The following is a 55,268-nucleotide window of genomic DNA, read 5'->3' as shown; positions in this document are numbered from 1 at the left end:
CCGTACGGGCGAGGGGTCAGCGGGCGGTGACGGCCCAGACCTGCCAGCGGGTCGCGCTGTTGGTGCGCACCTCGGTGAGGGTGATCCGGTAGGTCTGCTGGATCACGCCGCCGGCGAGCTTCCAGCGCGCGACGGCCGTGCCGGTGCGCTTGTCGCCCGAGCCGCCGTCCGCGCTCCAGCTGTCCAGCGCCTCCAGCGCGATCCCTCCGCCGAGCGGAGCGATGACGGCGCCCGGTGCCGCGGCCTGCCCTTCGGTACCGGCCGCCCAGGCAGAGAGGAAGGCGTTGACCACCGACCGGGTCGACCCGCTGAACCCGGCGTCGGGCTCGGGGTCCTTGGGCGCGGTGTAGTCGACGGCGGAGGGCATGCCCACCAGCGCCGGCTGCCCGGCAACGATCACCCGACCGCCGGCCTCGGCGACGGGGACCTCCAGGCCCCGCCAGCCGGAGACGGTCTGCTGCTTGCTGCCGCTGCCGGTGGTCACCGAGACCCGGACGTCGACCGCCACCCGCGCCCGCTTCCCTCCGGTCTGGGTCACCGTTCCGGCGATCGTCTGGGCCACCAGCTGCGAGCCCTCCCCGTTCCAGCCCGCCTTCGCATCCGCCCCCTTGGGCAGATCGACCGCGAGCTCCTTCTCCCGCGCCTCCTTCGCCTGGCCGTTCCACGTCAGGTACGAGCGCGCGAACCGCTCGGCGACCTGCTGCGCGGCCTCGGCGGGGACCTCGTCCTGGCGGGCCTCGGCCTGCCGGTCCGCCTTCGGCGCCGCCTGCTTCTGGGCCGGCGGGACGACCCAGGTGCGCACGCCGGTGGCCGCGGCCAGACCGATCACGCCCCAGACCACCACCCGGCCCGCCGTACGGGCCCGCCGCCCGCCAGAGGATTCCTTCTCCTCCGCCCACGCATACCCGTGGGCAGAATGCGACGTGTTTTCCGGCGGGCTGGGAGGCGCGTTCTCCTCGGCGGCGTCAGGGCGTTCTTCACCGCCCGTCTTCTTGTCTGGAAGATTCAGAATCCTCCGCAGCGTGCTCATCTCTGGCTCCTCGGCAGATGTCCCGACAACGGCTCCCGGAAGAAGGCATGGCGAATTAGCCGCGCCCCACGCCTGCGCGTCCGGGAAGCTCACTCTCGAAAGGTATGAGCGGGAGCCTGTGGATAAATTCCGGCGATCCTCCAGCCCGGCTACCGAGGAGAAAAGAGAACGGGGCCCGCACCAGGAGGTGCGGGCCCCGTGAGCGGAGTACCAGGTGTCAGCCGAAGTCGATGTTCCCTGTGAACGGGGGCACTCGCGTGCCCTCGCGGGAAACCCCTGCCCAGCGTTTCAGGTCGGACGGCTTGTAGAACTTTTCGGCTCCTCGCCGTTCCGACTCCGACGGGAAGTCAGGGTCCTCCGCCCGGGCGCGGCGGAGCTCGGCGATGGTGAGGTTCGGCAGGAATGTCTGCTGGGCTTCCCGCAACGTCACCGGAGCCTCTTCATCCTCGGTCTCGTCTTCTTCTTCGTCTGCATCCGCGTCTTCGTCCTGGGGCTCGGCGAGCACGTGGCCGGAGGGCTTGCTGTGGTCTGCGGGCGGTGCATCGTCGTTCTTTTCCGGTTCTTTCTCCGGCTCTTTTTCAACTGGGTCGCCGGAGTTCTCGGATGCGCCGTCCGCCCCGTAGTAGGCGGCGAGGGCCGAGTAGGTGAACAGCTCCTTCCCGCCGATTTGTGTTCCCACCGGAAAGTCCTTGCGGCGCCGCTTGTGCTGACGTATCAGGTCCGCGCTGACCGTGATCCCTTCGTCGGCCAGGCGCCGGGCGATCTCGGCGAGCGGCAGGAACTCCTCCTGCCCCCCGTCCACCGGCTGCTCCGCCTCCACCGGCCGGCCGTCCACCGCTGCGAGGCCCTCCTTCTGCAGGCTCACGACCTCACGCCCACTGTCACGCCCGGCGTCACGCTCACTGTCACGCCCCTCATCATGAGGCATCTGACCTGCACCTATACCCTCAGAACTCTCGATCTGGGGCGCCCGCTGCGCGAACGGCAACGGCCGTGACACCTGCAGCAGCGCCGGAAGCCGCTCCGGGCTGGGCGCCGGCGGCGACCCATACAGGTCGCCCGTGCTGTAGCCCCGCTCGGCCCGCAGCTTCAGGCAGTGCTCTCGGAAAGCATCCTGATCCGCATAGGGGACCTGGATCCAGACCCGGCGGTTCCCCTCGATGATCATCATACGGCCGGCCTTGTCCACGGATTCCGGCACCGGAGTCGTATTGACGATCATTTTCCACTGATTCGCATTGTAATTTCCCATGAGAATCAGGCGGAACATGTTGCGGAGGCCACGGTTACCTACAGCCGCTTCCCGGAGATCCTGGAAAACGCCGATGATGGTCACATTGACGTGACGACCCATACGCATGACCGAAGCGATATCGCCCCACATCGGGTCGCTGGCGGACTCTCCCTTTTCCTTGTTCTCCGTCCACCATTCCTTGGAGGCGTCCCCGAACTCGTTGCCCTCTTCAAGGATGAGCGTCAGCCGGTCGAAGTCCTTCTTCGGGTCCTGCTTCTTGATATAGTTGCGCGCCGCGACTTCCTGAGCGACCCAGGAAACAGCGGAACGCATATCCCCAATGTTCCCCGGATCGGTGTATAGGTGAATTCCCTCGATTCCCTCGAAACAGATGATGCTCGCCATCTTCACGTCAACACCGATGACAGTCGCGCCCTGGCCCACGAGCTGGGTGATGACCATCTGGAGGAAAGAGGACTTACCGCCACCGGAACCGACGGACAGGGCCCACATCGCTGTTTCGCCCGTCATCTCCTTGATGACCGGCCGATGCCGCTCATCGAAACCGAGAACGAACTGGCCCGGCTTGCACTGGGCAATAGCCTTCTGAACCTCGGGGCTGAAAAAGTCCAACGTCTCCGGCGGCTCCGGCTTCGGCGTCGGCTGTTTGGGATAAAACACCACGTGGAAGGGGTATTCCTTCAGGTTCCACTCCCCCGCCCACAGGCCGCCCATCCGTGCATGGACCAATTCCCGAAGCATTTCCTTGTGGCCGTCCTGCCCATGCCACCCGTCCGGAAGCGCGACCTTCACGAACGAGCGGTCCAACGGGATCGTCAGAGCCTTCAGCCGCTGGGCGTCGTCCCACGCCGGCATCAGCTCCTTCAGCGCCAGCGACATCGGCACCAGCAACCTCCGCATGTGCCGGCGCCGGGCACGGCCCCGCACCGCGACGACGACCACGACTGGGACCACCACGGCCGCCACGACAGCCGACCCCCAGATCACCCGCCCGTGGTCCTCCCACCACCACCACGTCAGCGCCGCCCACACCGCCCAGGCCAACACCACGCAGCGCATCAACGCCCGCTGCCACCGCGGCACACCCCCCACCCGCCCGGGCCCCTCCCCCATCGGCGCGCCGCTGACGAACCTGACGAGGGCGGTCACGCCCTGCTCCATACCCTCCTCTATCTGCCGATCGAACTCGGTCCGTGCCATGGCTCTCCGCCCTCTCGTTACACCAGGCAGCGCACCCGCACGCACGGCGGGGACGCTGGTCAGGAGGAAGGTACGAAGATCACCCTGTGGACAGTGGACAGCGTCGCTGCCCGTCGAGCTGGTGCAGCACACCTCGTGTCGTGCAACGCAGAACACGGTGAAGCTCGGGCAGCAGATGCAACCGTGCTGCGCGTCGTGGGCAGCCTGCTGCACCCCGCACGAACCGTGCAGCGGCAGTTGTGCAGCAGCGTCGGCGACCAGTCCGGCCGCCCCCGCGCTGCACGGCCGGCAGCTCCGTGCAGCGAATTGACCACGACGTGCAGCACCACCTTGCCCATCCAGAGCACGACCCTGCAGCCACCGTTTCCCGGACAGGACACGCAGCGCGCGCAGCGCCTCCACCGTGGCGCAGAGTTCCTCCGGCGGCTCATCGCTCCGCCACCGACAAAGGGCGCTGCAGCGCACGCCGCTGCGCGGCGCGCCATCGGTTGCGCGAGGAGACACGTGGCTGCGTCACCAGCCCGCGCGCCGCATCGGAAGAAGCGGCGGCACCGGCTGGCGCAGAGGGACAGCCGCCCTCCGCGGGAGATCCGCTCCCGCGTCAACTGCGCGCGGCGCGCCGACACGCGCGACACCGGGCAGCCTCCCCGTCATGCGCGGAGCGACGTATGCAGCAACCGGCCCCGTGAGGTGCCGGAGCAAGTCGGCCAGACTCCCAGGTGCGGGCCGCCTCGGTGATGGTGAGGGAGGATCACTGTCGGCCGCAGTAGGCCGTCGGCTGACGGCTCCCGTGCCAGCGCCACGCCTCCCCCGCTCCCCCACACAGGTCCACACGCTGGCCGGCGCACAGACTGTCCGGCACTTACCGCGTCGCCGGTCTCTCTGACCGCTCAGGCCACGGCCTGCTCCTGGCCGTCGCTCCCTTCAGCACGCGACGCCTCTTCCTTGGCCTTCAGCGCGGCCTTCTCGGCAATCTTGTACGCCTGGCCCCGGTTGACCTTCTTGCCGTGGAGCTCCAGCCAGTCCACCAGCGCGCCGCTCTCGAAGGTGCCTCGCACTGTGATCGCGTAGCGCACCGCGTCGGCGTTGGTCATCCGGGCCAGCACCTTGTGCCGGCCGTCCTGCTCCTGGTCGCTCACCGCCTCCTGGTCGCTCACCATGACGCCGAGCCCATCACCCTGCTCCCCCAACTCGTGGTCAGTCGGCTCGACCACCTCTCCCTCGGCGGCGGGGAGAGGCCAGCGCGTACTGCCCTCCTGCCGCACCTGCCCCCGTCTGACCTCCACGGCCTCCTCGGCGCTCTTCCTCGTGCCGATCGCCCGCTGGGGAGTGGTACTGCCCTTCTCCTGCCCTCGCCGCCGACTGCTGTTGGCCCCGCGGGCAGCGGACCGCGACTCGCTCTTGCTCGGGAGTTCAAGGGCTGCTGCCTCACGTCGCTGCAGCTCCTCCAGACGCTCCCGGAGGCCGCGGTGCTCACCCTCAAGCAGACGCAACTTCTCGCGCGCGACTGCGGCCTCTTCCCTGGCGCGTTCGGCCACAGCGGTCAGCCGACCGCGCTCCTCCTCCAGCATCGTCAACAACCGGGCCCGCTCCGCCTGTTCGTCCTCCCGCTGACCCTCCAACCGGGCAACTCGCACTTCGGCCGCCTGATACAGCTGATGACTCGCAGCTCCGCTCTCCTCCAGCCGCCTGTACTCGTCGCGCAGTTGCTGGAGCCGCTCCAGCTCCCACTCACGTTCGGCCGTCGTCTTCCGGAGTGCCTCAACTGCTTCCTGAACGCTCTCCTCAACCTCCGCGATCCGTTGTTCGTTGGATTTCTCCACTGCGGCGAGACGCTCCCGAGCATCGTCTAGCGCAGCCTGCGCCTTCTCCCGCTGCTCCTCGACCTCCGCGGTGTGCTGCTTCACCTCCTCCGCGCGGGCGGAGGCCGCGATGAGGTCGGCGGAAGCGACGACGTTGATCCTCTCCATCAGCTCGATCGCCTCGGTGCCCGTCTCGTGCCCCAGGCGCGCGACAGCGTCGGTGTGCGTGAGCGCGGCCTTGCGCCGCATTACCTGCAACTGCCGCTCCGGCTCGTCGAAGTGAGCGCGGTCCAGGGACTGCTGGCTTCTTACGCGCTGCTTCTCGACCTTCTTCGAGACTGCCGCGAGCCGATCCCGTACGTCCTTGAGCTGACGTTCGCCGTTCCGCCCCAGGTCGGCCGTCTCCAAGTCGCTCAACCTCGCCTTGAGTTCGTCTTCCTCCAGCAGCAGCTTCCGCAAGCGGTAACTCTCGTTCGCGGCCTTGCGGGTGAGCGCCCGGCTGACAACGGCATCAGCCCCGCTGGCGTTCGGGTCGAGGGTCAGCAGCGAGAACATGCCGACCCAGAGCTTCTTCCACAGCAAGGCGACCAGCCGGAGCGGCCCCGCCGTGCTCGCGTGGCCTTGCTCAGATGCGCTCTTCTCCGCGTCAGCCATCCGCTTGCGCAACTCGAGCTCGATGACCCATGCGGCCGCCGGCGGCATCAACGCCATGAAGGGCGCTGACGCCAGGTTCGGGGCATGAGCGAAATTTGCGACTGAGGAGGCAACTACCAGCCCCCAGGCCGTTCCATGCGTCAGCCGCAAGCTCTTCGTCCAACCCTGGTCAGGGTTGGCGTTGCGGTAGAGAAGGGAGAAGAGCTGAAGCTCCAGGACATCGAACATGACGACAAAGCCGACACGGATCAGCACTGGCAGGTCCGCGGTGTCCCGCCCGAAGCCCCACAGGCCGTACTGACTGACCAGAGTGCCACTCAAGGCAACCCAGCCAGCCCGGCCCATGCCAGTCAGGCCGAGTGCGGCGCCATCGCCCTTCTCCTCTCTGACGCGCACCAACTCCTCGGCGCGCAGCTGACGTCTGGAGACCCCGGATCGCCAGAGCCCACGCACGACGAGGTAGGTCATCAGCAGCATGACGACGGCGACGACTGCAGCCGTGACGACGAGCACCCACGGTGCGGTGCCGTCGATGGCAGTCCGCACCATGTCGGGCCAGCTCTCTGTCGACTTCGGGGCAGCGATCGGCCAATGAGACCAGGATGACGGTGCACCCGTGAGGTGGGCGCGGGTGGTGCTGGCGGGCACGCCGTGACTCCTTCCGTGACGGAGCCGCGAGCCTCGCTCGATCACCCTGTGGATAGATTCCACTGCCCGGCGAGAGGGCTGCCACCCCATTCAGGGATCCGGGTTGCACGGCCCGGCAAGTTCGCGGGTGGGTCAACCCGACCAACGCCCCCCGCCTACAGCACAGCTGACCGTGCATCACCCATTTGGCGGTATGCGGTCCCTCGCCTCGAATCGCCCGTGGCGGCATTTCTGCCGCGCTAGATGTAGCCCGTACGTTCGGCGGCATCTTTCCGCCAGGTGGGTACCCGGGGTACCCACCTCCCCCGTCGGCCAGCGACCCCAGGTGGGTACCCGGGGTACCCACCTCCCCCGTCGGCCAGCGACCCCAGGTGGGTACCCGGGGTACCCACCTCCCGGTACCCACCTCCCCCGTCGGCCAGCGACCCCAGGTGGGTACCCGGGGTACCCACCTCCCGGTACCCACCTCCCCCGTCGGCCAGCGACCCCAGGTGGGTACCCGGGGTACCCACCTCCCGGTACCCACCTCCCCCGTCGGCCAGCGACCCCAGGTGGGTACCCGGGGTACCCACCTCCCGGTACCCACCTCCCCCGTCGGCCAGCGACCCCAGGTGGGTACCCGGGGTACCCACCTCCCGGTACCCACCTCCCCCGTCGGCCAGCGACCCCAGGTGGGTACCCGGGGTACCCACCTCCCGGTACCCACCTCCCCCGTCGGCCGGGAGAGCAAGAAGAAGGCCCGGCGCGTATCGCGCCGGGCCTTCCTTGGGGCGTCAGGTTCAGTTCTGTTCCATCTGGATTCCGAACTCCTGGCAGAGCTCTTGAGCGGCCCTCAAGAGCTCTATTGCTGCCTGCTTGGCTCGCTCCTCATCCTTCTGCCTCAGAGAGAGGATTGCGTTCTTCGCCTCGGTCGTTTGAGGAAGCTCCCCTCCCCCGTTCGCGGAGCGCTGGCCGACAACCTTCGCTGGCCGCTCGACCGGCTCCGCGTAGCCCAGAAAGACCGCAGCGTCCTGCAGCGACTTCTCCGTGATCTTCTTCCGGGCTGCCTCAGTCCACACTTCCCTGACAGCATCAGCTCCGTGGGTCTCCAGGACTCCGCACAGAGGGCGTAGATGCTTCTCGGCAAGCTCCTCGGAGGTCAACGTCTCAAGCGCCGTGACAACAGGTGCAGCACGAATGATCTTGTTGGCGTAGTTCTTCCCGAAGCCGAACTGTGCCTGGACCAAAGCATCGAAGTGGGGCAGGCCGAGCACCTTCCAGAGCTCTTCCTTCTTCATCGCCTGGAAGGTTCGCCCCTGCACGATGATCTTCTGCTGCTTCGCCCTCTGCTCATTGGCTCGAGCAGCCATCTCCGCATGAGCAACGATACGTGCGTAGTGCGCCAGGCGTTCCCGCGGGTCATCGCTTTCCGGCTCGGTGAACGGCCGAACTTCGACGTAGTTCTTGACGTCGACGGTCGCAGGGAATTGAAGGACTACAGCATCACGCTCTTCGTACTGAACAACTGCGGCTTCTCCAGCAGGCTTCGCCTCGACCTCTCCCTCGGGGTCGAGGTCGCTATTCCGCTCCTCCGCCGTCTCGGCAGCGCCATCCGACGCTGAAGTCTCAGCTCCAGCGGAGACCTCGCTGTCCGACTGTGCTTCGGCAGTAGCTTCCACCACTGCCTCTTCGTCTGCCTTCTGCGATCCAGCTGCGCCTGACGACGTCTCAGCCGCGTCGATATCAGCGAGAGGCGACTCGCTGCCGCTCCCCTCCTCTGCCGCCGCCTCTGCAGCGCGTCGCCTCTCCTCTTCCCACTCCCGACGGATCTCCTGACGTGTCCTCACCTGAGGAACGGCGCCCCCCTCGTTTGGACCTGTCGAGACGCCCTTGGGAAGGGATGCGGGCCGATGCTTGCTCATGCTGCCAATTCCTTCGCGAGTTTCCGCATGCTCTCCGCCTGAACACAGGTAGGTGCGTACTGGAAGAGCGGAACTTCATAGTCGGACGACTCGCGCCCCTCAATGCTGTCCTTCAGCTCGGCCAGGACGCTCGGCGAAGTGAGCATGTTCCACTCCTCGTAGAAAGCTCGTGTCACCGTCCCCTTACGGGCGTCGTAGGCGTTGATGACGAACCCAAGCTGATCCACCTCGATTCGCATGTTCATGCAGGTGGTTTGGATCTGCTGGTTGAGCAGGTCGTAGGCACGGAAGGAGGACTTGTCGGTCCACACAGGGATAAGAATCCCTGAGTGGTCGACAAGCTCTCCCTTACGTCGGTGCACGTAGTCGATCGCCAACTCCATGCCCAGGCCGAGGTTCGGAGGACCGTCCACGACGATCACGTCATAGTCGTCCTCGACCGGCTCGAGCGCACGGCGCAGGCACGTGTCGCGTCCCGCAGACATAGTTGCCAGGGATGCGTCCATGAGGAAGGCGTCCTCGAAGGCCGGCAGTATGTGCAGCCGCCCATCAAACATGGGCCCAGGATTGATCTCCCGGCCCTCGATCGGCACCTCTTCGAGGGCAATGATCGACCGCCGCAGGTGCTGCCGCGCCTTCCCCAGCATGTGCTGAAGGAGACTGTCTCCACCAGTGGGCAGGTCGGCGACCTGCAGTCGCGCCGACAGGTGGCCCTGAGGGTCGTAGTCCACGAGGAGGGCGCGGAGGCCCATCTCGGCGAAAGCCTGCGCGAGGGCAGCAGCGATGAAGGTCTTCCCAACACCGCCCTTCTGGTTACCTACCAGGATCCGCTTGACAGGCTGCTTCACCAAGGGCGCTGTCAGCGAAGGATGACGAACCAACCAGTTCGTGATCGCCTGGGCGAGCCCCTGCACCTTCGACAGGCCTCGCTTGGCGCACTCATCCTCGAATCGCTTGACGCCACCTGGCTGCACGTACGAGGCAAACGACCTGGCGCCCTTGACCTCAACCTCATCGCAGTGAGGGGCTTCGTACCAAAGCGCGAGTGCGCTGACTACTGCGTCGGAAGCGTTGATCCCGCGCTCGGCGGCTCGGATCTTCAGATCACGCCGCATCTGCGGCATGAGATTGGCGACGAGCTTCTCAGTGCCCGTATCCGTGTTGGGGGTGCTCATGGCGGGCAACTTATCAGTCACCGACATGTCAGTGCCCACCGGCACAGGTTCAACCTGAACCGTTCATACGTCCGGACGAGTCGACAGCATCGGGATTCACCCAGCCGGCGCACTCCCGTAGGCCGGCATCGATCCCGCGTCCGGAACTGGCGTCTGCAGTGCTCGATGTGCCTCAAAAATTGTCCCTCGTGCAGCTAGCCACGAGCAGCAATGGCAGAGTGTTTTTGCAGTCAAATCTGCGCTCAGAGTCTGCTGGTTCTCTGCTCAAACAGCGCTCCATATACGCATCCGAGTCAAGCAAACGCAGCTCTCTTTTGAATCAAAGAGTGCCCTCCTGCAGCCTATTCGCATGTCGCTTTTTGGGGCTCAGAAATGCCGAATCCCAGACCCGCCACGCCGACCTCAACCTGATAGCAGTGCAGGTCAGGAGGGGTGTAGGGTGGCGATCCACCGGTTGAGGTCTGGGAATTAACGATCAATGCGGTGAGGGTGAATGGGGCACGGGAACCCGTCTCCGCCTCCCTCTCCACCAGAATTCGAGACCTCCGCCAACGCGCAGAACTGCCGCCCACCGCGGACGCTGTTCGTAATGTCTCCTCGGAGGAAATGGTGTCGCCGCGAAATGCACGACTGACGGGGAGCGCATCCGTTCTCTCGAAAGGGTGCGGCGCGTGCCCTCGCTCCGAGCTCGGGGCTCGGACACGGCCTGGGGCTGCTCCTGGCTGGTCGTCAGGTTCTGTCCACAGGGCGGCTGGTGGAGGGTGGCGGGAATGCGAGAAGGCCCGGGGTCTGGGGTCCCGGGCCTGTCGCGGTGCTGAAGAGGGGGTGACGTCCAGCCAGGTCGCTAGCTGAGTGCCGGTTCCACCGTGGTCCGGGTCTGCGCTTGCCGTGCCGTCCGGGCCTTGGTGGGGGTTTCCCTCTCGCCTCGATTATGGAGCAGATCATCGCTGTTCGTTCGAGGGCTGGCTCAGTCGTGCCCGAAACGGTGCGAGGGTCGGCTCGTTCTGGATCGTCCGTGGCCACATCCACGGGTTTTGGTGCTTCCCGCCGCGCTGGGACGCGGCCGGGTCTGCGGGTAGTGGAGCAGGCCGGGCCGGAGCCGGTGACGGGCCTGGGGAATCCGCTGGTGCTCAACTCTGCGCTGCGCCAGCGCCTGGAGGCCGCGCTGGAGGCGCTGCTCGGTGACCGTGCGCTGGCCGGGCGGCCGCTGGCGGAGCAGCTGATGGCGGTGGTGCTGCTGGCGAAGATGCCGGCGGGGGTGTCGAAGCTGCGGTTGCAGGCGGGGGAGGCCGGGCGCTGGCTGGGGGTATCGAAGTCGCTGGTCGATCACAAGGTGCTTCCCGGGATGCGGGCGTCGGGGTCGGTGGTGACCGAGGTCGTCATGGAGCTCACCGAGGAGGGGCGGCGTCAGGTCACCGGTCTGGAGTGGGAGTTGCTGCCGCTGACCGCGGCGCTGGGGGTGCCGGGGCATCCGCTGGTGCTGGCGAAGCGGGACTTGGCGGTGCTGCTGCGTTTGTGTGAGCGGGTGTTCGCTCCGGGCTGGGAGCCGGTCGATGCTCCGGTCACGCCGCCGGGGCTGCTGGGGCTGCGGCGGGGGAGGGGTGCCGCGGCGGAACGGCTCGCGCTGCTGCGGCTGGTTCTTCGTGCGCGCTCTGACGGCCGGGTCCGGCTGGCCGGCGGCGCGGTGCGCAAGGACGTGAGCCGCGCAGCGGCGACCGTGGCGCGGTTGCTGGACTGCCCGCTCGACGAAGCCACGGTGCTCGTCGAGAGCCTGGACGCCCAGGGGCTCGTGGTCGTCGACGGTGCCGGGCAGGGTGCGGGAAAGTGCCGACTCAAGGTCCCGGCGGTCGCAGCCGCGTACGGGCGTCAGGCTGTGCCGTCGCTATCGGTGGCCCCGGAACCGGAAGCGGAGGAGCCGGCCCGCCGTCACGACCAGGTCCTGGAGGTCGGTTGTCCGTCGTGCGGGCGGGCCGGTGTCTCGGACTTCCCGCTGGAGGGCGACGGCTGGATCCAGGAGTCCTTCGACGTGCTCGGCGACACCGCCGACGAGGCGGCCAGTGGTGCACTCAGGGATCATGACGCCGCCCAGGCTCCGCGTCCCACCACTGATATGCCCTCTGACCTGTGCAAAGACGCAGACGGGGCGAGTGTGACCGCAGGGTCTGGTGGTGCACAGCTCCACGCTCCCCACGCGCCGTTGGTTGCTCTGGGTGGTTCAGCTGAGCTCTCATCGGGCTTTTCCGGCGAAGCCGATCGGGACTCCCGCCGTCAGCCGGGACGCACGCACCTGCGCGAGACCGGGACCGGGCCGGTTGGCGAGGCCCGGCCGGAGCGCGGTGCCGGTGGCCCGCTGCGCGGGGAACAGCCCTCCCTTTCCGCCCCCGGTGATGAGCCGGCTGCCGGTCAGGATGCTGCGGCGCAGGTCCTGTCGGCGTGGGCGCAGGGGCGTACCCCGCAGCGGTCGTGGGCGCCGTTGCCCAAGGGGATGGAACGGCTGCTCGCCCCGGTGCTCCCGTGGTGGGAGCGCATCGAGCGGGCCTCGGCCCGCCGTCTGGTGAAGGCCGCGGTCAAGCGCGAACTCGCCTTCCTGCGCGGGGTCGTGGGCCCGAAGGCCGCCGAGAAGGCCCTCACGGAGAGACTGCGACGCCGGGTAGCCGACCAGGTACACCCCGTTGCCGATCCGGTGGGCTGGCTGCTGGGCAAGGCTCTGCCACGGCGCGCCGGGTGCTACGCGCAGCTGTGCGACGACGGGGTGCGCATGGACACCGGCGCTGACTGCCCCAGCTGCGCCCTGCTGGTGGCTGACCATCAGGCCCGCCGCTACCGGGTGACCGGTGCGGTCGCCCAGCGGATGCAGGGTGCTGCGCCGGAGGAGGTCCGTGTGCAGGCCGAGGCTGAACTGCGGGCCGAGGTGCACCGGGACGCAGAACAGGCCGAGGTGCACCGGGCGCGGGCCGCGGCTGAGCAGACCGCCCGTAAGGAGGCGTGGGCACAGGCCCAGGCCGAGCAGGAAGCTGTCGAGCGTCGGCAGCAGGAGCTGCCGTGCCGCGAGTGCGGCCGGCCCGAGGCGGCGGGGCTGTGTCCGGTGTGCCGCGAGCACGAGGCGATGGAGCAGGCCGTGGCTCAGGCCGTCGACCTGATCGTCGCCCTCCAGACGAACCCGAACGCCCCGCAGGCGGACGCCGTTTCCGCCCTGGAGCGCCTGACCGAGGCCGAGGTCCGCCGTGCAGTGGCCACCGAGCAGGCGAAGTTGAAGACGGAGGGCGCCAGCGAGGACATGGTGGCTCTGGGGGCCCGGCTGACCGCCGAGCTCGTGCGCGACTATGCCCGCCGCTCGGCCATGGCCTGTCTGCGCCAGAGTGAACAGGCCGATGCGGAGGCCGAGATGGCGTACGCCGCCAAGCAGCGCTGCGCGCACCGCTACGGCAGCCGGACCGAGGCCCGCGAGGCAGCCGAGCACGCCGCGGACCAGGCCCGCGACCGCACCGCGCGCCACCTGCTCAACTCCCGGCTGCACAGCCTGCGCGCCGCCCGGGGCGAGATGCACATTGCGCAGCAGCGGCCGGCGGTCGGCTGGGCGGAGCGCTGCCGGGAGCTGGCGGCCCGTCCGCTGCCGGGCGAGCCCGTCCGTCTCCCCGGTCAGGGTTCGGTCACCGTCCAGGAGGCGTCGGCGTAATCCACAGGGCGGGTCCGAGACCATCTCCTCACCGCTCGCCCGGAGTGCTCCGGAGCACGTGGTGGCACACCCCTCGGACCGACGGCGAAAAGGACACGGCAACGTGCATGGTGAACGCGCTCTCGACCTTGACGGGCCTGCCCGGCTGGCCGCGCACGGCTGGGTGCACGCAGCTGACGCGGTGGCCCGGCACGGCGGGGGAGAGGCACTGACTCCCGCCGAGGTGGGGGCGGTTGAGGAAGCGGCGCAGCAGGTGCTCGACGCCGATGGGCCGGAGGTCGGCGCGGACCGGTGGCTGATGGGCCACTGCCTGGCCGACGCGCTGCCGCCCGGTTACGTGCTGCGCGCGCGGCTGGAGGAGGGTGCGGCGGACCGCGTCCTGTTCCGCGACGTCCGAGGTCTGCAGGCGGCCCTGCGCATCGAGGTTCCCCCGCTTCCGCAGAACTGGTGACCCACCCCGGGAGCCAGGCCAGGGCGGCACGGCAGGACACCTGCCGGCAGCCGCGATCGAGGACAACGACAAGGGGGTTTGCGATGAGCACGGTGCACGAGGAAGGGACGGGGGAAGGCTGGGTGATGCGGACCGCTGCGGCCATTCCTCCGATCGCCGGGCTGCCGCTGACCATCGGCGTGCTGTGGTCGCACCGGATGGCCCGCGGGCCGGTCCTCGGGTGGGCCGTGCTCTTCGGCGTCTTCGCGGGGATATGCGCGGGACTGTGTGCGTTCCTCGCGCTTGCCGACCGGTGGGAGAGGCACCGGGGGAGTGATCTGCTTCCCGGACGATCGTACGACGCTGCTGTCAACGCCGCGGTGTCCGCCGGCCTGCTGGGGTGGCTGGCGCTGGAGGCCGTGCTCACCATCGCGGTGGCCCGCGCCGCCTCCTGAGAAACCGCGTACGGACCTTGCCTTCACCGGCGGCCGCAGGAAGCCCGTCCGCGCTCCCCGGAGCGGCCGGGCATCGCCGGGCAGCGCGAAGACGCCGAACTCCGCAGAGACGTACGTCACTTGCTCTGTGCACGTTGTGAGCTGAAGGCCAACCGGCAGAGCCGGATCATCGAAGGAGCCCGGGCAGCCTCCGGCTGTTCGGGCTCCGGCGCTCCTGGAGAAGGGGAAGAACGTTGACCAGCACTCCTGCGAACGGGCACGACGACCAGGGACTCGACCGGGCCCTGAAAGGCGTCACCGACGCGCTCGGCAAGACCGACGTGAAAGCCACCTGCCTGTTGGGCGCCGTCATCGGCCTGGCCGCGCTGATCCGCGGCGCCTTATCCGACGGCCCCACCGCCGCCCGCGCCACGGCCGGCACGGCGGCCGCGTTCCTGGCGGCAGCGATCGTGTTCATCGTCCTCGCCGTCCTGCCCCGCATCCCCGACGACGGCACCTCCTTCCCGCACTGGGGCAGCCTCAGCCCGGACGAGATCCGCCAGGTCGTCCTCCAGGACGACCGTCCCCAGCAGGTGGGGGTCCTGTCCAAGCTGGCCACGGCCAAGTTCCGGCACCTGCAGGCCGCGACCGCGGCGACCGGCGCGGCCGCACTGCTCCTTCTCCTCGCGGGCATCCTCGCCGCCCTCGGCTGACCGGCGGTCGGGCGCACGGACTTACGGGGCCGACGGCTCGTACTGCACGTCATGTTCGCGGGCCAGGCGGTTGGCCGGGCCCACGCTGTGAGCCCGGGCCTCCAGCCACAGGGCGTAGGCGATGGAGTCCGCCTGGGCGCGCGTGACGCGCAGGCACCAGGTGCTTCCCTTCTCGGCCCGCTGCGCCGTACGGACGGCTGCTTCGAGGCCGGGTGCGGGTGGCCGGCGAAGGCGGTCGCCGAGGCTGAGGTAGAGGAGCACCGCGTCCATGGCCTGTGGCCGCAGTCCGATCTCGCAGGCCTCCCCGGGGTGGCCGGTCCGAGGGGGTGAGGGGCGGGCGGTGGTACGGCGCACGGGAAGATAGAGGAGGGTGTCGTGGCCCTCCGGGGTCAGCCGTGCCGCCCACTGCGGCGGGCCGGGGCGCAGCGCGTCGAGCGTGTCGAAGCCGGCCATCTCGCACAGGCCCATGGTCCGCAGCCGCTCGACGGCCGTCAGCGTGATGCGGCCGTCGGCGCTGGCCCACCCGTGCTCGTGCTGGTGCTGCCCGTCGCGCACGGCGGTGAGGGCTTGGTAGTCCGAGGTCTTGAGAACGCCCACGGAGGTGTCCTTCCGGCGCTGCTGGTCTCTCGCGCGCATCATGCCGCAGGACGCCGTGCTCCCGCGGGGCGTCCCGGAAAGAACCTGCGAAGGGGGCTCGCCGCCCGCCCCACCGTCAAGCCGGGATGATTCCGCCGGAGTTGGAAGCAGAGCCGAATGAGGCGGGGACTGCGGCACCATGTCCAGCGTGGCCTGGACATCGGCGCGGACGTCACGCGTGGGCGGCCGGAGCGGTGACTGCTTCCGCGTGGACGGTGAAGTGCAGGCCGAGCCGTACGGGGGTGCGCCCGTCGCCGCCGGCTGCGAGGTCATCGTGGCCGATGCCGCGAGCGAGTTCGACCACGGCCTGGCCCAGTGCCCGGCACACGCGGGAGAGGAGGGAGGTGTCGGCTCCCGCACATCGCAGCGCCTCGAGCGAGCCGTCGAGGCCGTCCGCCAGGTCGGCGAGCACGCGGTAGGCACCCAGGGCGCGGCGCCGGACTTCGGCCGTGGGCGCCATGGTGACCGTCGCGAGTCCGTAGGCGACCAGAGCGTCGTCGCGGGCCCGGGCGACGGGCTGCTGTACCTCGTCGAACGCGGCCGCTGCCTCGCTGGCGCTCACACCACCCCGGCCCGGGGTCGTCAGCCGGCTGCTGCTCTCGGTGAGCAGCTGGTCGGCGTGCTGGAGGCGGGAGCCGGCACGGGCCAGCGCGATGACGTCCATGCCCCGGTCAACGATCAGGCGCGGCCTGGGGAACGCCGGGAACCGCCGTCCGGTGCCCCGCTCTTCCTGGTAGCGTCCGGCGCGTGGACGAGCTGCCGCTGGACGAGAACGGGCACCCGGTCGGCCTGACTCCGCAGGAGTCCCGCCTCGCTTCCGACTACACCTACGCCCTCGACGTGCTCTCCCGCGCCGCACGGGCTTTCGAGCACGGCCAGTGGACCCACGTCGGGGAGAAGGCCGAAGAACTCTCCCAGGCCGCCCAGGCCCTCGCCGCCTCGGCCGTCAAGGCCGCCGAGGTCACCCCGTGCGCGAGGACGAGTTCCGTCCTCGCGGCCGTCATCGCCCGCGGATGGCGCGTGGAAGCCGTGCAGCGCCTGCACCCCGGCCCGTACGCGCAGCCCCGCGAGGACGATCCCGCCCGCTGACGCCAGCCGCATGCTCAGTCCGGGCCCGGCAACAACCAGCCTCCGCCGAGCACCACTGCGTGCGGGCGGGGACCACACCCAAGGGTGTGGTCCCCGCCCGCACACAGTGGTGGAACGGCTTCAGCTCGCCAGGCCCCCGAGCAGTCGGCGCAACTCGTCCTGTGTAGTGCAGTACTGGGCGAGGAAGCTGATCAGTGCGCCGGGCCCGCCGTTGCTGATGTCGCTGGCCTGGCGGTCGGCCTGCCCGTGCAGGAGCTCGTGGGCGTCCTCGTCGTCCAGGTCCTGTGCCGCGCCGCTGTTGTAGCGGTCGGAGGCCGCGCGGTGGCAGGCGTCGAGCACGGCCTCGCCGAGCTCCTCTTCGTCGAGGTCGAACTCCGCGGCGACGGCCTCGATCTGCTCCTGGGTCAGCATCTGGGCATCTCCCGTCCTTCTGTCGTCTGTTCAGTGATGTGTGCCGGCGCTCCCGTACGCGCCGCCGGAGGTGGCTGGCGGTCCGCCGGCGCGTGCTGCGGTGCTTCCCCTGTCGCCGGCCGACGGCATCGGTTCGGCTCACACACAGGAGTTGGGCGCCGTCGGCCGCGGGCACAGGTTGCCGGCATCGGCCAACAGCCCCCTGAGGCGCTGGCGTCTTTGGCCGGTGCTCGAGCAGCGCGGGAGCCGGTACCCGCGGGCCAGGAGGTCCGGCCGGCGGGCCAGGAGTCTGGAGGGCCGCGTCACGGCGGTGCTGCTGCAGCGGGCGCTGGCTGTCCGGGGGCATGTGGCCGGCGGCAGCTGGCGCAGCGTGCGCCGGCGGGAGTGGCTGGTGCCGACGGCCGCGGTCGGCGGTGCGGCACGCCGGCGGTCCGCCGCGGTGGCGCGGTGTGCGGCGTCAGTCATGAGGCAGGGCTCCACGGTCGGTCGGAAGGGCGATGCAGACGGAGGGCGAGAGGGCTCAGCTCTTGGCGCGCTTGCCGGGGCGGCGGTCCCAGTTCCGCAGGAAGGCGCGGATGTCCTTGGCGCGGAAGACAGCGCCGGTGCGCAGGGCGGCGACCGGCTTGGCGTATTTCTGGAACAGAGGTGTCTCCATGATCTGGGTGACCCGCTGCGGGCTGACGCCGAGCATCTCCGCGATCTCCTGGCGGCCGACGAGCTCGGGAACGCTCTCGCGCTCGATGAACTCGGCCTCGGTGAGCACCTCGAAGCCGACCAGGCCGCACGGCCCGAACGCCTCGGTCAGGGATGCCTGGGCAGCGGAGCGGGCGGCGGCGAACGCCTCGTCGCAGTTGGCGGCGTCGAGGGTCAGCAGAACGGCGAAGTTGCCGTTCGGCGCGGTGGTGGGCGCGACGTGGAGGCCGGCCAGGTCCTCGAGCAGACGGTCATGGACTTCGTCGGGAACATCGCGGGCGTCGAACTCGAGGTAGACGCTCCAGCCGGAGCCGGTCATCGGGACTTCCTTTCATGCGGTGGGCGGGCGGCGGGGCCGCCCCTGGGGGCGGCCCGTGGACCTCTCGGTCAGCGCGGCCACTTGAACCCGGCCCGCCGCAGGGCGGACAGGTCGTTCAGCCAGCTGCGCCGGTCGCTCGGCGTGCTGGAGAGGGTGGCGACGCGGCGTCCGCCCTTGCGGACGATCGGGTGCGGGTTCTTCTTGCCCACCTCCACGTCGAACCCTTGCACTTCCAGCGCCGCGATCAGCTTCTTGAGGTCCTTGTTCACTGTAGCCCCTTTCCCTTTCCATCTGCAAGATTAAAACTACAGGAAATCCTTTCGATCTGCAAGGGTAAAAGTGTGATGGGTGCCACCTTCCCGCAGGTCAGCGCATCCGGCGATCCAGTGAGGCACCCTGTCCCGCACCGAAGGGCCGCTGCCACGGACACGCCTCGGCGCGGGCGGCTGTGCCGCCGTACCGCGACTGCCACTGGGCCGGGTAAGGCACGGTCGTGTCGCCGTGGCACTCCCGGCCGACGGTCCGCTAATTTGCGTGCAGGCGGCCGGTCCCATCGGCCGAAGTCCGCGCGGCGGCCATGAACGCAGCGCAGTGAGCGGCAGAGGTGCCCGGGCCCAAGGTCCGGCAGAGCAGCATCAAATGGGGGTTTCACCTGCGGCTGTTGCGGCCGTGCGGATCATCCGATGCCCGCTGTCCCTTCGCGCGCGCCGGATCATGGGCCGGAGCGCGAGGAAGCGAGAGCACGGTATGACCAAGGACCACGCGCGCAAGAACAAGGCCAAACACCTCAAGGCGAAGACCGCGGCCTCCTTCACCTCGGCCAACGCCGGAACACTTCACCGCCACGGGCTACTCGACATGTCCGCTGCCGCACCGTCGCCGGGCACCGACATGAGCAAGGCCGCCGCCCTGGTCTCTGCCGCCTGGGAATTCTGCGAACCCTGTCAGCGCTCGCTCACCGAAGCTGTCGTGGACGATCCCGCCGCCGTCCTTGGCCTTGCCGGAATCCTCCTGGTCGTCGCTCCGCACGCGGCACCGCGGAACGTGGAGCAGATCGCAGCACTCGACCGCCTGCAGCGCACCAACATGCTCCGTGACTGCGCCAGCCTCTGGTGGGACTACGTGGACAACAAGCCCTTTGCGTGAACCCTTTGGGCCCTGCCCGTGCTCCGCGCACTCCAGGACCGGATGCAGGAGGGGGCCGTCATCGGCGAATACAAGCTCCGCGTCCTGGTGCCGATTCAGCAGGCGTACGGCGATGAGGCGACGCGCGCCGTCTGGGAGACGGCGATGAACAAGGGCGAGGTCACGCCGGAAACGCTCGAAGAAGCTGCCATCGCGACCGGTCGGCTCGTGCACTGACGCTGCTGTCCCCTGCTGGAGGAGCGCCGTGAAGAACGCCGGCGGGCTGCGGCACCGTGCTCGGTGCCGCAGCCCGCCGGATGCCGGACCGCATGGCAGATCGCGTGCCGCTTCTATGCCGGGTCGCAGGGTGTGCAGACACGTGCCGTGGGGACTCCGTCGGCCACGAGGTCGACGGTCTGCCACGCGATGGCCTTGCACAGGCGGCAGGCGACCGGGAGGCGCCGGCGCATGGACACAGGGGTCACCCGGTGGCTGCCATGGAGGTCCAGGGTCCTGGTGCCGGGGAAGGTCAGCGTGCGCCAGGCGGGGAAGTCGTGCTTGATCTCGACGCCGAGGACGTCGAGATCCACGGCTATGCCATCGACGCGGATGCGGTCGCCGGCCGCCAGTTCGCGGACCGCGACGGTCTCCGGCAGCCGTTCGGCGAGCAGTACTTCACGGGCGGTCATGGGCGTGGCTCCCTGGTGTTCGGCGTGGACTGGTTGGCAGGGGGAGGTGGCGCGCCGGCCGGGGCTTTGGCGCCGGTAGCGCGCCTGCTGTGCGAGCGCAGGCCCGGGGCACTGTCCCGGGACAGCGAGGGCCAAGTGCTGCCGTGTCCGCGGCGCCAGTGGATTGTGCGGCGAGCCGTGGCGGGAATCCCCCCCGGGCGGCGGGCGGGCGCACTGCCTGCCCGCCGGGTTCTGCGGCCCGGGCCGTTTACGGGGCCGGGGTGGCTGAGGGGCGCTGGACGCTGCCGGGCTCGAGCGGGAGGTATTCGCTGTACCCGGTCACGGCGTAGGTGACGCGCCACTCGCCGGTGTTCTCGGCGAGCAGCTCGTTGCCCCGGTACACCCGGTGCCAGGCGAAGTTCCACTGCACGAGCTCGACGGGGTCCGTGCCGTCGTCGCTGTCGAGGGTGGACTTCTTCACGTCGCCTATCTCGCCGATGCGGTACTCGGTGTAGGGGCCGGGGTTGAAGCGGTCCTGGATGAGCATGCCGGGCTCGAGATCGCGGGCCTTGATGTACGGCAGGCCGGTGGCCTCGCAGTCCGCGCAGACTCTGTTGGCGAAGTGGCGGTGAGACACGGAGGTCCTTTCTGGGGAGAGGGGGCCGCGGTGGGCCGGTGCGACCACAGCGCGCCGCATTCTGAGGCGGCGGCCTGAAGTTGGTCTGCGGTGTGAAGACGGGTGTTCTCCACCTCGCTATCTCTTAAGACTGTACAGGTGATCCGGGGTGTGCGTCAAGACTTAAGAAACATTCGAGGTGTTCCGGGCGCACGGCGGAGAGCGGGGAACGCCGATGGCCGTCAGCCGGCGGGACAGCCAGCCGGGCCACGGCATGGGCGGCGCGTCGTGGATGATCTGGTAGCCGCCTGCGGGAGTTGCGCTGCCTGCGGCAGGGACGTAGGCGTCGGCGCTTCGGATACCGATGCGCCAGCCGAGCACGCCGTCAGGGCCGGGGTCGGCGGCCGGGCACAGTCCGTCAGGGTGGGCGAAGTGCAGCTGCATGCCGCCGTCGGGCCGGGCGACGGTGAACGTGTCCGTCGGGTAGCGCTGGCCGTCCTCTTCGGCGAGGACGGCCAGGACGTCGAGCCCATCGACGACACCCGGCTGCTGTCATGCCGGGGGCGGGAGTTCGCCGGGCGGTGCCGCGGCGAGTTCGAGGACGACCAGGCCGGAGGCGCAGGGGACCAGGCCGATGTTGTGCGGTCCCTGGGTGTCCCAGAACCGGCCGATGCGCAGGGGGTTGGCGGTCGCGCGCTGCGCCCAGTCACGCAGCGCGGGTTCGGTGCTGCCGGGGCGCAGGGGGAAGAGGTGCCACCGGCGCCGGACCGCGTCCAGCGCGGCGGCTTTGAGCGCGTGGACAGTGGGGGAGTCCTCGGTCACGACGTCCTCGGGAAAGCGCCGGCCGCGGTCTCGGCCGGCGAAGGGTTGCGGATCGGCGGCGCCGGGAGCCGGTTCGAGCACCAGGCCGTCCGGCCCGGGCCCGCGGCGCGGCGGCACGCGGTGTAGTGCCTGGCGCAGCGGCTGTCCGCCAACGGCGGGAGGCCCGGGGGCTCCCCGCCGGGCGGTCGCCGGAATGGAAGCAGGGCCGGAGCGCGGACGGCGCGCCCCGGCCCTGGTCTTGCCTTGCTGCTACGCGGCGCTCAGGCAGTTGAGGGGGATGCCTTCGAGCTCGTCGCTGGGTCCGTTCGTGCGGCCGGTGCGGGAGTTGCTGTACCGGGTGGCGGAGGCGGCATCGAGGCTGAGGTGGGCGAAGACGACGCCCTTGCCGGTCTTGTCGAGCGCGCTCACGGTGCCGGAGAGGCCGTTGAAGTCCTTCTTCATGCCGTGGACGACGACGCCGTCGCCTTCACGGAAGCCGGATCCCACAACGGTGTCGAGGAGGGTGCGGCGCAGGTTGCGCAGGTGCGTGAGGACGTCGAGGTCGCTGACGGTGGCGGAGGCGGTGATGTAGGCGCAGACGGCGTCGGCGGTCATGCCGGTGGGCAACGGGTGTCCTTCCGTTAGGGGGTTGGGGTCAGCGGGGGAAGACGGTGCCGAGCGGCACGGTGACGGTGAACTCGGTGGCGTCCCGGGGAAGGCAGTACTTGGGGTAGAGGGCCAGGCGGTAGGTGGATTCGGCGTCCAGGAGCACGTTCGCGGTGCCGCCTGTGCGGGGGGCGCGGTACACGTGCTGAACAGTGCCGGTCAGCCCGGCGAGCTCGGCGGGCTTGATCTGGTCCAGGCGGACGTCCTGGCCCGCCGTGATGGACTGCATCCGCTCCTTGGCGAGCGTGGCCCGCCGCTGTTCCAGTGCTCCGGTGAGCAGTTCGAGGTCCTTCAGGCTGGCCTGGTCGGCGAGGAAGCGGGCGGCGTCGGCGAAGGTGACGGTCATACGGCTCCTGATGCGTGAGTAAGTGGTGGTTGCGGGGCACCCCGATCGGGGGCTGCTGGACTGACCGGGGTGGGCCGTTGCGTGAGGCGGATGGAGCTCCCTTCTGCCGGGCTGGCGGGAACCGGGGCGGGTCAGAAGGAGCAGGCGAGGCGGACGGCGTGGGCCAGGAGCGCAGCCGCGGTTCCCTCGCCGAAGGGCATGTCCCAGCTGATGGACGTGGTGGCGTCGCGGTGCCGGATCCGGCTGCGCCCGTCCTCGTGGACGAGCCCGATGGCGGGTACGCCCGCCAGGCGCTCAGGGAGCACGGGCGTGTTGGCTGCGGCGGCCACGGTGCCGTCGGCGGCGTCGCCCAGGTCGGCCGCCAGGTGCTGGAGGTCGTCGTCGGAGTGTGAGCAGCCGTGGCACGTCAGGAGAGCCAGGCGCGGCTGTCCCTGGCCGGCGTACAGCGCATGCCGGGTATGCGTCTCAAAGCGCCGGGTGCGCACGAGCGCGGCCGTAGCGGCCGGATTGCTGCGAACGATCCAGAATGCCTCTGCATCATCGTCGCGGAAGAACCAGCTGAAGCAGATGCCCGGGGAGTTGCGAAGGGTCCGCCAGTCCGTCGTGATGCCCAGGTCCCTGCCCGCCCAGGTGTGCACACGCAGGTCACTGCGCCCGGCGGCGTCGTTGACGAGGAACGAGCCAGGGGTCGGCGGCCACGGACGGATGCGGACCAGGACGAGCGGGACGTTCTCCGGCCAGGGCATGGGCCGGTGCTCACTCGCGCGCTGGTAGACAGAGCAGGTGGCGCAGTAGCCGCCGCCCGGCTTGGGGCAGCGCTCGTAGCCGCCCCAGCGCTGGCGCCCGGTCCGGGACTCGAACAGGGTCGGGAAGTTGGTCGGCAGCAGCCCGCACTGGTGCCGGGTGTCGAAGTGGGCGTTGAGTGAAAGGCGGTTCCATCCCTTGTTGTCCGGACCGCCGGGGCCGTATCCGTCGGCTTCGAGGAAGAGAGGCACAGCGAGGCGTCTTTCGTTGTGGTGTGACGGTGGTGAGGGCGCGGCGGCGGTGCGCCGCCGCGCCAGCCCCGGTGTTTACGCGGCGGTCCGCAGGGCCTTGCGGATCGCCTTGAGGTCTCCCTCAGCACTCCGCGCGCGCTTCCTCCACTGGTCGCGGTCCGCGACGGTCTTGGCGAGCTCCTCCGCGGTGGCGGCGTAGTCGGTGCGCAGCTTCTCGGCCTCCTGCGCGAGCGGGACGAGCTCGTTGACGGGGAGCGTCGACACGTCGCGGGGCAGGGGCCGCGCCTTGTGCGCCTTCAGGTGCGGGCGGACCCCTTCGGTGGTGTCGCGGGTGAAGTCGCAGTCGCCGTGGGCGCATCCGTAGACCTCGGACCCGTCTTCGAGCAGGAGCTTGCGGATCTGCTTGAAGTAGATCGTGTGGCCGCCGGGGCGCAGCGGGGACTCCGCAGGCTCGGAGCCGATGACCTCGAGGCCGTTGACGGTGGTAGCGGTCATGAGTTCGTCGTCTTTCGTCTGGTGAGGGTCTGATGGCCGACCGGCGCTTGCTTCGCCCGGGCGACATTGATTAATTTACGCCTCACGCGCCATGGTGTCAAGCCTTAAGAAGTGTTGATGGGTGTGGGGCGGGAAGAGCGGCGGCACGGCCGGGCCGGGCCCGGACGGTCCGTGGGCGCGGAGCCTTCCGCAAGGTTCCGTGCGCAGCGGCGCGCGACCCTGGCCCGCAGCGGCAGTGCCGGCCGGGCAGGACCGGCAGGCGGTACCGGCCCCTGTGCGCGGCCCGGCGGCGGGGTCCGAGGCGGTATCCACGGGGCCGGGAGTTGCGCGCAGGCCGGATATTCGGGGCCGGACCCGCCCGCGGGGGAGTGCGGGGCGGGTCCGGAGAGCCGCCCGGGACCGGGGGAGTAGGGGAAGGGCCCCGGGCGGCGGTCTGTCAGGCGGCGAGCGCCAGGAGGTCGTACGCCTTCTGCTTCATGCTGGTGACGGTGCCGGAGGAGGACAGCGACCGGGCGGCGCGGATCTCGCCGGTCTTGGCGGGGGCGTAGTGGTCGAGGTACTCGCCGACCGCGTTCCACGCGGCCCAGGCGGTGCCCCGGATGTTGGCCTGGGTGTCCGCGTCCTCGAACAGGCTGCGCAGCGTGGTCACGCGCACGAGGTGGTTGGTGCGGGTGCGCTTGCTCGGGCTGGTCGGGACCGGCCAGACCTTGTTCACGAGCTGCTCGAAACCGCCCAGGGTCATCGGCGTGTTCAGCAGGCGGTCCGCCTCGCGCTCGAAGGCCTCGCGGTAGTCGAAGAGAGCGAACAGGGCCTTGTGGACCGCCGTGATCTTCTTCTCGGCGCTGACGGTGTGGGGGATGGAGTGGGAGTACTTCGCGCCCCGGATCGCGATCTTCTGCATGTTGCCGCACAGCAGCCGGGTCGGGGTCAGGTGGACGCTGGACGCGGACGAGCCGTCGTGGCTGTTGAACACCGCGATGTTCAGGTCGTGGTGGTCGATGCCGCCGAGGTTGAGGACCTGGGGGAGCTGCATGGACAGGAACACCTTGCGGCCGCCCTGGAAGGCCCCGGCCCGGTCGAAGACGGCGCCGCTCTCCTTCGCGAGAAGGTCGAGCACCTCGGCGTGGGCCTCGTTCTGCACGGGGACGTACTTGCGGCCGACCGTGCCGAGGTAGTCGGTCTCGCCGGTGAGCGGGTTGGTGCGGACCGTGGCGTAGGAGTCGGGCATCTTCACGGTGGTCATGCTGTCCCCGGAGGTCTCGGTGGCCGTCACGCCCCCGATCTTGCGGACGTCCCACCCCCACAGGTGCGCCGACTTGAGGGCCTCCTCGGCGGTCTTCGCGCCGCGCACGCCGATGCCGAGCTCGGTCCAGGCGTCGGTCCGGTCGAGGGTGCGGCGCGCGGTGCCGGTGTTCGGGATCTCCAGGGCAACGGTCACGGGAAGCCACTCCAAGGGTTCTCGCCGGGGTTTCTGTCCGCCCCGTGCTGTCTCTTAAGACTGTACAGGTGAGAGTGGAGTAGTGTCAAGACTTAAGAAACGATAGGTTGTGGTGTCCGCACCGGCCGGAGGAGAAGGCGCACCGCACATGCGGCGCACGGCCGTCACCACGGCACCGCCGTGCGCCGCAAGGCGAACGCTGCTGGGTACGCGGAGAGTTGGCCGAGAAAGCAGAAGGAGAGAACGTTGTCCCGAGAAACCTCGAGCACCGGGCAGGCCCGCCCGGCGGTGGCCGTCGCGGTGGGAGTGGTCGCGCTGGTCGCGGCGGCGCTCTGTGCCGGCCGTCAGCCGGTGGTCTTCTGGCCTGCGCTGGCCTGCGTCCTGATAAGCACCGGCTGGCTCGCGCGGGACGCGTGGCGCCGGCGGAGGCGCTAGGAAAACCCGGTGCCGTCGCGGCGCCGGCCGCGGACCGGCTGCAGGGCGCGGTGCCGGGAACGGGGACGAGAAGGCAAGTGCGGGAAGTACGCGGGGTCCTGGCCCCGGACATGGAGCGGGGCCAGACGGCAGGGCCGAAGCCCTCCGCTCCCGTTACGGAAGCGGTTTGCAAGACCGTCTGGCCCCTTCACCGGACCCAAACACCTCAGAAGGAAAGCCCTCGTCGATGAATGGAAGGTGCGGCCACTATACCGAGGCCGCTACGGACCCGGGGTGCTGCCGACGCAGGCGCAGTGCCGGGCAGCGGCTGGTTGCATGCGCCGAGAACGCGGCGGAGTCCACCGTGCCCCGGCCTCGTACAACAGCCGTGTGGCGTTGCTGGTTCACCCGTTGCTCGTTCGTGGGGATCGTGTCCTGACCTCTCAGGAGGACTGCTCTGGCGGGTCCGGGAGCATCCCGTGCCGCTTGAGCCAGGCGCGCACCTGCGCGGTATCGCGCGCGCCGGTCTCGTCCGGCTCCGGGAACGGGTTGCTGCCCGTGTGCTTCTCGGCGAGGTGGCGGAGCTTGTGCCGGGTGATGCCGAGCTCCGTCGCGAGCGCGGTCGGCCGCAGCCTGTCCGGTGTCCCGGGCGGCCAGCTGCCCTCGCGTACCAGCCGCTCCACTTCGCCGAGGTCGTCGAGGCCGGTCACCTCGGCGAGCCACTGAAGGGGGACGTCCTCGCCCTCTGCCAGGGCCACGCGCGCGCGTTCCAGGACGTCCCGCTGCCCATAGGTGAGTCCGGCCTCGTCGCGCGGGGCCGAGTCCTCGTCCTGCTCCTGGTCGTGGACGGCCAGCAGCCAGGCGCGCACCTTCGGCCACTCGCGCCCGCCGTCCGGCGTCGGGTCCGGGAGGGGGGCGTCACGACGCAGCAGCCACGCCCGGACCGCCGCCCATTCACGGTCGCCGTGTGCGTCGGCGGGAGGGAAGGGGTCGGTGTCCCGTTCGGGCGTCATGTGGTACTGAACGGCACGGGGGCTGACCTGGAGAATCCCGGCGATCTCCGCGACGCTCAGCCGGGTGCGTTCCGGCCGGGCGCTGCGGGCGGCGGCGGTGACGTCGCGAGGCCCCCGGCGCTCTGTCCCGGAGAACGGCTGCTTGATGTACCAGGCGAGCACTTCGTCGCGGTCGCGCAGCTGGGTCCGGCCGGAGGGAGGGCCGGACGGGCCGGGGAACCCCAGCTTCTTGTTGTTGATCCAGTTGCCGACCCCGGCCGTGGTCCGGCCGGTCGCCTGGGCGATCTGCTTGGTGGTGATGCGCTGGGGCAGCTCGGCGAACGCCTTCTCCACATCGCGCGGGCTTTTCATGCAGGGCTCCAAGAAGCGGTGGTGGCCCGCTGTCCCGGCAGGGACAGCGAACCTCTAACGGTAGCGGCATTATTTTTCTCAAGGTGTGCAATGGTCCTTGTGTGTGAGGGGTGGCCCCGCGTCCTGGCGGGCTGCGGGGCAGTGCCGTGAATGAATCTGCGGGACTCGAACCCGTTCTGCCCCCGGGGCGGGGGAGTGCACGCCTACACCGGATTCCAGAAGGTCACGAGCCTTCCTTGGGCCCGAGGCGGTGATCGGCCACCTGGGCTCGTTCGTGGGGCGGTGCCGGTTTCCCGGCGCCGCGAACAAGTATTAATTTACGCTACAAGAGCTAACGTGTCAAGACTTAGGACGTGGTTCGTTGATCCCGGAGAGAGTCACGGGCCCGTCGGCGTGGCGGGCAGGGCCGCGGCCCAGTGGGCGAGGGCGGTGAAGTCGGCGGGGCCGAGGCCGGCTGCGGGATCGACGTGATGCAGCAGAGCCGGCCCCCGGTGCCGGCGGGCGACGTGTTCGCGGTCGGCCGGGCGGATCTGGTCGTCCACCCATGCGAACGGGCGTCCGCCGGCCTGGGTGACGAGGTCGGGCGCCTTGGCGAAGGCTCCGTCCGGCCAGGCGGCACTCGGACTCCAGGTCACGACAGGCAGTGAGGGCAGTCCGATGCGCGGTCCGATCCACGAGTTCGCGTCCTCCTCCCAGGTGGTGGCCCAGACGAGCTCGAACGGCAGGCCCATCAGCTGCAGCCCGTGCCCGGGGTTAAGCCACACGGTCAGGGGACGGATGTAGGAGCGGGGCTTGCCTGCGTGCTCGGCGACCCAGCTCTCGGGGAGCATCCGGTGGCGTACGTAGCCGTGCGCCCGCAGGAACTCGGCGGGGGCGACGTAAGGGTTCAGGGGACCGTCGACGTCCAGGAACAGCAGAGGTTTGGGCATGGCCGGGTGAGCCCTTCAGTTCGGGAGCGGTGGTCCAGGTGCTGCCGGGCGGCGGGGCCCCGGGCGCAGGCGGCCAGCCGCACCCGTGCCGGTTGTCCTCGGAGCTACCGGGATTCGCCGGCCGGGCCAGGAGCCGTTCCGGCGAGGATCTCGCGGGCCCGGTCGATGTGCTCGCCGGCTCCGTCGGACACCCGGGAGGCCGCCTCGTCCAGCCACTCGGCGGCCGCGGGTCCGCGCGGGTCGCCGCAAGCGGCCAGGGCGTCGGCGCAGGCGGTGATGAGAGCGTGAACGGCGTTCAGAACGCCTGCATCCGGATCGCGGTGGTCGTGCAGCGAGCGCAGCGCATCGGCGAGTTCGCCGGCACCCGAAGCGGCACGGGCCGCGGTGCGGAAGCGGTCCGCCCCGGCGCGTATCTGCGCCAGGGCCGCCGCCATCTCGTCGGCGGGAGCGGGCATATCTGAAGTCCTTTCGAACGAAGCACAGTCCGGCTCCGGCGGGCGGCCGCGCACTCAGGCGCGGCGCCCCAGGGCCGCCCGCCGCCCCGAGCGCCGGTCGAGCGGGGGCACTTGGGAAGGGCGGGCGCTCAGCCGGGGACGCGCACGAGGTTGATCGCGGAGCAGCGGGGGATCCCGTGGCGGACGCGACCGGCGACGGTCACCGTGACCGGGCGGGGGCGGCACTGGTCGGGCGTGCCGTAGCCCGCGAGGAGCGGGGCGGTGACGACGCGGACGTCGTGCTCCGAGGGGCCCCCGGTCCAGCTGACGTCGATCTCCCACGACTTCTTCCCGCGGCCGCAGCGGACCGAGAAGGCGGCACCGGGGAACGTCTCGCGCAGCTGCTTGCGCAGATGCGCGGCGACGTACTTGGTCACCAGCCAGATACCGGCCTGGCCGAGCTCCTCAGGGGTGGGGACCGGGGTGACGGAGGTGTGCCGCACGTGGATGAGCCCGGGCTGGCCGTCGGCGGTGCGCAGGGCGTAGCGGGTGGCGCGGAGGCCGAGCAGGGTCTTGTAGGTGCACTCGTGGCAGTTGCACGGGTGCACGGTCCACTGGCCGTGGAGCTCACGGACCGTGCCGTGGTACCGCACGCGGGCGCCGGGGGACAGGCGCAGGTCCCGGTAGGCCTTGTTGAGCTGCTTCGCGCGGCGGATGGCGGAATCGTGGGTCATGCGAGGGCTCCCTGGCTCGGTTCGGATCACGGTGGCCGTCCGGTGCTTGCTCACCGACCGACAATCGTTAATTTACGTTATGAGAGCGATCTTGTCAATGGTGGCACCGCCCGAGCCCTTCTCGGGCCGGGCAATCCTGCGGTGGGCGAAGTCGCGACGGCCCCGCCGGCGCGGATGCGCCCCTCGGCGAGACGGCGCCGCAGCCGTCTGCGTCCGACTGCAGGGCACGTCGGTGCGGGGCGGGAGGGCCCTGCGGGCGGTGGACTCGGGGTCAGCCGCGGTCGCCGTGACCGAAGGCGGAGCGGGGCGCGCCCTCCGTCGAGGGGCCGGTGCGCCCGGGTGGCGCTTCTCGTCGGCGTGGTGCTACCTGGGACGGGGTGGTGCGGAGCCGCTGGAGGGGCGCAGCAAGTGTCACGGATGCTGTCACGTACGGCTGTCACGCCCAGGAGCGTGACAGCCGTGACCTGCGAAAATGCCGCCTTGCCCCCGTACGGCGCTTGCTGCGCCGCGCGGGAGCAAGGGGCGTGACGGGCCCGCACGGCCCGGGTTGGTGCGGGCTGTGCGGTGTCCGGTTCAGGCGCCGACGAGGTCGTGACGCTCCAGCGCGATCCAGTCGAGGTCGGTCTCGACACGGATCGTGCCCGTGTCCTGGTCCTGGCATATCAGGTCGACCGCGAAGGCCAGTTCTGCCGTCTCGGAAAGGAGCCGGGTAAGCGCCAGCCAGGGCTCGGAGAAGACGCCCAAGATGCGGCCTCCTTCTCCGGGCTCGCCCCGGGTGACGATCCAGACGCAGGAGTCTGCCGTGATGGGCGCGAGTTTCGCGGCCATGATGTGGTGCATGTGTGCCTCCTGATAGGGGGTCCTGGTGTCGACCTCGGCGCTTGCTTCGCCGGCGGCCTGTACCTTTAATTTACGCTACAAGGGCGGAGTGTGTCAAGCTTTAGGAATCGCCTTGGTGGCGGTTGAAGGTCTGGGCGACTGGTGTCGTGCAGCTGCGCCCGCGCCCGCGGTCCCGGCGTCATCGAGGCCGGCGGGCTTCAAGGAGGCATCAGCGGTGGTCATCCGGCTCCCCGGTGAGCGGGTGCCCGGCCGATGCGGCGTCAGCCTCTTCCCCTGTATCCGGCGTTGTCGCGCAGCGGGTCGCCTTGTGGTGTGCGACCTGCTGCAGGCCGCACAGAGCCAGGAAGGCGGCGACCAGGGCGTAACCGGCGACGGTCGGGGCGGGTACCGCCGCGTTGCTGTGGTCGTACGCCGCGCTCACGATGAAGCCGACGACGGCCAGCAGGTACGCCACATCGCTCAGGACCGCGACAACGGACCACCCCGGCCGGGCCGCGAGAGGCGCGCCGTCCTCCTCGGGCAGGAGGATTCCGTACACGTCCGTATTGCGGATGAGCCTCATCATCGCGACGTTGACCACGCCGAGCAGCGCCAACAACAGCCACATGGGGCCGCCGCCGAAGAATCCGGCCAGCAGGAGCGCGGGCAGCATGGCGACGAGCACCAGGGCGTGAAGGGCGGGGCACCAGCGGTGCGGACAGAACTGGGTCGGCTGGTGTTCGCCGGGACCGTTCATGCGGGGCAACTCCTTGTGCGTGCGGAAAGTGCGGTGATGGCCGTCGGGCGGCCCTGGGGCCGCCCGACGCGGTCCGGTGCGCGGCACCGCGCACCGGACCGGGGCTGGCGGGCCCGCAGTGATGCCGGGGCCGAGCTTCCGGCGCGGCGCCACTGCGCCACCTCGCCTCAGCCCTTGCGGGTGAGGTGGGTGAGCCCGTTCTGCGCCCGGCCCAGGGCGTTGTCGATCTGCTGCGCATACAGGGACGCGGCGTTCAGTGCGTCAAGCGTCGGCCGGAGGCGGTCCTCCACGCTGACGCTCTGGGCCGCCTGCGGGGCGAGACTCAGATGCCCCTCGCTGTGCATGCGCGTCAGGGCCTCGGAGACCTGCTGGAACGCGTGCACCTGCCGCTGCGCCAACGCGCCGAGCGTGCTGAGCAGGGCGTCGGCGTCGTCGGGGTGCGCGATGCCCTCGTGTCGCAGAGCGGTGTTCAAGGCAGCGGCGACGGAGCGGAGCTGCTCGCCGATCTCCGACAGCGAAGGGGTGGTGGTGTTCATGCGATGCCTCCTGGCGTCCGGGTCGTGGTGGCCGGCGGGGCGCTTGCTTCGCCCGCCCAAGCAAGTATTAATTTACGCGACACGAGCGCAAATGTCAAGGGTTAGGAAACGTCGGGGTTTGTGGCTGTTCCCGCCGGGCACGGACCCCGGGCCCGGCGGCGGGGCCCGGGGAGTACCGGCTCACCGCCGGGAGCGGCTGCGGTGCGCGCCGTGGTGAACCACACCCAGGAGCGCCAGAACAGCCACGGCGGACAAGCCGCCGGGAGTGGCCAGCAGGTCTGCCCCGCTGCTCCCGCACAGGGCGGCGACGAGGAAGGCGGCGATCAGGAGCACGAGCAGGGCGTCGGTGGCGGATGCGATGGCTGCCCGGGCGGAGCCGCCGGACGGGGCGTGTCCCTGGCACCGGCGATCGCGCGCGCCGTACAGGAACATCCCCAGCCCCAGGCTGGCGACGCCGAGCAGGCTCAGCAGGATCAGCGACGGCGCGCCGCCGAAGAGCGAGGGGATGGCGGCGAGCGCGGCGCCCCGCAGGAGAAGCGTGCACCGGCGGTGCGGTGCGCGGGCCCAGCGGTGATGCGTGGTGCGGCTCATGGTTCATGTCTCCTGGTAGGCGGTGTCCGGCAGGCGGCGGGCCGCTCCCCGGCGGTCGGGGAGCGGCCCGCTCTTGTCAGGCGCGGGGCATGAACGCCGTCACGTCGAAGATCTGGACGCGGTAGCCGCGCAGTCCCTGCCGGTAGCCGTGGTTGCGCCACTGGGCGTAGTGCTTGGCGGCGTCGTTGCGCAGGAACGCGGCCCGGGTGCTTTCGACCTGCGGTCCGGGCACGCGGTAGTTGGTGGCGACGGTGTAGCCGTACTCGTCGATCAGCCGCACTTCGTAGACGCCGCTGGGGAGGACGTTGGCGAGCGTGAGCATCCTGGCTCCTCGTGAGATGGGGTCATGGTGATCGGCGGGCGCTTGCCTCACCCGCTCCTGTAGGAATTAATTTACGTCGTGCGAGCGTAAGTGTCAAGGGTTAAGAAACGTCGGTGGTTGGGATTGCCGCACCGCTCGACGCCTGGGCTAGTGCGCGGCGGAGCCCGGCTGCGCGACGGCCGCGAACGTGTCGACGGCTTCGCCTGCGGCCCGCACGGCGTCGGCGGCCTGCTGTGCCGTGGGCGGGTACGTGTTGCGGACGGCGTTGACGCTCCCCAGGGCGGCGAGCAGCGCCCAGTAGGCGGCGTTCCACGCCCCGGCATCGGATTCGGTGCCGTCCGTCGAGGCATGCACCGCGAGGCGGGCGAGGGAGTGTGCGAGCGCTGCGGCCGGTCCGGTCGAGCGGGGAGCTGCGCCGAACGCCTTCAGCGCCGACTGTGCATCGTCGATCAGCCGGACGGCGGGCGGGGTTGCGTCGGGGGAATCCATGCCGAAGGCGCCTTCCTATGTGCGGAGATCCGGGTGGGCGGGCCGTCGCGGGGGTGCGCGGCCGTGCAGCGCGGCCCGGGCGGGGGCGGTGGCCGCCCGGGCGGCCACCGCCGGGGTCTGGTCAGATGACCCGCATGCCGAGGAGGCGGGGGGTGTCGTCGGGGGTGCCGCACCACAGGTCCTTGCAGTCGGGGCACCTGGCGTGCGGGCAGCCGCAGTCGTCGAGATTGAAGACGTGCCACCCCTTGTTGAACGCCGCGTCCTCGTCCTCGTCGTAGACGTACGGCGAAGGCTCGCCACAGTCCCCGCAGGTGATGAATTCGACGTCCAGGGCAGACGGCAGACCGGACTCGAAGGGGGCGGTGAGAAGGGCGGTCATGCGGGCGCTCCTGTCCTGGATGGGTCGCGGCGGCCGGCCCGGGTGCTTGCTCACCCGTGCCGACAATCATTAATTTACGCTAAGCGAGCCCATGCGTCAAGACTTAAGAAATGCGCCCTGCCTGGATGCCCGCTGGGGCCCGTCCTGCACGCGGGCGGGCCCCGGCGGGAGGCGGTCACTCGACGGTGATCTGTCCGGCCTCTATGGCGTCCATGACCTGGCGGAGCTGGTCCCAGCGGGTGACACCGCGGAAGTGGCGGTGCTGGTAGGTGAAGGGCGTCACCTGCCAGTGGTACTCGTTGCCGGTCTCCTGCTTGACCAGGGCCAGGGCCTTGGCCTCGACCCCTTCGGGCCGGTCGCGCTCGTAGGTGAAAAGGTCCGTGAGGGGGCGGATCTCGACCAGCTCGCCGCCGTCGGCGGCGATCAGCAGGGGCTCACGCTGGTTCATAGAGTCCGTCATGCCGTCGAAGTCCGAGCCCTGCCACGGGTCGCACACCTCGCGCACCTGGTCCACGGAGGGGCCGCCGGTCCACCGGATGTCGAGGTACGCATGGTCGCTGCCCCGCCCGCACCGAACCGAGATCTTCTGGCCCGGGAACGTCTTCTTCAGCTGCGCGCGCAGATACTTGGCGACCGCGCGCGAGTCCCAGCGCTCCACCCGGTAGCGCGGACGGACCACGGGAGTCAGCCGGACCGCCGTCCCGTTCTGCTCAATAACAATGACGCCGTTGTCGTCGGCCGCCGCGTCGCAGCCGGGCCGCCACGCCAGACGCTGCGCCGCGCCTGCGGTGAGCTCCTCCTCTCCGCGAGTGCGCGCGGGGGTCCACTTCTTGTCCCCGGTCTTGGCGTGCTCTGCGGTGTACCGGTTGGCGAGCTTGTGGCCGTGCGTAAGACGGGTCCAGCCCTCGACGGGCGTGAGCCGGAAGGCCGGGCCGTGTGCGGCGTAGACGACGACGGTGCCCGTCTCGTCGACGATGCCCAGTCCGTCCGTGGCGACGAGGGTAAGGGTGGTGATCTGCTCGGCACCTGCGCCGGAGATCGTGCCGTCCGGCATCACCAGGCCGGTGACGTCCTCCCACCCGGCGGCGAGGTCACGGTGCACCGCGACGGTGTAGCGGGCGGCCCGGTTCGGCAGGGTGACGTGGCCGTCGGCGTTGAAGGTGAGGCGGTGCATGGTAGCTCCCTTGCGTAGTGAATGGGTCGCGGTGGCCGGCGGCGCTTGCCTCGCTCGCCGACAGTCATTAATTTACGCAACGTGCGCAGGGGTGTCAAGTCTTAAGCAATGAAGATGCCTGCGATTCGGCGGCGGCCGTGCCGCGAAGTCCGCACCCCTGCTGTAGAGGGTTGCGGCGGCCGGGCGTCGCCCCCTGGCGGCGCGTGCGCGGCGAAGCGTCGAGGGTGTGGACTTTCACCGACGCCGCGATCGCGGCGCCGCAGCGCCTCGCTTCGCCGCGAGGCTGCGCAGTGTCGCCACTTCTTAAGTCTTGACACTGATGCTCGCGATGCGTAAAATAGTCCATGAAGGGGCGGGCTCCGCGCGAACGGCCTGTAGGCGTAGCTGGCCCAGACGGCCCCCCCCGAAAGACGACCGACCTAGCACCTGGAGTTGTTGATGTCGCCGCTTTCTGACCGTGACTTCAAGCTGTCGATGCGCGTAAGCCGGAAGGGAAATAAATACGAGGACGGCTCTAAGCTCAGAAATCTGCTCGTCCACCGTCTTCGCTTTGCACGCAAAGCCGTGCTCCGTATTCCTCTGAAGAAGAACCTTGCCACGGCCGGTATAAATACCTATTCGGTGCACTGCGAGCCGTGTGGAAAGTGATTCGGACTCCCGGAGTGGGGTGAGGAGGTGGAATGCCCTCGCTGCAACCAGATCTTTGCCTTGGAGCTCGTCGTTTTTTCCGCGATCACGAACCCGGGGAATTGAGGGGACTGGCTGCTTGCAGCCCGCTGCAGCGCCCCGGACCCTGACAGCCCCCGGGGGTGTGCTGCACTCGGCTTCCGGATGGGCAGTCGTGTGCAGCGTCATGACGCTGCACACCCGGAAAACGGCTGCTGCAATGCCGCCGAGTGATCATGTTGCAGGAAGTCCCCGGGGGCGTCGGCTGCTGCGTGCGGCTCAAGCGACAGCGACCCGGAGGAGCGGGGCAGGAAGCGCGACCCCGCCCGCTGGAACTGCTCGCGCCACCGCTCGCGGGCGAGTGCGACAAGCACGCCGGTTGCCTGCCGGGCTGGGGACTTCAGCGGCTGCGAGACGAGGCCGGCGGGCTCAGCCACCGATGTTGCCCCGTGTCACGACGACGGCGTCACGCCCCCTGTCACGCCCCTTGTCACATCGCAGGAATACTCGCCCTGACCTGGGAAGACCCTCCGCTGCGCGGCGTACGTCATCTGCACGTGACAACGTGACAGCCCCGCTGCTGGCCAGCGGGAGAACCCGCCTCAGCCCACCTGGGACTCAGTGCCCCGCCTGCCGTTCCGCCGCTCCGTGCGCCGTACGGCCCAGTCCGCAGTCGGCTGAGGCAGCAGTCCGCCGCTCGGAGCCCGGGCAGCGGACAAGCGCCTCGCCCGGGCAGCCGTTCGGCGCGGCGCTGCATCCTGACTGCTGCTTCACGGAGACGCCCGGGCGCCCTCTCGTGACATCTGCAGCAGCACATGTACCCCGCAGATACTGGCCCTCCCGCGGGCTGCTGCAGCGACCGACCAGGCGTCGCAGCCACGTGCAGCGCGCCAGTGCAGCACTGCTGCTCCGGTCGGGCACGCTGTCGCTGCTGCACTGATGCGGGTACAAGATGGGCTGCAGTCGAAGCAGTTGCTGCAAGACCGTGATGTTCGGCCGGCTGGTCCAATAGGTGCAGCCTCTCCCGCTCCATCCGGTGGAGAAGTAGGCCTGCAAGGGCGCGAGAGGTGCTGGTGCGGAGCTTGCCCTATCGAACTGGCCGTGAAAGATGGCGGTGCGGCTGAAGACGACAGTATTTCGAGTATTCCGGAACACGGGGATGCGCTCGCGCCTGCCGTGACGCCGTTCAAGACGCAGAGCAGATCAACGTATTCTTCACAGCGCCATTCCGCGAGCCTGCGGTCCGTCAACTGCACGGCGCTCGTCGACGCTGGCGCGGGCTTCTGGGGTCAGCACATCTTGGCCCAGAACTTGGCCTCCATGTGTCCGTACTCGGTGACGAGGCGGCGCATGTGGGGGAGCCCGTCCCGGGCGGCTATCGCCTTGAACGCGCGGAGTAGGGCCACGCCTCCGGAGTGGTTGACCAGGGCGGCGACGTCCTCGACCGTCCCCTGCCCGTCATAGACGCGGGTGACTACCTGGCCAGGGGTCTCGCTGGGGTCGATGGTCGAGAACTTGATGTCCCAGACGGACTTGGTGGTCATGACTGTCTCCCTTGTGGCAGGTACGGGTGGTGTTTGGTCGGGTACTTGCTCACCCCTCCAACAGTTATTAATTTACGCAACATGAGTAAGTGTTGTCAAGCGTTAAGAAGTCAATCAATGGTGCTCCGGCCCGGCGGGCTCCGGTGCGGCCCCGGCATAAGGCAGGGCCTCGACGGTGAGGGCCCCGCGTGACGGGGGCCCGGCCGACGGGATGGATCACGAAGGGGAGGTCAGTCCTGCGGAGACGGCCTGTTACCGGAGGCCAGCGTCGTGATCGTGGTGCGGGTGTGGTCGGCGGCGACGCGGCCGGCCCACAGCAGACCGCACGCGGACGGCACGCCCTTCAGCTCGGCCAGGCGCTCCCGCTCGGTGCCCGCAGGCCGGCCCGTGCGGCGCCACGGCGACAGCAGGGCGATCACCGTCCCGAGGGCGGCCCGGATCTCCTCGTGGTCGGGGTCGTACGCCCGGACCCACTCGCCGTGCTCGTCCCACAGCGGCCCGCGGCCATCGCTTTCGTGCAGCAGCTCCGTCGGCCGGGCTGTCAGTGCGGACAGCGCGGATTCCGCGCGGGAGAGCACGGTGCGCACCTCAGTCAGTGCCCGGGACACCTCGCGGCCGCGTGCGGCTGGCTGCTCGCCGGCCAGAGCGAGGAGACCGGCCGCCACCTGGCCGACGGAGTCCGGGGGGACTTCCACGAACGGGCCCTGGCCGCGGTGACTGGTGGTGGTGAGGGCGACGGCCGTGTCGCCGTCGGGCTCGGTGGCGGTGCGCTGGGCGTACAGGGAGCTGCCGCTGGGGGCGGTGTACCGGAAGTCGGTCGGGTCGGGGGTCATTTGTGTGGGGCCTCCTGGAGTCCGGGTGCGTGCGTCATGCGTGCGTGGCTATCGATTGGGGCGACGGCTGCCGCCTCACGACGGCCGGCGCCTGCTGGTCGTGCGAGGTGATGTGGTCGGCTTGCCGCTCGCCGGGGACGGTCGCCGTGCCCGCCCCCGGAGCGTTGTGGGGCTATGCGGCCAGGAGGGGCGCGTACGGAGATTCACCGTGACCGGCTTCCTCGATGGCCCGGTGTTCCCGGCGGTGGGCCTCGGCTGCGGCACGCGCCTGCCGCAGCGCGGACAGGCGGGCGTTGCTGAGTCGCCATCTGCTCGGTGCGGGCGGTGCCGAGGGGACCGGGAAACGGGACGGCGACGTAGTCGCCGACCATCACCGTGTCGTAGTACTCGACGTGCCAGCCGGTCCCGGTTGTCAGCATGATGCCGAGCAGGTCGCCGGTGGTGCCGAGGTAGACCTTGGTCCCGCGGATTCCCAGACCGCCCGGTGTGAGGGTGTCGGTGATCCACTCCCACTCGTCGGCCTCGGCGACCGTCATGTCCACCAGGACCAACGGCACCTGCTCCTCGGTCCAGGTGGCGGCATCGAACTCGTGGGCCTGGGCGAACCGGATGCTCGTGGCAACGGGGGCGTGGCGGGCGAAGAGGCTGGGCATCGGGACTCCCTCTCGGTGTTGGGGCTGGGTGGTCGGCTCGGGTGCTCGCCTCCCAGCGCATAGTCATTAATTTACGCACTATGCGCGATCGTGTCAAGGGTTAAGAAACGTGGGAGTGTGTGCCCTTCAGCTGCGCTGCGCCCCGCCGGCTCGCGGCTGCTGTGGGCGGGTTGAATGCGCTGCGCCCATGGTCGTGTTGGTGTGGCCGTTCGGGGGTACGGTCGGCCTTGTCCGGCCGGGGTGTCGACTTCGGCGGTTGCTCCCACCGTGACCCCGTCTGCCTCGTCGGCGCGGCCGCCCCTGCCGTCCTGTGTTCTCGCTCCGCCCCGCGTCCGGTCCGGCCTGTCGGCATCCCGGTTCGCCGGCCGCTTGCCCTGGATCCGGTCGGCTGCGAGTGGTGCCGTCTCGGGCGGGATATGCCCGGCGGCCTCCGTGCGTACGGCGGACGGTTGCAGCCATCCCGCAGGGTGTCGGGGGCGTCCTGGTCCTCGTCGACGTCGTCGCCGGCGCCGACGGCCGGTGTCTCGTTGCATGTTCGGGCGCCCGTCCGACGTCGCGGCCTCCCCTTCGGGCGGCTGATTCAATCCCGGCGTTTCCTAAGTCTTGACAGTCTGGCTCGCGATGCGTAAATTAGTTATTGAGCCCGCGAGGGAACGCCTTTAGGAGGACTGCCGCATGTCGCACCCCGTCTTCGCCGACGATGAGTTTCCGGTCAGCGTCCTGCCGGACTACCCGGAGGACTTCCACGAGGGCGACGGATACGACTGGATCGAGTCCCTGCCCGCCGGGTGGACGGATGTTCCCCTCTGGGGCGTGGACGGCTGGGACCTCGGGGCCTACCCCTACAGCGTGGTCGCCCACTACAACTGCCCGCTCGGCGTCATCTACGGACTCGCCACCTTCACCGAGGGCGACGTCACCGTCCGCGCCTACGGCTCCCGCGAGGCCCGCGACGCCGAAACCGACGAACTCGCTCTCAGCCTCTGGCGCTACTGGAAGAACGGCCCGGACAACCTCCCCGCCAAGAACACCGCGGCCGCCGACATCCCCACCCGCTTCCGCGGCCCCTACCGCGCAGCCTGACCCCACACCACGCCGCCGCCCCTGCCCCAGGAGGAAGTCCCGATGGTCATCGACTGGTACCGCAACAAGACCTATCAGTGCCCGCAGTGCCGCCACGACACGGTCGCGAACCCCAGCAGCTGGGAGGTGTACACATGCTGCAACTGCGGCACCCGCTTCGCGCGCTACCCCCGCCTCCAGCGCCTCCTGCGCCATGTCGGCATCACCTGCGACTTCTGCACTGAACATCACCCCGTGACCCTCGACGGCAAGGCCTTCGGATTCCTGCGCCGCCGTCACACCGGCGTCGGCATGGACGCGGAGCACACGCACGAGGCGTGGCTGTACGACACCGACGAGGTGCCCGACCACCGCGACCGCGTCCGCTACCTCAACACCCGCGCCAGCCGCGCCGAGGCCATAGCCGATCTCGCCCACTGGCACAGCATGTTCGGCCCCGTCGAGGACGACCTCAGCCCCGTGCTCGCCGTCGTCGCAGACCTCGACTTCGACAAGTACAGCCACGCGTCGCCCGCCACCGAGGAGCAGAGCAACGGCCTCATGGACGGCACGCTGGAGGCCTACGGCATCGGCGTCCTGCGCGCCTACACCCGCCCCCACCGTCGGCACGGACAGTTCTACGCCGACACCGACACCTTCACCTGGGGCCTGATCGCCCCCACCGGCCTGGAGGGCATCTACACCCGGCAGCTGCCCAATGAGCTGTCCCCGTTTCACCCCGGCGTCGAATAGGCGCCTGCCGCCCGCGGCGCTCGCCCGTGCAGGCCAGTTGACCGCTGGCCTGCACAGCCCAGGCCTCGCTGCCCTGGTCCCGGCCATTTCTTCGGCTACCGCACCGACCACCCGATGCTGCGCGTCTTCTCCTACACCGCCGACAGCCCCGACCCGGAGGACGAGCTGTGGCGTGCTGTTGAGCTGTTCAACGCGGACCTGGAGATGCTCGCCGGTGCCGACCGCGCGATCGCGGCCGCCTACCGTCTGCGGTGCCTGCGCTCCTTCTCCACCGGTGACGGGTTCAGCGTCCTGCCCCACGAGGGCAGCGTGGAGACCTTCTGGGTCAGCAACGGCTTCGGCCTGCTCCGCCAGAACGGTCCGTTCCCTGTGCTCGGCCTGGACGGCGAGCACGGGTCACAGCCCCTCGGCGGTCACGTCACCTACCTGATCCCCGCCGTGGACGACCTCGTCCGCGAGGGCCTGTTCGAGATCGGGGGCTCCGCCGAGGAGGCCGTGGCGGTGCACCACGGGGTCGCCGTGGGCGACATCGTCGTCCTCGCTGGCCCAGGTAGATCGGCCCGGGCCCCGCCCGCGCCGTGGCTGCGGGTGCGTTCGTCCTGCTGCCCGCGGCACGGCGTGCCGCTTTCGCCGTCCGGCCCTGACTCGCACGCGGCTGCGGCCGAGGGTCGGCGCCCTGCCGTCCGTTGGTCTGGTTCCTGTTCGGCGTGTTCGGGTGTTCTGGTCCGGTGCTGGCGTGTCGGGGCATCCCCCCTGACGTTTCTTAAGGCTTGACAGATATGCGCGTGGCGCGTAAATTAGTGAATGTCGGGCGAGGCAAGCGCCCGATGCCACCGCGACCGCCCGGAGATCCACGTGAACGTCCCGCTCCCTACCTCCCTTGAATGCCTCGCCGCCCTGATGACGCAGCACGGATGGGAGGTTTCCTGGCAGCGGAAGCACGGCGAAGCGCGCGTCGAGGGGAGCCGGAGGGGTGGAGCTGCCGTGATGGCCACGGCGCGCTACACGCTCAAGAAGGGCTGGGTCACCCGGTTCTACGTGATCGGCTCGCTCGACGACGGATGGACGGAGTGGGCACGCGTCCGGCGCTCCGACCTGCTCCACTTCGTCGCCACGAACCTCCTCCCCCTCGACGCCCCCCGCAGGACCGTGAGCGAATCCAAGTGTCGCTGCCGCAAGACCGCGCAGCCGACCCAGTGGCGCGCCCTGTACCTGCTGGCAGGTATCCGGCTCGAGCGCCTGAGCACCCGGGGTGCCGAAGAGGAGAAGCGGGTCTACCGGTGCCACCATGACGCCCGGCGCTGGCACCACACGTCGCAGGACGAGCGCACCCCCGGCCCCTGGCACGGGGCTGCGGCCGCCCTCTGAGCGGCCGCGCCCTGACCCCGTACCCCGTGCGAACCCATAGCACCGAGGAGCCCCACCCCATGTCGACCCGGACTCCCCTGAACACCAACGGTCACGACCTCCTGCCCAAGCGCACTGACAACGTGATGGTCGTCGCCGAGCCCGGCGAGGAGCCGATGGTGGTGGGCGCTCACTGGCGCTGCGCCACCTGCGACGAACGGCCCACGTACGTCCTGCGCGACGGCACCGTCCACGTCCAGGACCCGTGCCCCTATCTGATGGGCATCACCACGGAGATCACCCTCGACGTGCCCTCCGGGAAGCTCATCGTCACCGACGATCTGCGCGACGTCTACGACGTCGACTTTGACGCGGGCGCCTCCTATTCCGATCGGCGTCGTCCCATGCGGCCGGTCCACCGGGCCTGCTGCGCTCTGCCCTCGGCCGCTCCGGTGAGGCCGAAGCCGGCCCCGCGCGCGGTTTCGACAAGTGCGCTGCAAGCACCCCCTTCGCGGACCTCCCGGCCGCAGCATCTGGGAGCTACGGTGCCATATCTTAAGGCTTGACAAGATTGCGCATTGTGCGTAAATTAGTGAATGTCGGGGGTGTCGCCCATGGCGCCCCCCTTTGAGAGGAATAGCCCCGTGAACGCTCTTTCCGAGTCTGAGCAGGCCCGCGTCTTCGCCGGTGAAGTCGACAAGCTGATCGGCCAGTTCAAGGCGGACGGCGGCCCGGACTCCCAGCAGTCGGTCGACTACCTGATCCTGATGCGTGCGGAGCTGCTGGAGTTCGCCGACAACCCGGCCGAGCCCCGCCTGCGTCGCGGAGTCGAAGAGCACATCAAGAACTTCATCGGTCTTGCCGCGCAGGCCAAGCGCCGCGCTGGGTGAACGCCACCGGGCCGCTGGAGAGGAGCCGTCGCCGGAACCGGCAGTGCTCTGCCCCGGGTCGGCTGGGCTGGTCCGCCGGGCCCGGTGCGCTGCGGCTGGGGCGGCGCCGAGTGGGCGCTGCGTCCGGCGTTCCCGCGCGGCCGCGGCGCCGTCTGCTGCTGCGCCCACGCCCCGACGAGCCGCCGCGCGCAGCTCGATTTCATCCGCCGTTTCGCCACTTGGCATGCCGTGCCTGCCTTGCCCGGGCGCGGCCTCGAACGAAGGAGTAACCACGTGCAGATGACCGAGGGCATGAAGGCCGCCCAGGGTCCGCAGCCGGGCGGGAACCTGCTGGCGGTGACGTCCCGCAAGCCCGCTTCCAACCGGTGCGTGCACCACCGCTACGCCCGCAACGACACCGTCGGCGACCCGGTGGCCGCCTGCGCCGCGACGACGTCCGGCGACACCTTCGGCGTCCTCATCGACGAGGGCCTGACCGGCTCTTTTGGCTGCGCCGTTGAGGCCGCCAACGAGGCCGCCCGCCTCAACGGCAGGTACGACATACCCGGTGATCCCTTCTTCACCTGGGCGCTGTTGTGCGCCGAGCATCACGAGCAGCCCGCCGGCGACTGCGCGGCGTGTGCCGCGGACGGCACCGGGGGAGAGCCGGTCGGTGGCGGTGAGAAGAACGGACCGGACACCGGCGTGCCCGGTGCGCAGTTCGTCAGCGGCCGCGCCGTGTCTGCCGACGGCGCCACCCGTACCGTCGCGGACACGGGGCCGGTCAACTCCGGCGCGCCCGCGGCGCACACCCACAGGACAGGAGAGGTCATGACCCCTACGCCCGATGCGCCCGCGCCCTTGGTGAGGGTGACGCAGTACACCGTCACCAGCCTCCCGGAGGACCTGCCCGAGGCCTTCGCGTTCGACATCACGGTCGAGTACCGCGGCTGCGGCCGGTGGGCGGTGAAGTGGTCCGGGATGTGCCTGGGAACTGACGGTGAGTGGGAGAGGGAGCCCCGGCCCTCGGAGCGCGAGGAGGACTGGCTGGCCGCGCACCGCTTCGACGAGCAGACCGCGCTGCGCCTTGCCCGCCAGGCTGTCCCGCACCTGATGGTGAACGGCTGCACCGCGGCCGACCTCGTGCGCCTGCACGCGCAGCGCCAGGACCGGAACCGCCCCTGACCGCTCCTGCCCGTGCCCCGGGAGGGGTCCGGCCCCGCTACCCCGGTGCCCCTGCTGGCGGTGAACTGTCCGAGGTGGCGGTCGCGGGCGCGGCGCAGCTGGGTCGTGCGGCCCCGTTCCGCTGTGGGCCGGGTCGGCTGCAGCGGGTGCTCCGGCCGGCGCTGTTCTTCCATCGCCGTGGCCGTCGTCGTGCCGCGCCCGCGCCGTCCGCTGGCGTCGTGTTGCACCGTCCGGACCCGGCCCGCACGCGGCCGCTGCTGAGAGGCCGGCTGCCAGTCCGGGTCCCGCTCGGCGTGTTCGGGTGTTCTGGTCCGGTACTGACGCACCGGGGCGCACTCTCTTATTTCTTAAGACTTGACATTCGTGCGTGTGGTGCGTAAATTAGTTCTTGCCGGTCGGGGTCGCCCCGCCGGTGAGGTCCGTAGCTCAGTTCGGTAGAGCGGCTCCACTGGTGAGTATGCAGGGGTTCAAGTCCCCTCGGACCGCGAAGTGTTGGTGGTGTGTCCCCTCCTGAGGCGCGGCCCAGTTGAGAGGGCACGCCACCGCACGGCAAACGGACCCGTCCGGCTGATCACTGGTCGGGTTGAAGAGGAGAGGACGCTCTCCTCGGGACGGTAGCTCAGTGGGAGAGCACCCCTGGGGGTGGTCGCGGGTTCGATTCCCGCCCGTCCACGATGTGTCGGCAGTAATGGTGATGTCCCCACGGATCCGGCCCTGCTGACACACGCCGCTCACTGCTCCTGGGGAGGGGCCAGCGGCGGCCCGGCCGCCGTCGGCCGGGGAAGGCGATGGGCAAGCCCCTTGCGGGGCCCTACCTGATCTGGTCCCCGGCCTGGCGGCGGGGAGGCCGGGGATTCGAATCCCGCCGGGGGTACGGACGTACCCGCGCGCGGGCACACCACGACACCGAACCGCCAGCGTGCTGCGCATGCGGCCTCGCCCCGCCCTCGCGAAGACACCCATGAGCTGCTCCACCCACATCACGGGCGAGACCGGCATCGACTTCCCAAAGCGGAGACATATCCATGACCAGCAACACAGCGCGCGCTGCCCAAGTTCAGCACCCTTGCCGGGAATTCGGAATACGGGTTCGTCTACCGGGGCTTGTCGCTGCGCGCCTATCGGCCGGTCGGTTTCGACCACGGCGGCCCGGTCGGCTACGGCTGGTCCGTGTTCTGGGAGGCCTCCGCCGAGTCCCGGGAGGAAATCACCGGCGGTTGGACCCGACGGGCCGACGCCGTTCGGCATGCGATGGACGCCATCGACGCGCGAGCTGCACGCAATGCGCTGGCTGTTGAGGGGAGTGCCGGGCCTCTGGCGCTGGGGGAACGTGCACGGTGCTGCGAGCACGGTCACGACCGGCACGCGCCCGGCCGCTACACCCCTACCCGGTGCACAGCGCGCGGCTGCGCCTGCGGCATGTACGTACGAGGACCGTTGGTGAGTGTGCTGGCTGGGGACGTCCCCGTGGGCGCGCGGGTGTGGGCGTACACCCAGCGGCACGGAGCGGTGGAACGGCGCGCGCTGCGCCGCGAGGAGGCGGCCGCGGCCGACGGTTCCCCGCTGGTGCGGCTGACGGTTGAAGGAGTCGACGGCCGGGAGCGGTGGGACTTCCAGGCGGGGGCGACGGTGTTCCTGCTGTCCGGTGACGTCCCTGAAGGAACGCCGATCGTCCCGTGATCGGCTGGGGACGGGGCGACGAACCGACGGCGGAGGCGCCGGGTGCGTGCGCCCCCGCAGGGTCCGTGCTCCATCCGTCGTCGCTGTGCGGCCCCGTCCCGAGGTGGGCCCGGAACCCCCTCTGACGGGCCTCTGAGGCCCGGAGGCCCTGGCCTTGTGGGCGGTGTGCCCGTGATGGCCCCGGGCCCGGAACACCGCGCGCAGGACGTCCTGTTGTGCCGCTTTCCCGGTCCGGTCAGCCCCCCGGGTGGGTGTGGCTGGCGTCCCGCTGCCGCCGTGCCGCTGTCCGGTGCGTGGAGGTGACGGCCCCCCCCCCGAGAACTTTCAACGATGAAGGAAGGTGATGGTGAGCATCTCTGCGTGTGATGCCGCCCCTGGTGCTGCGGCGGACTCGTTCGGCCGCCCGTACGCGAACGGTTTCCGGCCGGCGGTGCTGGAGTGGGACGGCTGGACGTGTGCCGACTGCATGGTCTGCGGCAGTGGTGCGGAGTGTGCCGACTGCCGGGCCTGTACCGAGTTCGCTTTTCCCTACCCGCCGCACTGGGCCCGGCCGTGGGAGGAAGGCATGCCGGAGCGCGGTATCGAGGCGTTCGGCGGCCCGGGCGGCATGTCCGCAGGGCGGCAGCTGGTGGACGACGGCGGCGACTGGGTGCTGATCGAGTTCAACCGTGATGCCGCGGCTACTGCCCGGGCGGCCGGGCACTGGGTGGTCGAGGCGGACATCCGCACGCTGGATCCCCGCCACCCCGTCCTGCGGGGCGTGCGCCGCTTCCACGGTTCCCCGCCCTGCCAGACTCTCTCCGGCGCGGGCAAGCGTGCCGGCTGGAACGCCGCCGAGATCTCCGAGCTCCAGTCGGTCATGTGGCAGGCGAGCGAGGCCTTCGGCTTCCTGGAAGTGGACGACCTGTGCAGCCTCTACGGCGGGCCGCACCACTACTCCGGCGACGTCATCGACGGCATGGAGGACCACCCCGACGCCGACGACGGGGGCGAGTACTGCGTGAGCGGCCACCTGCCCCCCTGCATGACCCCCGCCGAGTTCCGGGAGTGGGCGGCCTCGGCGGTCTCCGACGAGCGTACGGCGCTGATGGCCGAGATGCTGATATGGCCGATGTGCCTGGTGCAGATCGGCGCTCCGCTGGTGTCCGTCACCATGGAGCAGAGCGCGAACCTGCTCAGGCAGAGTCCCGCCCTGGCCGAGGCCATCCAGTCCGAGATGCTCAGCGTGGAAGGCTTCGGCTGGGACTGGTGCTCGTGGCAGGTGCTGGACGCGGCCGACTACGGCGCGGCCACGCACCGCGAGCGCGCCTGGATGGTCGCCACCCGCTACGGGGAGCCCCGCTACGCGGAACTCGTGGACGGCGACGAAGCGGCCGACGCGATGTGGGCGCACGTCCTCAAGCGCACCGGCCGGCTGCCGGACTCGGCACCGGAACTGGGCCGGCGGATCGAGCCCTACCAGGGGCGCCCCGCCCTGCCGAAGGTGACCGTGGCGGCCGCGCTCGGCCTCCCGGCGGACTGGTGGGCCGACACCCGCGGCAAGCGCGGGGTGAACCCCAGGACCGGCAAGCCCTTGGGTGGTGGGTCCTTCCCGCTCAACGACGTCGGACAGTGCGTCACCGCCCCCTGGTACGGCATCAGGTTCCGTCCGGCCCACGTCCCCCAGGGCGAGGGCACCACCACGATCACCGCCTCCGAGCTCGGCGCCCTGGTCGGCTTCCCCCGCACCTATCCGTGGACCTACATTCCCACCCGTGTGGGTGCGCGGGGTGTGCGGAATATCGCGCAGATGATCGCCGACGCGGTGAGCCTGTTTGTCGGCGCAGCTGTCTCTTCTGCGGTTCAGGGTGAGGACTGGTACCAGCCGGCGGCTACCTACCAGGCAGCGCTCTACCGGCTGGACGCGCCGGACCCGGGGCGGGCCGAGCTCCCTGCTGGGGCTGTCCGTGCTGTTCTGCCTGGTCCGCGCACGGAGTGTCGGGGGGTTGTGCAGCTGGAGCTGTCCGCGGCCTGACCGGTACTCACGACGGTTGCCGTCGGCCGGTGGCGGGGCATGTGCTGCTTGTTGCACTGCACCGTGCCGTCGTTGCCCGGCGGGCCTGTCGCGGCTGGTCCTGGCGGTCCTGGTGCGCTCCGGCCGCGGGCGGTGTGACGTGGGGATCGTGGGTCAGGGCTCGTTGTCCGTTCGGGTGTGCCGGGCCGGACGTGCTTGTCGTCATGGCACGCCTGTGCACACCGCCCCGCGTGTTGCCGGGTGGGTGTTCCGGCTGGTGTCAGGGTGGTGACGGTTCCCAGTCCTCCGGGCCGTGGCCGCGCCAGTCGAAGAGAGAGTCGTCGGTGAGGTCCGCGTCGGCGGCGTTCTCGTATCCGGCCCGTTCCAGGAAGACCGGGATGTCGGCCGGCTGGTAGGCCGTGCCCAGGTCGCGGCCGCCGTACGTCACCCGGCGCCAGCCGCGCCTGTCCGGCGGGTGGACGACCACTCGCTCCATGTCTCCATCGTTCGCCACGGCCGCGGGGCCTGCATCCGGGGGGTTTGTGAGGCGCGATCGCGGGCCCGCGGTCCTCTGGCGTCGCCGGTGCGTCCGTACGGGCCGGTGCGTCCTCGGGCTCGAGCGTGCCGGGCCTGCCGGGTGTCCGCTGCCGGGTCTGCCGGGCCCGTCGGCGGTCCGGCCGCCGTCGCTCTGCCGCCGCCGGCTCCTCGTCCGTCGTCCCGTGTCTGTGTGCTCGTCGTCGCGTGCCCGCGTCCTGTGCGCCCGGTGCTGCTGCTCCCCGCACCCCGTCCCGTTGTCCCGCAGGGCGTGGTGGTCGGTGTGGTCTGCTGGCGTGTTCGTGTGGTGTGTGGGGTGGGCTGGGGTTCGGGCGTGCAGTGCTGGCGTGGGATGTTGGTGTGTTGTCACCTCGTGGCCTGTGGCGTGTTGTGGTGTCGTGTTGCCTGGTCGGGCTGTGTGAGCGCGCTGTATCAGCGCGCTGTTATGCCGTGCTCGCATGTCGTGTGGTGATGGCTGGTGGCAGGGGCGTGTTGTGGTGGCTGGTCATGTTGGCGGGGAGTGCGGACATGCTGTGCCTGCTCGTCGCATCTGCTGGTCGTGTGGGCGTGTTTGTGGTGCGTGTTGGTCGTGTGCGGTCGTCTGGTGGTCGCTTGTGGTCGGGGTGTGGCTGGTTGTGGTCGGGGGTGCGGGTTCGCTGTGCCGTGCCCGCCGGGGCCGTTACGGTCCGGGGCATGACGGAGTTGAGGAAGAGGCTGTTGCCGACGGGGGAGTGTTTCTGCGGGTGCGGGGGTGAGGCGGAGATCGGGCGGTGGTTCGTGCGGGGGCATGACATCACGGCGGGTGCGGCGTTGCGGGCGGTGGAGGGGGTGAGCCTGCCGCAGCGGCTGGTCGACGCGGGGTTCGGGCCGGGCCGGTCGGTGGTGGCGCAGGCGGTGGAGCAGGCGGGCTGGGCGCGGTGCGCCGGCTGCGCCTACGCGGGCCCGGCAGCTGGGCTGGCGGCCCACGTGCGCGGAAGCGGGTGCGCCGCCGAGGACCAGGCGGAAGCCGAGTCCGAGTCCGGGCCGGAGGAGCCGGCCGTGGCCCGGGAGCTGGCGGGGGACGAGAACGCTCCCGCCGCCGGGGAGCTGTCCGCGCAGGCCTCCTCCGGGGGCCGGCGGCGCCGGGATCGGGCCGGTGAGGATGCCGGGCCGGTGCGGGCGGAGGCCGGGCCCGCTAGGGGGCTGCTGCTCCCGGGCCCGGATGACGAGGTGTGGAAGCAGGTGCCGCTGCATCTGCGGCAGAACCTGTCGAATGCCGCGTACCGGCTGGTGACGCCGGAGCAGGCGGTGCTGAGGGAGAAGGGGAACCGGGGGGTGCGGTTCGCGTTGCGGGCGGCCGGGCAGAAGCGGCTGTCCGGCCGGCACTGGCACGCGCTGCTGACTGCTCCGCGGGAGTCTTTCGGCAGCGCGCGCAGCGAGCGGGCGCAGAAGGCCTTCGCGGTCCTGGAGGAGGTGGTTGCCGAGTACCTCGCGCCGGCCATCGAGGGCAACGCTGCGGACGGGGCTGAAGACTCGGCGGTGGAAGCGCCGGCCGGATGAGCCGCCCGGCGACGCCCGACGTCCCGTCGCGCCCCGCGGGCAGGCCGGTGTCCCCGCCGTACGCTGCTCCCCACCGCGGAGACCTGCCCGGCCGGTGTTGCGGGGGATGCGCAACACCGGCTCGTGCCAGGTCTCTCCGGCTCTCGTGGTGCCCCGCCGCGAGGGCCACCGCTGTCTTCTTTTCGCCTGTGTATAATGGCGAGGACCCCATCCCCTGGGCGGGCCAATGCTTTCAGGGATGAGGCCCTCTACCAGCACCGTGTAGGGCTCCGACCGTCTAGGTCGGGGCCCTTCGGCTTTCAGGTCCTGGTCAGACCAGCTCCCGTACGGCCTTCACGACCGAGTAGAGCGGGCCGAACCAGCGGGCCCAGCGATACAGCCGGTCCCACCTGTCACCACGGTGTCCCTCCGGACCGCAGTCCATCGGTACCCCCCGCCCCCCTTCGGACTGAAGGTTTGGGGACATGTCGGTCCGCCTGCTGGCGAGCCCGTGAGCGCTGGGCCTGTCCAGCGCCCGCCCGGTGTGCCTGTTCCCGCTTTTGGTGTGGGGCGCTTGGCGGCCGTGGCGGAGGGGCCGGGTCTGTTGCCGCCGCTGCACGCTGCCCGGGCGGTCCCGGTCCCGGTGGTGCCTGCCGGGCAGTGGCAGGCGCGGCGCAGTCCCGGGCTGGTGTACGCGCGGATGTCGAACGCCGGGCGGGCCGGGCTGCTCCGGCAGTATCCCGGCTGTGAGTTGTGCGGGCGCAGGCCGTCGGCGGCCGTCGGCCATGATGGGCGGACGGGCTGGGTGCGCGGTGTGTTGTGCAGGAGCTACAACAGCTGGCTGGGGTCGGTGGAGGCGGCGCTGCGTGTGCCGCGGCGGCGGATGCAGACCCAGGCGGCGTAGCTGCATTGGCGGTTCGAGGCCGGCGGCACGGCCGCGCTGGCCTGGTACCTGGGGGAGTTGTCCTATCTGGGCGTGACCGGCGAGGAGTTCGCGGACGGCCTGCGGCGGGTACGCCGGCTGCTCTCGGGCACCGGCGGACGGTCCTCACCGCGTTCGAGCCGGATGACGGGGTGAACAGCCCTTTCCCGCGGGGCCTGGCCAAGGCCTTCGCCGGCGACGCCAGCGCCCTGTTCGGGCGGAGGCCCTGATGCCGCGTCCTGCTCGCGCCGGCCCCGTGCCGACCACCGCCGTGGGCAGCTGGCCGTGCTCCCGGGCCCGTGCCGCGCCCGTGGCCTGCCTGCCGCCGGGGGCCCGGCCGCCCCGCCCCGCCTGCTGCGCTGCGTCTCGTCCGTCCCGGGCCCGCGTCCTGCTGCTACCCCGGCCCAGGGCTCGGGCCAGGGTCCGGCTTCGCCGCCCGAGAGTGATGCCGCCGGAAGCCAGCTTGGGGGGGGCGGGGGAGAGAAGCAGTAGGCGAGGAGTGAGGTGGCCCGTGCGACGTGCGGGCTGTACACGGAAGGGGGGCGACCACCTTTGCATGAGGCCGCCCCCCCTCTCGTCGTCTTCAGTGCAGGCGTCCGAGGTGGATGACGCTGATACGGATTTGTTGGTCGCTGATCTCGTACATGACGCGGTAGACCCCGACGTGGATGCGCAGCAGGTCGGCGCTGCCGAAGGCTCCCTCAGGCCGTGGATCGTCGGCGAGATGGTCGACTGCGGTGAAGACCTGTCGCACGCCCTGCGGATCGTCCTTGGCGAACTTCTCCGCCTGGGTGAGGGCCTCGGGTTCCCAGATGATCTCGTAGGTCACGCCTCGGCTCCGCCGAAGATGCGGCGGAGTGCTTCGTCCTGCGGGACGCCGGCGGATTCGCCGCGGCTCTGCCGGGCGCGGTAGGCAGCCAGGGCCCGCATCTCCTGGAGCTCCAGAGCGTCGGCGGGGCTGACCAGTATCGCGATGGTGTGTCCGTGGTCGGTGATGGCGACCGGCTCGCGGGTGGCGCTGACCTCGCGGGCGATGGCACCGAGCCGGGCGCGGGCCTCGACGATCGAGTAGGTGGTCTCCGTCATGCACACCAGCTTACAGAAGTGCGCACATTCCGCCTGGTGCGGCCGGAGGCTGCCTCCTGGGGGAAGGGCTGCCGTGTGCGGAGGCCGGGCCTGGTTCGGCTCGGTTACGGGGTCGGCCGGTCGCGCGGGCTGGGGGTGATGCCGAGTTGCTTGAGGATCTCGTCGACGAGATCGGGGTCCGCGGGCGGCGTCTTGCCGTCGGCCGGCCAGGGAAGGTCGAGGAGATCGGGCTGGTGGAGCGCCGGGCCGGGCCAGGCGAGGTCGCGGGGCCGGTCCGTGTCGATCACGAGGGGCCGCTGTGTTTCCTGGGCCAGAAGGCGGGCCAGCGCGGGCGCGTTCCTGTCGGTCATGTGTGCCTGCTCGGCGAAGCCGAGCGCCAGAGCCGCAGCCAGACCAGGGGAGATTGAGGTCTTGCCTTCGCCTCCGCGGCGGAAGCTCTTGCCGTTCAGGTTCTCCTGGAGGATGCGCCGTGCGGTCTCCTCCGCAGGGCGAGCGGCGCCCGGGCTGGTGAGGGCGTGGGCCTGGGCGGTGGTCATGCCGGTGGCTGCGCGCAGGGCTTGGATGGTGCGGTCGGGCAGGTGGGCGGCGAGTTCGTCCAGGCGATGGGTGGCGGAGGTGCCGGGTTCGAGGCCGAGGAGTTCCATGGCCTGGTGCCGCTGGACGCCGGCCGCGGTGGCGACGCGCTGGACGTAGCCGGCCAGCGTTTCGGTGGGGCGGGGCAGGGGAGCGGAGGGGATCCGGGCGGGGAGGCTGCGCTGCCGGCCGGCGCGTGCGGCGACGGCTTTGCGGGCCTGGTCCAGGGTGGTGCCGGGGTGCTCGCGCTGGTACTTGCGTACGGCGCGGTCGAGCTGCCGGTTGCGGGGGTTGGTCATGACGGTTTCACGTCCTTGCCGGTCTGCTGCCCCACACGCGTCGGCCGGTCCAAGGGTGGATGAGGCCATGACGAAGTCGCTCGCGCGAGTCTGGGACGTCTGCGGTCCCCCCGGCGGTGTGGGCGTCGGGGCTGCGGACCGGGCGCGGCGCGGTTGCCCGATGGTGCACCAGCATCGTAGCGGCGGCATCGGGCGCACCCCAGAGGCAGACCACAACCCGAGCGCCGGCCCGTGTCCTGCTGCCCCCGGGCTTGGTGTTCGGGTCGTGGCCGCTGCGGCGCTGGGCTGGCCGGTCAGTGCTGCGCCCGGTGGCCGGTGTTCGGGCCGGGGGTCTGCGGCTGGTGCTGGCGGCCATGGCCTCGGGCGAGGCGATGGAGTTCCTCGTGGACGTATGCGCAGCTCTCGCGGGCGGGCAGCCGTGTGGTGTGCCCGGTGATCGGCCGTTCGTCCTCGGCCAGGGCCCAGACACCGGGGTCGGCGAGGTGCATGGGGCGTTTGCCGGCGTGCTGGGTGGCGGTGGTGATGCGGGTGCGGTCGCCGGCGGGGTCGCCGGGGATGATGAGCCGGCCGCGGGTGACGGTGCGCAGGCGGGGCAGGATCTTCTGCCACTCCCGCGCCGGCCCGCTCCCGGTGTCCGGCTCCGGGCTGGGGGAGAGGTGGGCGGTCGGCTGTACGCAGGCGTCGAGGAGCAGTTCCCCGGTGGCGGCGTCGGCGACGGCAATCTCCACGAGCATCTCCTCCCCGGTGCGCCTGCCCCAGCCCCCATCCCCGCTCGTGGCCTGGCTGTCGGCGGGCGGCGGCGCGGTCCTGGTGCAGAGCACGACCGCGGCGCCGGCCTGGGTGAGGGGGAGTGCCCAGCGGGCGCGTGTGCCCCAGCGGGTGCCGCCGAGGCGGATCACGGCGCGGTGGTGACAGGCCAGCGGGTCGGCGCGCAGCTCGTCGGCGACGGCCTCCGGTGCCGGCCCGCCGTGCCCGTCGCGCGTCCATTCCAGCTCCCAGATGCCGGTGAAGTTGTCGAAGTGCGCCCACACCTGGACCTGGTGGCGGTCGGCCAGGGCCGCGGCGAAGTGGTGCACGGCCTCGGCGCGGTCCGGTACCCGGGCGATGTACTCCCGCAGCGGGCTGGGCTGTCCGGGCCGCACAGCCCGGATTTCCTCCCAGTCGATGCCGGGCATCTCGCGCAGCGCTTCGACGTCGCGGGTGCGGTAGTAGGGGACGTCGATCCACCGGCGCCGCCCCACGCGGGCCTGGTCGACAGTGGCGGGGGTTACCCAGCCGGCCGTCACGACGAGCTTCCAGTCTGTGGGGCGGATCTCCAGCAGGCCGGCCGCCTCGTCGGAGCGGATCAGCCGGTCGCCGGTGATCCGCTCGCACAGCTCCTCGTCGGCGGCGAGGGCCTCCAGGCCCTCGAGCGGGTACCGGCCGCCGCGCCCGGCCGTGATGAGGCCCTCGGCGGCGGTCTGCTCGAGCTCGGGGCGGCTCCAGCCGAGCCGCTGCGCGGCCGCGTCCGGCGGCAGGCTCACCGCGCACCACGCCTGCCACTGCGCCTCCTGCTGCGCCTCGCGTTCGCCGCGCTCGGCGATGACCGCCTCGAGCGCGAGGCGCCCGTCCGGCGTCAGGGCCCTCGCGTCGCGGACCGAGTACAGGGGATAGCCGGAGTAGTCCCCGACCACCCGCAGGAAGCCGCGCCTGGCCAGTTCCGGCACGTCGTCGGCCGCGACGGCGAGACCGGTTGCCGGCGTGAGGATTTCCTCGGCGAGCCGGCGCGCGCCGAGCCCTTCCCGGTCGGCGATCGCCTCGCGCAGCTCTGCGACGCGGCCGGCGAGTTCGTCGGCCGCCTGCCGGCTCCACCCCTTGGTGGTGGTGCGCTCGGGGACGATGCCGAGCTCCTGGCCGCGGGTGACCATCCATGGCTCGATGCCGAGCTCGGCCGCGAGCTGCCCGCGGTTGACCACCGCCGGCCTGCCGTCCGCCGCGCCGGCCCGCTCGGGCGCCGCCAACCCGCCGCTGTTCGGGAGGTCCTGCTGCTGCGTCACATCCCACCGCCTTCACCGGACTTCGCGGCACCGAAAGGGGCGCCGCCGTCCCCGGGACCGTACTCCTCGCAACCCCGCCACGCAACCATGACACCCCATTTGACCTGCTGCTTTGTAACTTGCAAGTCTCCGCGCGAGGGGAACAGGCCGGGGGTCTCGGAGCTGTTGCCGGTGGCCTGCTGCGGCGCTGCTCTCCAGGGGCGGGCACCGGGCGCCGCACCGCTTCCCGGCCGGCCCGTGCTGCGCCCGGCCGTCGTCTGCCCCGGGGCCCGGCCCGCCGGCCTGCGCCGCGGGCCTCGCCGGCCGTGCGCTGTCAGCTGCTGGTGTCCCCGCCCTGGCCGGCGGTGCTGTCCTGCGCTTCCGGCGTGAAGTCCTGGGCGCGGGCGAGGCCGTGCTGCAGGCTGGCGCGCCAGATCTGCCCGGTGGTGGTGACGCAGGCGGAGAGGCGCTCATACTCGGCGAGCGGCCCGACGAGCTCCTCGTGGCCGGTGTCGTCGCGCCGGTAGCGGGGCGGGGTGATCCCGGGGTGCTCGTCGCGCCACCGGCGCAGAGCCTCGATCGCCTCGCACGAGGTCGCCCAGCACGCCGCTACGACGCGCTCCACCAGGGCGGTGTCCAGGCGAGCCGAGATCTGTTCCGGGAAGCCGCCGTCCCGCGAGCCGGGCCACCGCCCCTGATCCCACGCCTCCTCCGGCGCGGCCGGCCACGGGTGATCCCAGCCGCGCGCCCGCAGCTCCTCGCGTACCCCGTACTCGATCAGGGCGTCCCGGGTGTCCAGCAACAGCCCCTCCGCCCGCAGCCGCCGGAGCTCCGTCCGCCGTCGCGCCCGCACCCCCGCCGCTGCGCCCCGCGGCAGCCCGTACGTCCACCACTCGGGCGCCGAGGACAGCACCGCACTCCGGGCCTTCCCGGCCTCCAGCAGCTCCTTCAGCCGGGCCTTCGCCCCGTACCCCGCCGAGATCGTCACCGGGTACCTCGCCGCTCGAACCATCCCCACCCTCACCGGCCACTTTGTAACTTGCAAGGCTCGACACTGTACGCGCTCCCCGCCCCCAACCCAGCGCCCTTGCAGAGATCCTGAAGCAGCATCACCCCCACCACCGGGGACCCGGCCGGCCCGCTGCGAGTGCGCGAAGCGCTCCAAGATCACCAACAATACCCGCTACACTAAGTAACCAAGGCGCGAAGTGCCCAACCCCACTACAACAGCAAACCCCCCGCCGCTGCCAGCAACTCCGCAGCGCAGCGGAGGAGTTCACCCCCACAGTCACAGGGCGCGGAGCGCCCCGCCGGATCCCAACTCGGGGGCGCAGCCGCCCAACCCACTCCGCATCAACCACCCCAACTCCGAAGCACAGCACAGGAGTTGCCTCACCCACACCCCAGGGCGCGGAGCGCCCCACCCGCCCACAGCCCCCACCCCCACCCACCCCGGCGAGGGCCGAAGGCCCCGCCAACTCCCGGGCGAAGCCCGGGAGTTCACCGTACACACCCGCGAAGGGCCGAAGGCCCGAGCCCCCGGGCCGAAGGCCCGGGGGTTACCCGGCGTAGCCGGGA

Annotated in this window: 58 protein-coding genes, 2 tRNA genes and 1 pseudogene; 21 read left to right on the top strand and 40 right to left on the bottom strand. The window is 70.6% G+C overall.

Annotated elements, in window-relative coordinates; genetic code table 11:
• Positions 1–16: 16 nt before the first annotated feature.
• The 5 genes from AB8735_RS38940 to AB8735_RS38920 all read right to left on the bottom strand — a co-directional run bounded on the left by AB8735_RS38940 (position 17) and on the right by AB8735_RS38920 (position 9,665).
• Positions 17–844, bottom strand: coding sequence for a conjugal transfer protein (locus AB8735_RS38940; protein WP_372412587.1), 828 nt, complete (start codon positions 842–844; stop codon positions 17–19).
• Between the two features lie 403 nt (positions 845–1,247).
• Entirely contained in the window at positions 1,248–3,485 is a 2,238-nt protein-coding gene (locus AB8735_RS38935; RefSeq protein WP_372412585.1) for a hypothetical protein, read from the bottom strand.
• A gap of 890 nt (positions 3,486–4,375) precedes the next feature.
• Entirely contained in the window at positions 4,376–6,589 is a 2,214-nt protein-coding gene (locus AB8735_RS38930; protein WP_372412584.1) for a hypothetical protein, read from the bottom strand.
• A gap of 779 nt (positions 6,590–7,368) precedes the next feature.
• Positions 7,369–8,490, bottom strand: a complete 1,122-nt coding sequence (locus AB8735_RS38925; protein ID WP_372412583.1) for a hypothetical protein — start codon at positions 8,488–8,490, stop codon at positions 7,369–7,371.
• Positions 8,487–9,665, bottom strand: a complete 1,179-nt coding sequence (locus tag AB8735_RS38920; RefSeq protein WP_372412581.1) for a ParA family protein — start codon at positions 9,663–9,665, stop codon at positions 8,487–8,489. The genes AB8735_RS38925 and AB8735_RS38920 overlap by 4 nt, the downstream gene beginning before the upstream one ends.
• 1,126 nt (positions 9,666–10,791) lie before the next feature.
• Here AB8735_RS38920 and AB8735_RS38915 point away from each other — a divergent pair.
• The 4 genes from AB8735_RS38915 to AB8735_RS38900 all read left to right on the top strand — a co-directional run bounded on the left by AB8735_RS38915 (position 10,792) and on the right by AB8735_RS38900 (position 14,918).
• Positions 10,792–13,341: a hypothetical protein gene (locus AB8735_RS38915; protein ID WP_372412579.1), complete on the top strand. Its 2,550-nt coding sequence runs from the start codon at positions 10,792–10,794 to the stop codon at positions 13,339–13,341.
• Positions 13,342–13,444: 103 nt separating this feature from the next.
• Positions 13,445–13,792: a hypothetical protein gene (locus AB8735_RS38910; protein WP_372412577.1), complete on the top strand. Its 348-nt coding sequence runs from the start codon at positions 13,445–13,447 to the stop codon at positions 13,790–13,792.
• 83 nt (positions 13,793–13,875) lie between these two features.
• Positions 13,876–14,226, top strand: a complete 351-nt coding sequence (locus tag AB8735_RS38905; protein ID WP_372412575.1) for a hypothetical protein — start codon at positions 13,876–13,878, stop codon at positions 14,224–14,226.
• A 233-nt stretch (positions 14,227–14,459) separates the two neighbouring features.
• Complete coding sequence (locus AB8735_RS38900; protein WP_372412573.1) at positions 14,460–14,918, top strand: Pycsar system effector family protein; 459 nt, start codon at positions 14,460–14,462, stop codon at positions 14,916–14,918.
• Between the two features lie 21 nt (positions 14,919–14,939).
• Here the strand turns inward: AB8735_RS38900 and AB8735_RS38895 are convergent, their stop codons facing one another.
• Positions 14,940–15,557: a DUF6417 family protein gene (locus tag AB8735_RS38895; protein WP_372412571.1), complete on the bottom strand. Its 618-nt coding sequence runs from the start codon at positions 15,555–15,557 to the stop codon at positions 14,940–14,942.
• 169 nt (positions 15,558–15,726) lie between these two features.
• Positions 15,727–16,218, bottom strand: coding sequence for a hypothetical protein (locus tag AB8735_RS38890; protein WP_372412569.1), 492 nt, complete (start codon positions 16,216–16,218; stop codon positions 15,727–15,729).
• A gap of 83 nt (positions 16,219–16,301) precedes the next feature.
• On the opposite strand from AB8735_RS38890, the gene AB8735_RS38885 reads away from it, so the two are divergent.
• Positions 16,302–16,643 carry a hypothetical protein gene (locus AB8735_RS38885; RefSeq protein ID WP_372412568.1) on the top strand — a complete coding sequence of 114 codons (342 nt, stop codon included), beginning with the start codon at positions 16,302–16,304 and terminating at the stop codon, positions 16,641–16,643.
• 120 nt (positions 16,644–16,763) lie between these two features.
• Here the strand turns inward: AB8735_RS38885 and AB8735_RS38880 are convergent, their stop codons facing one another.
• The 4 genes from AB8735_RS38880 to AB8735_RS38865 form a co-directional block, all read right to left on the bottom strand.
• Entirely contained in the window at positions 16,764–17,054 is a 291-nt protein-coding gene (locus AB8735_RS38880) for a hypothetical protein (RefSeq protein ID WP_372412567.1), read from the bottom strand.
• A gap of 138 nt (positions 17,055–17,192) precedes the next feature.
• Positions 17,193–17,519, bottom strand: a complete 327-nt coding sequence (locus tag AB8735_RS38875; protein WP_372412565.1) for a hypothetical protein — start codon at positions 17,517–17,519, stop codon at positions 17,193–17,195.
• Positions 17,520–17,574: 55 nt separating this feature from the next.
• Positions 17,575–18,066, bottom strand: coding sequence for a hypothetical protein (locus AB8735_RS38870; protein ID WP_372412564.1), 492 nt, complete (start codon positions 18,064–18,066; stop codon positions 17,575–17,577).
• 68 nt (positions 18,067–18,134) lie between these two features.
• Positions 18,135–18,335 carry a hypothetical protein gene (locus tag AB8735_RS38865; protein ID WP_372412563.1) on the bottom strand — a complete coding sequence of 67 codons (201 nt, stop codon included), beginning with the start codon at positions 18,333–18,335 and terminating at the stop codon, positions 18,135–18,137.
• Between the two features lie 478 nt (positions 18,336–18,813).
• Here AB8735_RS38865 and AB8735_RS38860 point away from each other — a divergent pair, with 478 nt between their 5' ends.
• A complete protein-coding gene (locus AB8735_RS38860; RefSeq protein ID WP_372412562.1) occupies positions 18,814–19,212 on the top strand; it encodes a hypothetical protein in 399 nt (132 codons plus the stop codon).
• Between the two features lie 18 nt (positions 19,213–19,230).
• Positions 19,231–19,428 (top strand): hypothetical protein, encoded by a 198-nt coding sequence (locus AB8735_RS38855; protein ID WP_372412560.1) that lies wholly within the window; start codon positions 19,231–19,233, stop codon positions 19,426–19,428.
• A 113-nt stretch (positions 19,429–19,541) separates the two neighbouring features.
• On the opposite strand, the gene AB8735_RS38850 is transcribed toward AB8735_RS38855, so the two are convergent.
• The 8 genes and pseudogenes from AB8735_RS38850 to AB8735_RS38815 all read right to left on the bottom strand — a co-directional run bounded on the left by AB8735_RS38850 (position 19,542) and on the right by AB8735_RS38815 (position 25,216).
• The gene (locus AB8735_RS38850) at positions 19,542–19,880 is read right to left on the bottom strand and encodes a hypothetical protein (protein ID WP_372412559.1); all 339 of its coding nucleotides are present in this window, start codon (positions 19,878–19,880) and stop codon (positions 19,542–19,544) included.
• Between the two features lie 247 nt (positions 19,881–20,127).
• The gene (locus tag AB8735_RS38845; RefSeq protein WP_372412557.1) at positions 20,128–20,496 is read right to left on the bottom strand and encodes a hypothetical protein; all 369 of its coding nucleotides are present in this window, start codon (positions 20,494–20,496) and stop codon (positions 20,128–20,130) included.
• Positions 20,497–20,658: 162 nt separating this feature from the next.
• Positions 20,659–21,297 (bottom strand): annotated as a pseudogene (locus AB8735_RS38840) (bifunctional DNA primase/polymerase).
• 249 nt (positions 21,298–21,546) lie between these two features.
• Positions 21,547–21,903, bottom strand: a complete 357-nt coding sequence (locus AB8735_RS38835; RefSeq protein WP_372412556.1) for a hypothetical protein — start codon at positions 21,901–21,903, stop codon at positions 21,547–21,549.
• Positions 21,904–21,931: 28 nt separating this feature from the next.
• Positions 21,932–22,288 (bottom strand): hypothetical protein, encoded by a 357-nt coding sequence (locus AB8735_RS38830; RefSeq protein ID WP_372412554.1) that lies wholly within the window; start codon positions 22,286–22,288, stop codon positions 21,932–21,934.
• A gap of 131 nt (positions 22,289–22,419) precedes the next feature.
• Positions 22,420–23,283, bottom strand: a complete 864-nt coding sequence (locus AB8735_RS38825) for a hypothetical protein (RefSeq protein WP_372412552.1) — start codon at positions 23,281–23,283, stop codon at positions 22,420–22,422.
• Positions 23,284–23,358: 75 nt separating this feature from the next.
• Complete coding sequence (locus AB8735_RS38820; protein ID WP_372412550.1) at positions 23,359–23,778, bottom strand: hypothetical protein; 420 nt, start codon at positions 23,776–23,778, stop codon at positions 23,359–23,361.
• A gap of 436 nt (positions 23,779–24,214) precedes the next feature.
• Positions 24,215–25,216 (bottom strand): DUF932 domain-containing protein, encoded by a 1,002-nt coding sequence (locus AB8735_RS38815; protein WP_372412548.1) that lies wholly within the window; start codon positions 25,214–25,216, stop codon positions 24,215–24,217.
• Between the two features lie 246 nt (positions 25,217–25,462).
• Here AB8735_RS38815 and AB8735_RS38810 point away from each other — a divergent pair, with 246 nt between their 5' ends.
• A complete protein-coding gene (locus tag AB8735_RS38810) occupies positions 25,463–25,651 on the top strand; it encodes a hypothetical protein (RefSeq protein ID WP_372412547.1) in 189 nt (62 codons plus the stop codon).
• A 422-nt stretch (positions 25,652–26,073) separates the two neighbouring features.
• On the opposite strand, the gene AB8735_RS38805 is transcribed toward AB8735_RS38810, so the two are convergent.
• The 15 genes from AB8735_RS38805 to AB8735_RS38735 form a co-directional block, all read right to left on the bottom strand.
• On the bottom strand, positions 26,074–26,994 hold the full coding sequence (locus AB8735_RS38805; protein WP_372412546.1) for a hypothetical protein: 921 nt from the start codon (positions 26,992–26,994) through the stop codon (positions 26,074–26,076).
• 377 nt (positions 26,995–27,371) lie between these two features.
• Positions 27,372–27,923, bottom strand: a complete 552-nt coding sequence (locus AB8735_RS38800; protein ID WP_372412544.1) for a hypothetical protein — start codon at positions 27,921–27,923, stop codon at positions 27,372–27,374.
• Between the two features lie 104 nt (positions 27,924–28,027).
• Positions 28,028–28,378 carry a hypothetical protein gene (locus AB8735_RS38795; protein ID WP_372412543.1) on the bottom strand — a complete coding sequence of 117 codons (351 nt, stop codon included), beginning with the start codon at positions 28,376–28,378 and terminating at the stop codon, positions 28,028–28,030.
• 128 nt (positions 28,379–28,506) lie between these two features.
• Positions 28,507–29,091 carry an LPD29 domain-containing protein gene (locus tag AB8735_RS38790; protein ID WP_372412541.1) on the bottom strand — a complete coding sequence of 195 codons (585 nt, stop codon included), beginning with the start codon at positions 29,089–29,091 and terminating at the stop codon, positions 28,507–28,509.
• Positions 29,092–29,664: 573 nt separating this feature from the next.
• Positions 29,665–29,931 carry a hypothetical protein gene (locus AB8735_RS38785; RefSeq protein WP_372412540.1) on the bottom strand — a complete coding sequence of 89 codons (267 nt, stop codon included), beginning with the start codon at positions 29,929–29,931 and terminating at the stop codon, positions 29,665–29,667.
• A 208-nt stretch (positions 29,932–30,139) separates the two neighbouring features.
• Entirely contained in the window at positions 30,140–30,667 is a 528-nt protein-coding gene (locus AB8735_RS38780) for a hypothetical protein (RefSeq protein WP_372412539.1), read from the bottom strand.
• A gap of 167 nt (positions 30,668–30,834) precedes the next feature.
• Positions 30,835–31,203, bottom strand: a complete 369-nt coding sequence (locus AB8735_RS38775; RefSeq protein ID WP_372412537.1) for a hypothetical protein — start codon at positions 31,201–31,203, stop codon at positions 30,835–30,837.
• Between the two features lie 180 nt (positions 31,204–31,383).
• On the bottom strand, positions 31,384–31,794 hold the full coding sequence (locus AB8735_RS38770; protein ID WP_372412535.1) for a hypothetical protein: 411 nt from the start codon (positions 31,792–31,794) through the stop codon (positions 31,384–31,386).
• Positions 31,795–31,870: 76 nt separating this feature from the next.
• Positions 31,871–32,116 carry a hypothetical protein gene (locus tag AB8735_RS38765; RefSeq protein WP_372412534.1) on the bottom strand — a complete coding sequence of 82 codons (246 nt, stop codon included), beginning with the start codon at positions 32,114–32,116 and terminating at the stop codon, positions 31,871–31,873.
• A gap of 147 nt (positions 32,117–32,263) precedes the next feature.
• Positions 32,264–32,605, bottom strand: a complete 342-nt coding sequence (locus tag AB8735_RS38760) for a hypothetical protein (RefSeq protein ID WP_372412532.1) — start codon at positions 32,603–32,605, stop codon at positions 32,264–32,266.
• Positions 32,606–32,726: 121 nt separating this feature from the next.
• On the bottom strand, positions 32,727–32,984 hold the full coding sequence (locus AB8735_RS38755) for a hypothetical protein (protein ID WP_372412531.1): 258 nt from the start codon (positions 32,982–32,984) through the stop codon (positions 32,727–32,729).
• 175 nt (positions 32,985–33,159) lie between these two features.
• Complete coding sequence (locus AB8735_RS38750; protein WP_372412529.1) at positions 33,160–34,158, bottom strand: LPD29 domain-containing protein; 999 nt, start codon at positions 34,156–34,158, stop codon at positions 33,160–33,162.
• Between the two features lie 1,955 nt (positions 34,159–36,113).
• On the bottom strand, positions 36,114–36,368 hold the full coding sequence (locus tag AB8735_RS38745) for a hypothetical protein (protein WP_372412527.1): 255 nt from the start codon (positions 36,366–36,368) through the stop codon (positions 36,114–36,116).
• A gap of 230 nt (positions 36,369–36,598) precedes the next feature.
• Complete coding sequence (locus AB8735_RS38740; protein ID WP_372412525.1) at positions 36,599–37,201, bottom strand: hypothetical protein; 603 nt, start codon at positions 37,199–37,201, stop codon at positions 36,599–36,601.
• Between the two features lie 203 nt (positions 37,202–37,404).
• Entirely contained in the window at positions 37,405–37,854 is a 450-nt protein-coding gene (locus tag AB8735_RS38735; RefSeq protein WP_372412524.1) for a hypothetical protein, read from the bottom strand.
• A gap of 675 nt (positions 37,855–38,529) precedes the next feature.
• Here AB8735_RS38735 and AB8735_RS38730 point away from each other — a divergent pair.
• The 11 genes from AB8735_RS38730 (at position 38,530) to AB8735_RS38680 (ending at position 46,764) form a co-directional block, all read left to right on the top strand.
• Positions 38,530–38,937 carry a hypothetical protein gene (locus tag AB8735_RS38730; protein ID WP_372412522.1) on the top strand — a complete coding sequence of 136 codons (408 nt, stop codon included), beginning with the start codon at positions 38,530–38,532 and terminating at the stop codon, positions 38,935–38,937.
• 42 nt (positions 38,938–38,979) lie between these two features.
• The gene (locus AB8735_RS38725) at positions 38,980–39,669 is read left to right on the top strand and encodes a hypothetical protein (RefSeq protein WP_372412520.1); all 690 of its coding nucleotides are present in this window, start codon (positions 38,980–38,982) and stop codon (positions 39,667–39,669) included.
• A 114-nt stretch (positions 39,670–39,783) separates the two neighbouring features.
• Entirely contained in the window at positions 39,784–40,443 is a 660-nt protein-coding gene (locus AB8735_RS38720) for a hypothetical protein (protein ID WP_372412518.1), read from the top strand.
• Between the two features lie 213 nt (positions 40,444–40,656).
• Positions 40,657–41,037: a hypothetical protein gene (locus AB8735_RS38715; RefSeq protein ID WP_372412516.1), complete on the top strand. Its 381-nt coding sequence runs from the start codon at positions 40,657–40,659 to the stop codon at positions 41,035–41,037.
• A gap of 59 nt (positions 41,038–41,096) precedes the next feature.
• Positions 41,097–41,582, top strand: coding sequence for a hypothetical protein (locus AB8735_RS38710; RefSeq protein WP_372412515.1), 486 nt, complete (start codon positions 41,097–41,099; stop codon positions 41,580–41,582).
• A 78-nt stretch (positions 41,583–41,660) separates the two neighbouring features.
• Positions 41,661–41,906, top strand: coding sequence for a hypothetical protein (locus AB8735_RS38705; protein WP_372412513.1), 246 nt, complete (start codon positions 41,661–41,663; stop codon positions 41,904–41,906).
• Positions 41,907–42,179: 273 nt separating this feature from the next.
• On the top strand, positions 42,180–43,070 hold the full coding sequence (locus tag AB8735_RS38700; RefSeq protein ID WP_372412511.1) for a hypothetical protein: 891 nt from the start codon (positions 42,180–42,182) through the stop codon (positions 43,068–43,070).
• A gap of 415 nt (positions 43,071–43,485) precedes the next feature.
• Positions 43,486–43,556 (top strand) — tRNA-OTHER (locus tag AB8735_RS38695).
• Positions 43,557–43,678: 122 nt separating this feature from the next.
• A tRNA-OTHER gene (locus AB8735_RS38690) sits at positions 43,679–43,744 on the top strand.
• A gap of 766 nt (positions 43,745–44,510) precedes the next feature.
• Positions 44,511–44,750: a hypothetical protein gene (locus tag AB8735_RS38685; protein ID WP_372412509.1), complete on the top strand. Its 240-nt coding sequence runs from the start codon at positions 44,511–44,513 to the stop codon at positions 44,748–44,750.
• Positions 44,751–45,093: 343 nt separating this feature from the next.
• Positions 45,094–46,764 carry a hypothetical protein gene (locus tag AB8735_RS38680; protein WP_372412508.1) on the top strand — a complete coding sequence of 557 codons (1,671 nt, stop codon included), beginning with the start codon at positions 45,094–45,096 and terminating at the stop codon, positions 46,762–46,764.
• A gap of 259 nt (positions 46,765–47,023) precedes the next feature.
• Here the strand turns inward: AB8735_RS38680 and AB8735_RS38675 are convergent, their stop codons facing one another.
• Positions 47,024–47,239 (bottom strand): hypothetical protein, encoded by a 216-nt coding sequence (locus AB8735_RS38675; RefSeq protein ID WP_372412507.1) that lies wholly within the window; start codon positions 47,237–47,239, stop codon positions 47,024–47,026.
• Between the two features lie 731 nt (positions 47,240–47,970).
• On the opposite strand from AB8735_RS38675, the gene AB8735_RS38670 reads away from it, so the two are divergent.
• On the top strand, positions 47,971–48,816 hold the full coding sequence (locus tag AB8735_RS38670; protein WP_372412505.1) for a hypothetical protein: 846 nt from the start codon (positions 47,971–47,973) through the stop codon (positions 48,814–48,816).
• Between the two features lie 544 nt (positions 48,817–49,360).
• Complete coding sequence (locus tag AB8735_RS38665) at positions 49,361–49,699, top strand: endonuclease domain-containing protein (RefSeq protein ID WP_372412503.1); 339 nt, start codon at positions 49,361–49,363, stop codon at positions 49,697–49,699.
• 601 nt (positions 49,700–50,300) lie between these two features.
• Here AB8735_RS38665 and AB8735_RS38660 read toward each other — a convergent pair.
• From AB8735_RS38660 to AB8735_RS38640, 5 genes are all read right to left on the bottom strand, one after another.
• The gene (locus AB8735_RS38660) at positions 50,301–50,546 is read right to left on the bottom strand and encodes a type II toxin-antitoxin system RelE/ParE family toxin (protein WP_372412502.1); all 246 of its coding nucleotides are present in this window, start codon (positions 50,544–50,546) and stop codon (positions 50,301–50,303) included.
• A complete protein-coding gene (locus AB8735_RS38655; protein WP_372412500.1) occupies positions 50,543–50,803 on the bottom strand; it encodes a type II toxin-antitoxin system Phd/YefM family antitoxin in 261 nt (86 codons plus the stop codon). The genes AB8735_RS38660 and AB8735_RS38655 overlap by 4 nt, the downstream gene beginning before the upstream one ends.
• 104 nt (positions 50,804–50,907) lie before the next feature.
• Positions 50,908–51,675: a TniQ family protein gene (locus AB8735_RS38650; RefSeq protein WP_372412499.1), complete on the bottom strand. Its 768-nt coding sequence runs from the start codon at positions 51,673–51,675 to the stop codon at positions 50,908–50,910.
• Between the two features lie 293 nt (positions 51,676–51,968).
• Entirely contained in the window at positions 51,969–53,711 is a 1,743-nt protein-coding gene (locus tag AB8735_RS38645; RefSeq protein WP_372412497.1) for a hypothetical protein, read from the bottom strand.
• 313 nt (positions 53,712–54,024) lie between these two features.
• A complete protein-coding gene (locus AB8735_RS38640) occupies positions 54,025–54,678 on the bottom strand; it encodes a hypothetical protein (protein ID WP_372412495.1) in 654 nt (217 codons plus the stop codon).
• Positions 54,679–55,268: the final 590 nt, after the last annotated feature.

This window comes from Streptomyces luteireticuli, assembly GCF_041519305.1.
Lineage (GTDB): Bacteria > Actinomycetota > Actinomycetes > Streptomycetales > Streptomycetaceae > Streptomyces > Streptomyces luteireticuli.
Note: the sequence above shows the minus strand (reverse complement) of the source record. Positions and strands in the feature narration are given on the sequence as shown.

Bases quoted from the DNA above. Each gene is read 5' to 3' on its own strand.
- AB8735_RS38935 (WP_372412585.1), bottom strand. From the start codon at position 3,485: ATGGCACGGACCGAGTTCGATCGGCAGATAGAGGAGGGTATGGAGCAG.
- AB8735_RS38925 (WP_372412583.1), bottom strand. From the start codon at position 8,490: ATGAGCAAGCATCGGCCCGCATCCCTTCCCAAGGGCGTCTCGACAGGT.
- AB8735_RS38920 (WP_372412581.1), bottom strand. From the start codon at position 9,665: ATGAGCACCCCCAACACGGATACGGGCACTGAGAAGCTCGTCGCCAAT.
- AB8735_RS38905 (WP_372412575.1), top strand. From the start codon at position 13,876: ATGAGCACGGTGCACGAGGAAGGGACGGGGGAAGGCTGGGTGATGCGG.
- AB8735_RS38895 (WP_372412571.1), bottom strand. From the start codon at position 15,557: ATGATGCGCGCGAGAGACCAGCAGCGCCGGAAGGACACCTCCGTGGGC.
- AB8735_RS38890 (WP_372412569.1), bottom strand. From the start codon at position 16,218: ATGGACGTCATCGCGCTGGCCCGTGCCGGCTCCCGCCTCCAGCACGCC.
- AB8735_RS38880 (WP_372412567.1), bottom strand. From the start codon at position 17,054: ATGCTGACCCAGGAGCAGATCGAGGCCGTCGCCGCGGAGTTCGACCTC.
- AB8735_RS38875 (WP_372412565.1), bottom strand. From the start codon at position 17,519: ATGACTGACGCCGCACACCGCGCCACCGCGGCGGACCGCCGGCGTGCC.
- AB8735_RS38870 (WP_372412564.1), bottom strand. From the start codon at position 18,066: ATGACCGGCTCCGGCTGGAGCGTCTACCTCGAGTTCGACGCCCGCGAT.
- AB8735_RS38860 (WP_372412562.1), top strand. From the start codon at position 18,814: ATGACCAAGGACCACGCGCGCAAGAACAAGGCCAAACACCTCAAGGCG.
- AB8735_RS38850 (WP_372412559.1), bottom strand. From the start codon at position 19,880: ATGACCGCCCGTGAAGTACTGCTCGCCGAACGGCTGCCGGAGACCGTC.
- AB8735_RS38830 (WP_372412554.1), bottom strand. From the start codon at position 22,288: ATGACCGTCACCTTCGCCGACGCCGCCCGCTTCCTCGCCGACCAGGCC.
- AB8735_RS38820 (WP_372412550.1), bottom strand. From the start codon at position 23,778: ATGACCGCTACCACCGTCAACGGCCTCGAGGTCATCGGCTCCGAGCCT.
- AB8735_RS38805 (WP_372412546.1), bottom strand. From the start codon at position 26,994: ATGAAAAGCCCGCGCGATGTGGAGAAGGCGTTCGCCGAGCTGCCCCAG.
- AB8735_RS38800 (WP_372412544.1), bottom strand. From the start codon at position 27,923: ATGCCCAAACCTCTGCTGTTCCTGGACGTCGACGGTCCCCTGAACCCT.
- AB8735_RS38795 (WP_372412543.1), bottom strand. From the start codon at position 28,378: ATGCCCGCTCCCGCCGACGAGATGGCGGCGGCCCTGGCGCAGATACGC.
- AB8735_RS38790 (WP_372412541.1), bottom strand. From the start codon at position 29,091: ATGACCCACGATTCCGCCATCCGCCGCGCGAAGCAGCTCAACAAGGCC.
- AB8735_RS38785 (WP_372412540.1), bottom strand. From the start codon at position 29,931: ATGCACCACATCATGGCCGCGAAACTCGCGCCCATCACGGCAGACTCC.
- AB8735_RS38780 (WP_372412539.1), bottom strand. From the start codon at position 30,667: ATGAACGGTCCCGGCGAACACCAGCCGACCCAGTTCTGTCCGCACCGC.
- AB8735_RS38775 (WP_372412537.1), bottom strand. From the start codon at position 31,203: ATGAACACCACCACCCCTTCGCTGTCGGAGATCGGCGAGCAGCTCCGC.
- AB8735_RS38770 (WP_372412535.1), bottom strand. From the start codon at position 31,794: ATGAGCCGCACCACGCATCACCGCTGGGCCCGCGCACCGCACCGCCGG.
- AB8735_RS38765 (WP_372412534.1), bottom strand. From the start codon at position 32,116: ATGCTCACGCTCGCCAACGTCCTCCCCAGCGGCGTCTACGAAGTGCGG.
- AB8735_RS38760 (WP_372412532.1), bottom strand. From the start codon at position 32,605: ATGGATTCCCCCGACGCAACCCCGCCCGCCGTCCGGCTGATCGACGAT.
- AB8735_RS38755 (WP_372412531.1), bottom strand. From the start codon at position 32,984: ATGACCGCCCTTCTCACCGCCCCCTTCGAGTCCGGTCTGCCGTCTGCC.
- AB8735_RS38750 (WP_372412529.1), bottom strand. From the start codon at position 34,158: ATGCACCGCCTCACCTTCAACGCCGACGGCCACGTCACCCTGCCGAAC.
- AB8735_RS38745 (WP_372412527.1), bottom strand. From the start codon at position 36,368: ATGACCACCAAGTCCGTCTGGGACATCAAGTTCTCGACCATCGACCCC.
- AB8735_RS38740 (WP_372412525.1), bottom strand. From the start codon at position 37,201: ATGACCCCCGACCCGACCGACTTCCGGTACACCGCCCCCAGCGGCAGC.
- AB8735_RS38735 (WP_372412524.1), bottom strand. From the start codon at position 37,854: ATGCCCAGCCTCTTCGCCCGCCACGCCCCCGTTGCCACGAGCATCCGG.
- AB8735_RS38730 (WP_372412522.1), top strand. From the start codon at position 38,530: ATGTCGCACCCCGTCTTCGCCGACGATGAGTTTCCGGTCAGCGTCCTG.
- AB8735_RS38725 (WP_372412520.1), top strand. From the start codon at position 38,980: ATGGTCATCGACTGGTACCGCAACAAGACCTATCAGTGCCCGCAGTGC.
- AB8735_RS38720 (WP_372412518.1), top strand. From the start codon at position 39,784: ATGCTGCGCGTCTTCTCCTACACCGCCGACAGCCCCGACCCGGAGGAC.
- AB8735_RS38715 (WP_372412516.1), top strand. From the start codon at position 40,657: ATGGCCACGGCGCGCTACACGCTCAAGAAGGGCTGGGTCACCCGGTTC.
- AB8735_RS38710 (WP_372412515.1), top strand. From the start codon at position 41,097: ATGTCGACCCGGACTCCCCTGAACACCAACGGTCACGACCTCCTGCCC.
- AB8735_RS38680 (WP_372412508.1), top strand. From the start codon at position 45,094: ATGGTGAGCATCTCTGCGTGTGATGCCGCCCCTGGTGCTGCGGCGGAC.
- AB8735_RS38675 (WP_372412507.1), bottom strand. From the start codon at position 47,239: ATGGAGCGAGTGGTCGTCCACCCGCCGGACAGGCGCGGCTGGCGCCGG.
- AB8735_RS38670 (WP_372412505.1), top strand. From the start codon at position 47,971: ATGACGGAGTTGAGGAAGAGGCTGTTGCCGACGGGGGAGTGTTTCTGC.
- AB8735_RS38655 (WP_372412500.1), bottom strand. From the start codon at position 50,803: ATGACGGAGACCACCTACTCGATCGTCGAGGCCCGCGCCCGGCTCGGT.
- AB8735_RS38650 (WP_372412499.1), bottom strand. From the start codon at position 51,675: ATGACCAACCCCCGCAACCGGCAGCTCGACCGCGCCGTACGCAAGTAC.